A 57,671-nucleotide genomic window follows, 5' to 3' on the forward strand; every position below is an offset into this window, starting at 1 on the left:
CAGAACGATATTGCCCAATCGATCACTCGTTTTGAACAGCACGTCTTACAGCACCCAGATGAGGTGTTACGCCGCATCGGGTGTGCTGCGTGAATCAGAGGTTAAAATGTCAATTTGGATGTATATAAATCAAGAAAAACATAAATCATATTTTTATAATTTTCCAAGGTGAAAGCATTATTTCCTTCTAATTGTCTTTCTTTTAATTCAAGGCTTAACTTTTCTAATTGTGTTTTATGTTCGATCAGCTGTTTGTAGTTATATTCATCTTGATGAATCAAGTAGCTACTTAAAAAGCGGACGTTTTCTTGTGTCTCAAGTGAAATTTGCTTATATAAAAAAATGCGTTGCATCATGACATCGTAGCTTTCTTGTACTTTTTTTCCGTTTTGAAAAATGAAAAATGCGATGCAATTCAGTAAAAGAACGAGAAGCGGAATAAAAACAAACAATTTTGTTCGAATTTTCATTTGTTTCTCCCCTGCTGAACGTTTTGGCGGTCAATAACTTCAATCGAAGTAAAATGTTCTTTACGAATTTGTTTTCCTGAGAGATGATCGACCATGAGTTTTACTGCCGAATAACCCATATCGTAAGGCTTTTGAACGACCGTTGCGACAATATCTCCGTTTTTTATTGCTTCTATCGTTTCTTCCACATCATCAAAACCGAAAATTTGAATGTCATTCCGATGTAAATTTTTCGTAGCCATCCGAATACCGATCGCATCTAGTGCACTCGTGCCAACCATAACAGAAATGTTTGGGTGTTTTCGCAACATTTGCTCGGCTTGAATGGAAGCTTGAATGCGCGAAATGTTTGATGATGCAACTGAAACGACTTTCAGTCGCGGATGTTGGTGAATAACAGATAAAAATCCTTGCAAACGTAAACGTTGATTTTCGGACGTATCCGTCCCGATTATAACCCCGATCAACCGCTCTCCTTCAATTCGAGAAACAACAGCCTGTCCGAGCAATTGCCCTGCTTCAAAATTGTTTGTTCCAACATAGGCGATGCGACGACTTTTTGGAGCGTCAGCATCGATTGTGATCACAGGTATATTCCGTGAAATAGCTTTATCAATAAGCGGCGTAAACGCTTCATCTTTTAAGTTTTGAACAATGATACCATCAACGCGAGATGCAATTGCTTTTTCTAACAATTTCACTTGCTCGTCGATACTTGTTCGAAGCGGACCGATATATTCGATATCGACATTATACTGTTTTGCTGCCTCTTTTGCCCCCCTCTCAATTTCTCTCCAATACGGATTATCAAACACTTGAGATATTAAAATAATGTGCGGAAGATGAGATGCTGGTTTTTGTTCATGTTGTAGCTTGGCTACTGTTTTTTCAAGCTGTTTTGTTACGGTAATAAAGTGAAAAAAAACATATAAAAACAGAACAAACAATATAATAAGACTTATCGTCCATTTTTTTCGCGTCATCGTCGTCACCTAATTTTACTATAATCTGTTTTGATAACGTTTACAATTATTTTTAAAGCGACAGATTTCCTGTCGCTTTACACGGTAAATCGATTGGTCGTTTCTTTCATCTTTTCTGCAATGTCATACAACCGTTGAGCCGTTGCAGCTACTTCTTGGGCTGATGCGGTTAATTCCTCTGACGATGCAGTTACTTCTTCTGTCGCTGCTGAGTTTTCCTCAGCTACCGCGCTGATTTGTTCAATACGCGCGACTACTTTATCTTTCTCTCTCACAATTTCATCCATTGCCTGCTCAGTAGAAATAAGCAATGGGGCGATCTGGCTAATTGATGTTAAAATGTCAGCGAACGAACGGACGGTCTTCTCAACGGCATTGGCTTGTTCTTTAATAAAATGCTCTACTTCAGTCGATGTATGAATCACGTCATCTGTGTTTTTGCTAATTGATGTAATAAGTTGAACAATATCCTCTGTAAATGATTTGGACTGTTCAGCTAACTTGCGCACTTCATCTGCCACAACGGCAAACCCTTTTCCTGCCTCCCCTGCACGTGCTGCTTCAATTGCTGCATTTAAAGCTAATAAGTTCGTTTGATCCGAAATTGTAGAAATCATCTCTGTAATTCCGCTAATTTTTTGTACAGATGTCGTTAATGTTCGAACATGACTTGTCACCGTTTCAAACGCTTGCTTAATTTGTTGTATAGAAGAAATTAGCACATCCATTTCATGTTTACCGACGTCTGCCCGTTCGGACGTACGAAGCGTTTCTTGTTTGACATTTTCAAGTTCTACATATACACGCTCCACTTTTTCAGTTAAGTAAGAAAGTGAATGTGTCATATCCGCTAAATCGTTCGCTTGCGCTGCTGCCCCTTGCGACACTTGTTCCATCGTTGCTGCTACTTCTTCCGTAGATGCAGACATCTGCTGTGAAGTAGCAGATAATGCACTTGACTGTTGATCAATCTCATCCGCCTGTATTTGGATATGAAAAGCCATATCACGAAGTGCTTGCTTTGTTTCATGAAGCGCACGTGCCATTTCACCAAACTCATCTTTCGAATGAAGAAGTGTTTCCGGCAATTGCTTACTAAAGTCACCACTAGCTATTTGTTGGAGATGTTGTTTTGTAATACGTAGCGGCTTCATAATTCGAACAGAAACAAATAAGTGATATGCAATTACCCCTACAATGATAAACAGTATAGAAATGCCAATAACTTTTACAATCACACTATTAATCTCTTGGTTAACAACGTGTTTGGGCATGCCAACAAAAAACATACCGATTACTTCGTTGCGGTCGTTTTTAATTGGCAAATAGCTTGTTACATATGATTCTCCAAGGACATTCGCCTCACCTATGTAATCATTTCCTTTTTCAATAACTTCATGTACAACTTTCGGATCTGCCTTTGTTCCTACTTGCCTTTCACCATCTTTTACAATCGTTGTTGTAACACGTTCATCGTTCAAAAAAATAGTACTATCTGCATTAACAACTTCCTTGACATAGTCGATCACAGATTCGTTCCCGTTAATTTTTATGTCTCCTTTATATAGCGCACCGTCTTTGATTTGCCATCCCCCATCAAATTTCGCATCAATGAGCTTCAAAGCCAGTTGGGCGTTTGTCGTTATGACCTTGTTGGCGATTAATGATTGAAATTGAACATAAATCATACCGTTAATAAGCCCAACTAATAAAAAAACGGTAAGAATATATACCGCTACAATTTTTCCACGCGTCTTCATCATTGTCCCCTCCACTTTTGTGAATCAACGAGCAACACTATTTTATCAAACGAAAGAAAAATAAACATCTATTTTCATGATTTTTTACGATGGAGGGACGATTTTTCGTTTCCCTAAAACGAGGACAGTCGCAATAATCAATATGCTCCCTATCGTTTGATAAAAACCAAACGATACTTGTAAAAATAACATGGAGGCAACAATAGCTGACAAAGGCTCTACACTAGATAAAATGCTCGATTCTGTCGGAGATAAATGCCGAATGCTCTCAATAAACAGTAAAAAAGCCAACAATGTTCCACATATGACAATAAAAGAAATAACAATCATTGTTTGAAAATCAAGTGTTACAAACGGAGCAAAGAGCGAATCGACAGCTGGGATGATAGTCACTCCTCCGATCACCATTGCCCAGCCAACAATGATAAGAGAATCCCACTTTTTTAATAATTTAGCTGAACAAATTGTATAAAATGCGAGAAGCAATCCGGATACCATTCCCCAAAAAAACGAAAGAAAAGATATATTTAACTCTCTTAATTTTCCATTTGTCAATAATAGAAACGTGCCGCAAATAGCTAAAATAAGCGCACTCCAAACGGGGATGGACGGCCGTTTTCGGTCACGTATGAAAAAATATAAGACAATATAAATAGGCGCTAAATATTGCAGTAACGTTGCGGCAGCCGCATTACCATATGCGATGGAAAGAAAGTATGTATATTGTACACCGAGCATTCCTACTAGACTAAATAAAATAAGCAACACCCAACTACTCCGCTCACGCCAAATGTGGAACAGAGGAACACCTCGAAACGATGCAAAAGCTAATAGACAAAGCCCTGAGATCATCATCCTCACACAAACAAGCCATTCTGTCCCTACATGTTTTTGTTGGAACACCCATTGTGCCGCTGTTCCTGAGAGTCCCCACATCGTTGCCGCGACAATGACCATCCATAAACCTTTTCCGCGCTTTGACATTATCCTCAACCTCTCATTCGTATATATCCCCATTATAAAAAAAAGAAAAATTTTGTAAATACAAATGTTTCTTGATTGAAAAAACAGACTTGCATTCCTTTTCACCATTTGTCAAAATCAAAATATGTTTAAAACGAAAACGGGCGAGGGAGTAAAGCTGTGAAATCTCGAAAATTATCGCGTCTATCAACCGTCCAGCTTATTGTTTTATTTTACTTTACAGCTGTTTGTATATCGACATTTTTACTATGGCTTCCTATTTTTCATCAACCTGGGGTAGAACTTCATTTTGTTGATGCGCTCTTCACGGCAGTAAGCGCCATCAGTGTGACAGGGCTAACCGTCGTATCGACAGCGGATACGTTTAATACGCCGGGTGTATTTGTATTAGCTTTTATTCTTCAATTCGGTGGAATTGGGATTATGGCACTTGGTACATTTATTTGGCTTATGTTTGGAAAAAAAATCGGCTTTCGTGAGCGCCAATTGATTATGACCGATCAAAATCAATCAACATTTTCAGGATTAGTAAAGTTAATGAAAGAAATTTTAACGCTCATTATCGCGATTGAAATGGTTGGTGCCGTCATTTTGGGGATTTATTTTCTTCGTTATTTTCCATCGTGGCAGGACGCTTTTTTTCAAGGCTTTTTTGCATCGGTGAGCGCAACGACAAACGCCGGATTTGATATTACGGGGCAGTCGCTTATTCCATTTGCTGACGATTATGTTGTACAAGCGATACATATGATTTTACTCGTGTTAGGAGCCATCGGGTTTCCTGTGCTCATTGAAGTTAAAGAATTTTTATTCTATCGTCAAAAAAGACAATATCGTTTTTCCCTTTTTACGAAATTAACAACCGTTACATTTTTTCTTCTTGTTTTATTCGGAACATGTTCTATTTTATTGATTGAATCGCATCGTTTTTTCGCAAACAAAGCTTGGCATGAATCACTCTTTTATGCGTTATTTCAGTCGATCTCTTCCCGTAACGGCGGATTAGCGACCATGGATGTGGCTGAATTTTCTGAACCGACATTGCTTATTTTAAGCGCACTTATGTTTATTGGTGCTTCCCCAAGCAGCGTAGGAGGAGGGATTCGGACGACGACGTTTGCGATTATCGTGTTAACTATTTTCTTTTACGCGAAAGGAAAAGATTCCATTAAAGTATTCCAACGTGAAATTCATCATGAAGATATATTAAAATCGTTTATTGTGTTTGGAACGGCTTCCATTCTTTGTTTTTTAGCTGTCGTACTTCTTTCCTTTTCGGAGCCGTTTACCATGATAGAAATTGTCTTTGAAGTATGCTCCGCTTTTGGAACGACAGGTTTGTCCATGGGCATCACATCACAACTAAGTACATTCGGGAAGTTAGTTATTACTGTTTTGATGTTTATCGGACGGATCGGTATTTTATCATTTTTATTTCTTATTCGTGGCAACAATCAAAAAGAAACGTATCATTATCCAAAAGAGCGCATTATTATTGGTTAAAAAGCGAAGGCATTTATACACCTTCGCTTTTTAATATATGTTCTTTTTTATGAAACATCGTATACATAATCAACAGAAACGAAAAGATTCCGAACAAGACGACCATATGTTCTAATCCAATCGTATCTAACAAAAACCCAGAAATCAACAATACAATTTGAAAGGTTACACGATCAAACATATTTTTAAACGAAAAAAAGCGACCATGATACGTTTTTGGAACGTTTGTTTGAAAGATGGTCGCAACCATTGGGAAAAAGCAACCGACACATATCCCAAACAACCCAAAAGAGGCAAGCGACACCCATTTCATATGGGCGACATATAAAGATAATTGTGCGAAAGCAATAAAACAAGCTAATCCGTACATCCATTTCACATATGCGTGCTCACGAGCGACATATTTAATGAAAAAAGCACCGAACAAAAACCCGACCCCTTCAACAGTATACAGCCATCCTTTAATTGACGGATCGTGCTGCAATTCACTAATATTGATGACCATTAAGTTAAATCCACCAATGAACAGCTGTGGTACAACCGTCAAAACGATGGCAATATACACAATCGGCAGTTGACGAACGATGGGGAATATGTCTGTAAACCGCTGTTTTTCTTTCTTTTCATCGCGCGTTTCCCGTCTTTCCTCCTTGATATCGATAAAAAATGTAAGCAAAAAAAGCAAAATGTACGCAATCATCGCCCCAATATATAACGCCCATAAGCTCGTAATCATAAGAAGCGCTCCGCCAAATGCGGTGCCGGCAATGCGGGACAAAGCGGAGATATTCATATGTATGCCATTTATAGTCATTAGTTGTTTCTCATCACGAACAACAAGCGGAATAATTGCTTGTAATGTCGGAAAATAAAACGCTGCCGCTATTTGAATTGAAATCATAAAGCAAACCATAAGAAAAATAGATTCATATGTTAAGGCAAATAACATAAATATGACGCTACATATACGTCCGATACCCGCATAGAGAAGGATACGCTTTTTCGCATATGTATCGATCCATTTCCCCGCTATCGGACTGACGATAACACTAGCAAGCAAACCAGAAAATAAAATGAGCGATTTTACAAAATCAGAAGGAACGTGCTTCTGCATAAACTCTAAATTCCCGATAATTCCAAGCCATAAACCGACTCCGACAATAAACTCCCCAATAAAAATGAGCATGACATTTTTATTTTTCCACATCGATCTTTCCCCTTCTCCCGTCTCTAACTTCCAATGCATGTATTCCATTTTACAATAAAACGGAGAAAGATGCATAAAAAATAAGACTGGCGATGCGCCAGTCTTATTCTACTTCCCCTTCCCAATTCAGCATGCCACCAACCATGTTTTTCACACGGAAACCTCGTTCAGATAGCCATTCGCATGCTAATGCGCTTCTGCCTCCTGAATGGCAAACGACGACGTATGTTTTGTTTTGGTCAAGTTCGTTTAAACGAGCAAACAGCTGTCCGAGTGGAATGTGGCGAGCACCCGGAATTTTTCCTGTTGCTACTTCATGTGCTTCACGAACGTCTAACACTTCAACATTTGTTTCATGACGTAGCGTATCTGCTTCTGTTGGCAAAATATTTTCAAACATGTAAATCCCCCTTATTTTACACTTGAATACAGTTTATAACCACCGTCTAAATTTTTAGCTTTAAATCCATGCTCTTGTAAAATGCGCGTTGCTAAATAGCCACGTAAACCAACTTGGCATGTGACGTAAATCGTTTGATCTTTCGGCAATTCATGGAGACGATCGCGCAAGTCATCAAGCGGAATATTGATGCTGCCCGGAATTGCTCCTCTCGTTTCTAGCTCTTTCGGTGTGCGAACATCAATGAGCAACCCACCGTCGGCGACGATGTCGTCAATTTCATGCCATTGTACCGTTTCAACCATCCCATCAAGCACGTTCGATGCCACATACCCAGCCATGTTTACTGGATCTTTCGCCGATGAAAACGGTGGAGCATATGCCAGTTCTAAATCAGGTAAATCATATACCGTTAGTCCGCCTTTAATCGCTGTGGCGATGACATCAATGCGCTTGTCAACTCCATCTTGTCCGACCGCTTGCGCCCCGTAAATACGCCCTTGCCGATCGAAAATTAACTTTAACGTCATTTGAGTAGCACCTGGATAGTAGCTAGCATGGCTCATTGGATGAACGTGAACAACTTCATAATCAATGCCGTGATGTTTCAATACTTTTTCATTTAGTCCTGTTGCCGCAACTGTCATATGGAAAACTTTCGCAATCGATGTACCGAGCGTTCCATTGTATTTGACATCACGACCGTTAATGTAGTCAGCGACAAGTCGACCTTGACGGTTGGCTGGCCAAGCAAGCGGAACGAACGTTTCAAATCCATGGACGTAACTTTTTACTTCAATTGCGTCGCCGATAGCAAAAATGTTCGGATCAGATGTTTGCAAATGCTCGTTCACTTTAATGGCACCACGAAAACCAAGTTCCAGCCCCGCTTCTTTCGCCAACTGACTTTCTGGCTGAACTCCAATCGCTAAAATAATCATATCTGTATCGATCGCGCGACCGCTTTTTAATACGACACGTCTTCCTTCGTTTTCAAACGCTTGCACACCATCTTCTAAAATTAATTCCACCCCATGCTCCTTCATGTGCGTATGCACAATAGCTGCCATTTCGTAATCAATTGGCGCCATTACTTGATTGGCCATCTCTACAAGCGTTACATGTACGCCTCGCTCTGTTAAGTTTTCAGCCATTTCTACACCGATAAAGCCTCCACCAATGACGACAGCACGTTTCGGCTTTTCGTCGTCAACAAATGAACGAATGCGATCGGTATCCGGTACGTTGCGCAACGTAAACAGCGCTTTCGCTTGATCTATTCCTGGAATAGGCGGAACAATTGGCTTCGCTCCCGGTGATAAAATGAGGACATCGTATGGCTGTTCATATTGTTCATTTGTTTGTAAATTCCTTACTGTTACCGTTTTTCGTTCACGATGAATAGCTGTCACTTCACTTAAATTGCGTACATCAATACGAAATCGTTTCGACATGCCGTCGACCGTTTGTACGAGTAGCTTACTTCTTTCTTGAATAACATCCCCGATGTAATACGGAAGTCCGCAGTTTGCAAACGAAATATATTCACCACGTTCAAACATAATAATTTCATCTTTCTCACTTAACCGACGTAAACGAGCGGCGGCAGAAGCTCCCCCGGCTACACCGCCGACAATGACGATTTTTTTCATCATATATCCCCTCCATATACAGGTACGTGTAAATGTATTATACCAAATAAACCTTCGGCAAAGTTTGAACAGTTAGTGACATTTTACCATATCCCATTTACGAACATTTCCTTTTTCTTTTATATAATATCCTTTGACAGAAAAATGATAACGTCTTAACAGGCGAATAGCGACATTTTTCTCTAAAGCATCGTTCGCAATGACAATCACTTCACGGTGCGGAATCGTTTCATAATAACGTTTCAAATACGCAACTGGAATGCGATGTGCCTTATCGATATCATCTGCTTCATTGTAGTCGCGCACATCGAGTATTGTAACATGTTTATGTGTAGGTAACATTTGCAGTTCCTTTACACCCCGAACAGGTACGTATCGATAATATAAAGCATATAACATGAACATCAAAATAAACGCATAAGTCATGTTGTCTACCTCCCTTACACATCATACCCTAATAGGTATATAAAATCAATAAAAAAAGAGCTGATTTTACTCAGCCCTTTTTAGTGTAAGTAACCGCTGTTTTAACTGTTCCTCCATCTCAATCAGTTCCTGTTCCACCTGTTGACGTTTCATGCGCCCTTCTTGTTGAATTTTTAACGTTTCTTCAAGCGTCACTAACAAATTTTCCTGTGTTTTTTTCAATGTTTCAATGCTGACAAGTCCTTCCTCGTTTTCTTTTGCTGCTTCAATCGTGTTCATTTTTAACATCTCTGAGTTACGCAACAGCAATTCATTCGTCGTTTTTGTTACCGCTTTTTGCGCTTCCACCGCCTTCTTTTGGCGAAGCAACGTTAATGCGATGACGAGTTGGTTTTTCCAAAGCGGAATGGCGGTTAAAATGGACGATTGAATGCGCTCGACTAACGTTTGATTGACATGTTGAATGAGTCGAATTTGCGGTGCTGTTTGAATCGTAATTTGACGGCTTAATTTTAAATCGTGAATGCGCTTTTCAAGACGATCAGTAAATTGGATCATATCATTAACTTCTTGTACATCCATTTGATTTTGTGACTGTAACGCTTTTTTCTCTAGCTCTGGAATCGTTTTTGTCCGCAGTTGTTCTAGTTTTATTTCAGCGGCGGCAATGTAAATGTTTAATGCATCAAAATATTCTTTGTTTTTTTCATATAACGTTTCTAACATCATGATGTCACGAAATAACATTTGACGATGTTTGTCGAGTTGATCCGCAATTCGATCAATTTCAACGCCTAGCTTTTGATATTTAGATAAAATATGTTGAACAGACTGTGTGACAGATTGAAACATGCGTGCTAAAAAACTTTTTTTATTTATTGTAAAATCTTCTACATTTACTTCTTTCATCTTTGTCATCAGCTCATGAATAATCTCTCCAACAGGACCAGCATCTTTTTTTTGCACATGATTTAAAATAGAATGCGAAAAGCGTGACAACTCTGCCTGTGCAGCTACACCGTACTGTAAAATCGCCTGGTGGTTGCGCGGATCAATTTGCTCTGCAAGCGCTAGCGCTTTTTGTCGATGTTCCTCTTTTAATTGATCAATTAGACGCGAAGATGGTGACTTTTCACTCGCTTCTATCACTTCTCCAAATGGATTGGCAAGTAGCGAATCGATCGAACTTGTCCAAAGTACTTCATCGTTTTTGTTCATGCTTTTTCTCCTCCATCATTGTTACTGTATGTTTCGTTGGCAAAGAAAGAGATTCTTCTGTTGCAATCGTATGTTTCACAAGTTTTACTTCCGTTTGTAAATCAAACAAGTCTTCTTCAAGCATGTCCAACAGTTGATTTTCTGCTTTCGTCAGTGCAAGGTCAAGCGCTTGTTCTGCCTCACTGATCGCTTGGCGAATATCATCGTTTTTCACCGGCTGCTTCATTAAATAAATATATTTATCAATAATTGTGACAATTGAATCTAACGTCGTGTTAAAAAACGGTTGCGCGACAGCTAAACGATCCGGTTGTTTTTCAATAATTTCAACCATTTTTTGACAGATGGAGTATAAACGAGAAAGCTTAGAAAACATCGAAATCGAACGAATTCGCCATAAACTTTGTCCGATTTTCCGCACCTTTTTTTTCGCGTCTTTCAACCGCTCATCTTTCGAACGATGAGATACATGTTTCTTCTCTTTTTTCTTCATATAAATTGAATACATCACCCCTATACTTGCCCCGATCAAAAATGAAACAGGAAACGGTAAACGAAACGCCAACAATGAAATAAGGGCGCTAAATAAACCAACATTCCATGATACAAACCACCGCCATATCGTCCGAATGAACCGTTTCATTGTTGTCCTCCCATCGTCTATGATCCTTTATTTTACTATGATTTTTTATGAAATGGAAATGATGATTATATTACGTATCGACAGAAAGAAGTGTTTCAATTGTTCATAAAAAAAGACGCAACATGTCGTTGCATCTACTCATTCGAATTGAAATGAACGATACGAATCCGCTCTCCCCCAAAAAGCAATAGTTGCTTCGTCTGTTCGTGTTCATCTGTAACTAATTTTAGCTCGTATAACCCCGGAATATATGATCCTACTTTCGTTAATGATACATTTGTCTCTCCGACATCCGTATCGTTAATAAAAATGCGAGCCCCTTTTTCATTTGTTTGCACATATACGTGATACAATGCCGGCTCAAATTTGTACACTCCTTGCGACAATTTCATGAGAAAAACTGGAGGAGTTGACGTTAATCCTTTTATGTAAACTCGATCGTCTTGCTGTTGCTTCAATTCTTTTCTAATTTGCTCATAACCTTCAGGATGTTTGCGCAAATATGCAAACAACGGTAAAAGAGTGTCATCACTTTCCAACGGAATATCGATGAATTGTCGCAACGTATGTACATCTTCTTGGCGTAGCGCTGTCATAAATTGCTCAATTACTTTTTGCTCACCTGTCTCTTTTTTTGTCATTCCCCATACACTGACGACACACACGCTTACAACGAGTAATAAAACGGAGACAATATGTGTCCGCTTTCGTTTTCGTCGTTCGCTTCGTGTCATCGCTTCGTCTTGTAATCCCCCTTGTTCACTCACACGTATTTCCCCTCTTTTTCTCATCATATTTACATCATCATATGTATGAAAAGAAAAGGGAAAATATGAGAAAAAGAAGGGACTTTACATCATATATGTACATCAGTAGTCACGTGATGTCAATGACAACGTGACCACTTCTCTATACATCGTTTGTTTCAATTACCCACTAACAAGATGACTTTCCTTCCATCATTTGAAACATAACAGCATACAACCATGCACTACATATAGCAAGTAACATTAAAACAAAAAATGTCCAATGATACGCAAACGGCAACGTTAAAACGAGCGGAGCAATCATACGACCAAGCGTAAAACGCAAGCTCGCCGCTGCAAAATATTGTCCTCGCATATGATCAGGGGCTAATCTAGCGACAAATGTTTGTTGTAAACCAACCGTCATAAGTTCCGCAAGTGTAAATATACCGATTAAAATGACCATGATCCAAAGCGATGTCGTTTGACCGAAAAAGAAAATAGCGAGTCCATACAAAAGAGAGGACCATACAAGTACCGACTTTTCTTTGTAGTTTCCCATCCATTTCGTTACCGCCACCGTAAATAAAGCAACAAGCAATCCATTTTCAGCAATAAGTACACTAAATGCTTTTTCTCCGCTCAACGAAAGTGACCAATGACCGGTAGAAATTAACGTTTGCTCTGAAACAACGTCTTTCACATACACAGGGATTAAAATATCAAGTTGCATAAACGTTTGGGCAACGAGGACACCAGCAATGATAAACAAAAGAAACGTGCGGTCTTTCGCAATAAGACGATAATTTTTTAATTGCTCAACAAAAAAGGTGTACCATGTTCCTGTCGTTTTCGCCCACAACGGTGCCGTTTCCTCTAAGTAAATGAACAAAACGGTAGCGACAATTGCACAAAATATTCCGGCAACGAGCAGTAAGTAAAAAAAATGTTGTGGATAAAAGATTCCTCCAAGTAGCGGACCAATAACGACCATCACATTATTCATCGTGTAAAATACAGCAAATACACTACTTTGATCCTTTTCTGCCACGACATCAGCAACCATCGCTTGACTAGCAGGCCAATAAAGTGAACCGCATACACCTACGAGGGCAAAACAAATAAAACTCATCACAGGTGATGAGAATAGTGGAGAATTGACTAATGCAAATAAGAAAAAAGCAACTGCCTGCCCACACGCAGCGAGCACCATCATTTTTTTTCTTCCAAAGCGATCAGCAAAATATCCCCCAAGCAAATTCGCAACAACAGAAAAAAATTGGGAAGTAACGAGCAATATCCCAGCTTTTTCTCTACCAAACATGTTAGAAAAATAAATAGCGATAAAAGGAAATATCATCCAAAAAGTAACCCCAACGAACGATTCCCCGACTAAACGAATGCGTAAATTTCGATCCCAATCGCGTATTCGCATCATATCCCCCCTTAAAAACAACTATTTTTTCATTATACCATTTTCGTACAAAAATTTCTCTTGTAAAAAATATTGACAAAAATACAGAAAAGTAAGAAAATAAAATCAAAAGGAAGTGAACACAATGAAAATAGTGAAAAATATTATCGTCTCATATGCGACAGTTGTGACAATTATAACGTTACTTCCTGCTTTTTTAATCACAAATGATGTAAGCGTTGTTGATGCATTTCTTTCTGCCATAAAAGATTAAATCTCCTGCTTAGGCAGGAGATTTTTTTAACCATTTCCTCAATATCCCATGTTTCGGTGCGATCCATAAAGAGATAAAAAAGAGGACACCTGTTGATACAGCAATGGCTCCTGAAATAGAAACATTGAATATGGCAGCCATCATATAACCGACCATTGATGCTAAAACCCCGATCATCGCACTGCATACAAGCATGATGCTTAGTCGGTCTGTCCATAAATATGCTGTCGCGCTCGGTACAATAAGCATCGCCACTACTAAGATCGCTCCAACACTATCAAACGATGCAACAGTCGTTAATGATAGCATCCCCATCAGCACGTAGTGAATGAGCGATACTGGAATTCCAAGCGTCACGGCCATTTCTTTATCAAATGAACTTATTTTTAGTTCTTTATAAGCAAAGGTGATGATAAATATGTTCGTAACTAGTACAAACCCAAGCAACCAAACGGCTTTCGGTCCAAAACTTTTCCCACCTACTTCAAGTACATCCCATGGCACGAACGCAATCTCACCCATTAACGCATGCTCAACGTCTAAATGGACGCGATCTGCAAATAACGAAATGAGAACAACACCGATAGCAAACAAACATGTGAACACGACACCGATGGCTGCGTCACTTTGTACCCCTTTTTGATGCAACAATTGAACAAGAAATGTCGTCAGCAATCCAACGAGCAACGCGCCTACGAGCATAGACACACCTTGCAGATGATGGCTGAACATATAAGCGCCAACAATACCTAGCAACACGCTATGGCTTATTGCATCTGACAACATTGACATTTTTCGCAATACGAGAAATGTCCCGACTAACCCGCAATTAATCCCGACAAGAGAAGCAGTAAGTAAAATCCAAATCGTATAGCTCATAATTGCTCCCCTCGCTTATACACAAGCTGTTTTGATCGCACTTTTCGTCTTTGAATATATTGGCGAATCATTTTGCTCAACACCCCACGTTTAGGAGCAAATAAAAACGAGCAAACAAACAACATCGTTGCAAAAATAATGACAAGCGGACCGGTTGGAACGTAGGCAACCAAACTCACATATGCTCCAACAACCCCTGATAAAGCTCCGAATCCTCCAGCTAACAACGTCATCCATTCTAGTTTTTCTGTCCAATATCTTGCAGCTAACGCCGGCGTAATAAGTAAGGCAGACATTAACACGACACCAACCGCCTGTAAACCAACGACAACAACAGAGACGATTAAAAACATAAGTACACCGTTCAATAATGATACCGGTACACCGATTCCTTGCGCAAACGCTCGATCAAATGTAATGATCTTAAATTCTTTAAAAAAAACAGAAGTGATGATAATCATTGTTATCGTTGTCACAGCAAGCACGTTCACGTCACTTCCAGTCAATGACGCTGCCTTTCCAAACAAAAAGTCGTTAATTCCACTTTGATTTCCACCTTCATGTTGATTGATCCATGTCAATAACACGATTCCTAAACCGAAAAATACAGACAACACAATGCCAATTGCTGCATCTTCTTTAATGCGCGTATGTTTAACAATAAACTGAATACATGCTGTGGCAACATATCCTGAGCAAGCGGCACCGATGAAAAAGAAAAGGAGCGATTTTTGTCCATATAGAAGAAAAGCGATACAAATCCCCGGAAGTGCAGCATGCGCCATCGCATCCCCTATTAAACTTTGTTTTTTGAGCAGTGCAAACGTACCAATCATTCCGCTCGCTAATCCGAGCAGTGCCATGCTTGTAAATACCCATTGAACATTGATGTCCATATTATTCACCCCACGATATGTGTGGCAGAGAGAAAAGTCACTTTTCCACCATACGTTTTTTGAATATGATCATACGTAAATACACTTTCCGTCTCACCAAATGCAATTACACGTTTATTTAGCAATAAAACGTAATCAAAATAATCCCGTACCGTTTGCAAATCATGATGAACGACTAATACCGTTTTCCCACGTGTTTTCAATTCATTCAACAGCTGGACAATCGCTTTTTCTGTTGCCGCATCAACCCCAACGAACGGTTCATCCATAAAATAGATCGATGCATCTTGCGCTAGTGCACGTGCTAAAAATACACGTTGTTGTTGTCCGCCAGATAATTGGCTAATTTGTCGCTTTGCATAGGGTAACATTCCAACTTTATCTAAACATTCCATAGCAATGTCAATATCTTTTTTGCGTGGTCTTTTCCATAACCCGATATGACCGTATCGTCCCATTAATACAACATCAAGGGCATTTGTAGGAAAATCCCAATCAACAGAATTTCGTTGTGGCACGTATCCAACAAGATGACGTTGCTTTTCATACGGTTTACCGTAAATCAAAACATTCCCATTCATACGTGGAATAAAATTCAACATTGCTTTCATTAACGTTGATTTTCCTGCTCCATTTGGACCAATCATTCCAACTAACTTTCCTTCTGGAATAGAAAAGGATACGTTCTCTAATACGAGCTGACGATCATAAGCGACTGTCATCTGTTCTACAATTAGCGGATTCATGTTCATTCTCCCTTCAATGCCCGTGCAATTGTTTTGACGTTATGGCGATACATTCCAATAAATGTCCCCTCTTCCGTTCCCTTTTTTCCGAGCGCATCCGAAAATAGTTCTCCTCCGATCGAAACATGATGACCGCGCTGTTTTGCTCCCTCGACAACTGCTTCAATCGCTTTCTTTGATACGCTACTTTCTACAAATACCGCTTGAATATTACGTTCAACAATAAAGTGAACAAGCTCTTGTATATCTTTTAATCCATATTCTGCATCCGTGCTCAATCCTTGTAACCCTAGCACTTCAATATCATAAGCACGACCAAAATAGTGAAAAGCATCGTGTGCTGTAATTAAAACGCGCTGTCTTTTCGGAATAGTGCTCATTTCTTTTTCCGCTTCTTCTTTTAGCTGCATCAGCTCGGATTCATATGCTGCTGCTTGCTCTTCATATCGCTGTTTATGTTTTGGATCTAACTCACCCAATTCGTCCCTTACTGTTCTCACGGCATAACTCCATAAATCAAGATCAAACCATATGTGCGGATCATGTGCCCCACCTACATCAATCAACTTTTCTTTAGGAATTCCTTTACTGACTGCGACAACTTTTTTCGTTTTTGACATGTTAGAGAAAATTTCTTCAAGTTTTCCTTCTAAATGAAGCCCGTTATAAAAAATGATGTCTGCTTGGCTCAATTTTTGAATATCTCCTTGCGTCGCCTTATACAAATGAGGATCCACCCCAGGTCCCATCAACGCTTCTACACGAACATGCTCTCCTCCAACATGTTCAACAAGATCAGCAATTTGCCCTGTTGTCGTTACAACATAGATGACATCTTTTTCACTCTCTTTCGCTTCACATCCAACCAACAATAACAAAGCGATCCATAAAATAGCCCACTTTTTCATATTTTTCCTCCTCATATGTTGTATAAAGGTATAAAAGTTTCCTTAATGCAAAATTTAGTACAAAAAATTTGTTTGCTCGCCCATCATATGCGTGAACAAAAAATGTTGTGATATGTGGTACAAGCAAACAATAATGATTTGAACTAAAAAAGTTTCCTTAAGCCAACTTTAGTTTTATCTTATTCTTTTCTTTCCACGCTGTCAATATTTTAATTTTCAAAAAAAGAAGTTTTCATCCATCTCATGCTATAATAGCGATTGTTCAATACAAAAAAACAATTGTCTTTTAGAGGTGAACAACATGACGAAAACAGAATTGAAACAAAGCATCGGTTTTATTACAGCGACAGCCATCGTCATTGGTACTGTGATAGGATCTGGAATCTTTATGAAACCCGCTGTCGTCATTGGAGCAACTGGAAATTCAACATTTGCGCTTCTCGCTTGGGTTATCGGGGGAATCATTACGTTAGCTAGTGGGTTAACGATTGCAGAAGTGAGCTCAAAAATTCCTGAAACAGGTGGATTGTACGTATATATTGAAAAAGTTTACGGCAAGTTTTGGGGCTTTTTATGCGGATGGGTACAAACCATCATTTATGGGCCTGCCGTTATCGGTGCACTAGGCTTGTACTTTGGGGCATTATTTGTAGGAGTTTTCGGTTTGCCGAAAGAAAATGAACTTTGGATTGGAATCATCGCTGTTTTATTTTTATCCATCGTAAATATGCTCGGCTCACAGTTTGGTGGAATCGTTCAGAGTGTTTTAACAGCGGCGAAATTATTACCTATTTTTCTTATCATTGTCTTCGGGGTGGCCAAGGGCAATGTACCTATTTTCGGCATGGACAGCGGAAGTAGTCAAACGATTAGTATGGGGGCAGCCGTTTTAGCAACGTTATGGGCATATGACGGATGGATGAACGTTGGATTTGTTGCTGGGGAAATGAAAAACCCTGCGAAAACATTACCGAAAGCGATTATTACTGGTATTCTTATCGTGATGTTTGCCTATGTAGCTGTCAATATCGCATTGCTTCACGTACTTCGTGCCGATGAAATTGTAGCACTCGGACCAAACGCAGCAAGTGAAGCAGCGACAATGTTATTCGGGGCATTTGGCGGAAAATTAATTGCTATCGGTATTTTAATATCCATCTTTGGTTGCTTAAACGGAAAAGTTTTGACGTTCCCGCGCATGCCATTTGCAATGGCAACGGATGGGCTGTTCCCGTTTTCCCGTTACTTCGCCCATCTTCACCCAAAATGGCGCACACCTGTATTTGCAACACTTATGCAAGTGACGATTGCCATCGTGATGATGCTACTTGGCAACGCCGATCGTTTAACAGACATTGCCATTTTCAGCGTGTTTTTATTTTACGGTTTTGCATTTTTTGCTGTATTTTTATTACGAAAATCAGCCGAAACGAACGAACAGCTATATCGAGTACCTTTTTATCCAATTACGCCAATTGTTTCTCTTATCGGAACGGCTTATATTATTATGAGCACGGTACTTCATGCGCCGCTAGACACGTTTTTATCAGTCATTGTTACCTTATCTGGTATTCCAGTGTATTACGCCATAACAAAAAAGCGACATGGGTAACCCTTGTCGCTTTTTCAATAATCCCTTCCTTTTCCTGAGTCCGTCACGTCAAGCAACGTCTCTGGATAAGGCTGAAAGTACCGCTGCTTGAGTAAATAATCATTTTGGTAACGAATAGCCCACGAACGGATGACCACCGTCACACTACTTAACGGTAGCTTACCAGCACGATATTTTTCTAGCAACTCATGGACATAACGTTTCTCATCGTCGCTTAACTCGTGCTTAAAATAACCAATCATATGTTGACAAACATTAATATTCGAATTGCGGCGTGAGCGACGTGCAAACAGTTCATATAGCGTTTGTTCATACTGTAAAAACACTTCTTCTATTGGTAAACGGTTACGATTAGCAACAATGTTGCCAAGTTGTTTTAACTTTTGTTGATGATAAGCCATAAACAAATATTTATGCTCAGCATGAAACTCAACGAGACGATAGTGCAAGTTTGTCTCCTTTATTTCGCGAAACAAAGCAAAAGTAAACAGTTTCGTCAAAAAATGCTCTCGTATGACAAAATTCGTTAACCGTCCTTCTTCTTCTACCGCTTTATGTGCAAACATTTGCACTACATGTGCCGCAAACAAACCGCTTCCCTTCCCTGCTGCAGGCCCCTTTTGTTCTTTATTACTATATATTTTGACGTCTTTCACTCCACACGATGGCGACCGACCTTTTAAAATAAAACCATCTACATATGGCAATTGTTTTAAAAATGAAGCGGAAAACTCATTCATCCGCTCGGTCATATCTATTCCAGTTGATGGTTGAACGAGCCGAACACTTTCCCCATCTTTGACGAGTCGAATTGTTTCACGCGGTGTACCAAGACCGATACGCATCTCTGGACAAACAGGGATAAACTGAACAAATGGTGTTAATTTATGTACTACTTCATCATTTATTTGATCCCCGTTATACCGACAAGGAGAAAAACCGAGACATTCACTAACAACGACAATCGGCTTTGCGTAGTACCACATTTGTTATTCCCCTTTTCTCGTTTTTGTTTATCATATCGCACAAGCAAAAAAAATACACGCATCGATGTGTTAAGAAAAACAAAAAATTTTGAATTTGAACGTTTATACAAAAAAATGATTGATTATATAATCGTTTTGGTTTATTATGCTCTATGTTACCTATTTTACAATAAATAAATTGTTATTGATTCATATTTTTGTATTTATATGATTTTATATTTTCATATTTATACACCAAGGACATTTATTTATATTTCTGAATCGTTTTGTTATATTGACTATTTTTATTTTTATATTACGATAGTAGTAATGTTATGTATCCGTTTTCAAAAAATAAAATGAAAGGTGGTTAAACAGATGAGTAAGCATACTCCATCGTACACATTCGCTGACACTATGAAGTTTCTCATTCCGTCACTCATTGGTGTATTTCTATTTATGTTACCTTTTCCGTACAAAGGGGAAATGACAATCCCTGTAGCGATATTAGCAAAATGGGTTGAAGGGCAGTTTCATTCAATCATTCCAACAATTTCAGTGTTGTTTATGTTTGCCGCTACAATTGGTACGATCGTTACAAAAATAGCTCAACCTTCTTTTATTATGGATAGCGCTTTTCTTCGTCGCCTATTTGATGTAAACGGCTTGTTTGCCGGCGCTCGCGTTGTTGGATCCGTTTTAGGGGCGATGACCTTATGGAAAATTGGTCCAGAGTGGGTTTGGTCCGAAAATACAGGTGCCTTGTTATTGTATAGTTTAATTCCAATTTTGTTCTCTGTCTTTTTATTCGCCGGCTTATTTTTGCCGCTACTTTTAGATTTCGGTCTACTTGAACTGTGTGGTGCACTTTTAACAAAAATTATGCGACCTGTATTTAAGTTGCCTGGTCGCTCATCGATTGACTGTATCGCCTCTTGGCTCGGCGACGGGACGATTGGGGTATTATTGACGAATAAGCAATATGAGGATGGCTTTTATACAAAACGTGAAGCGGCTGTCATCGGAACAACATTTTCCGTCGTATCCATTACATTTAGTATTGTTGTCATTACGTATATGAAGCTTGAACATATGTTTGGTGCATACTACTTTACAATTGTTGTTGCTGGTCTTGCGGCAGCGATCATTATGCCGCGTATCCCACCATTATCTAAGAAGCCGGATACGTATTACCATGAACATCATGTACCCGTTGATGAAACGATCCCTGCTGGGTATACACCTTTTCAATGGGGATTAAAACAAGCGACTGAAGTTGCCCGGCGGAATAGCCATATAGGGAAATTATTAAAAAACGGCTTGCAAACCGTGATTGATATGTGGCTAGGTGTATTACCTATTGTTATGGCAATCGGTACTGTTGCGTTAATTATTGCGGAAACAACCCCAGTATTTGAATGGTTCGGTAAACCGTTTGTACCAATTTTGACTCTTCTTCAAGTGCCAGAAGCCGCTGCGGCTGCTCAAACGATGGTCGTCGGTTTTGCAGATATGTTTTTACCAGCTATTATCGGAAGTGGTATCGAGAGCGAGTTTACACGCTTCGTCATCGCCTGCGTATCCGTTACACAACTTATTTACATGTCTGAAGTTGGCGGATTACTGCTTGCATCAAAATTACCAATTACATTTAAAGATTTAGTGATCATCTTCCTTCTCCGTACACTTATTACATTGCCAATTATCGTTTTCATGGCACATTTAATCTTTTAACAAAAAAGGGCGAACGTCTCGCCCTTTTTTCTATTCTTTTCTATTTGTCCAACCGCATGACACGTTCCGTTCATAAATATAAATAGGGGTGAAATATATGTTTAAACAGCATATCGGAAAAACAATCGGTTTATTCATTAGTCAACTTGTGCTGTTACCAGAGGTGCTAGTATTCAGCGACACAATTGATTTAACACAACTACATGGAACAGAACTATACGTCGTCGTTAGTTTTTACGTGTTTCAAACGATTGTAGGTATTTATTTTGGCAATCGCTATGATCGAAAAGCTTATGTAAGCGATTTAATATATCAGCTCAAAAGCAAAGACTTTGCTATAAGTATATTTGAAAAAATTGTTGCATTAGTTGATCGCGATGATAATAGTCGTTTAACCATTTACTTACTACAAACAAAAAAAGATAGCCCTCCCGAGCAAAGAGATACATTTGAAAAACTACTCGTTGAAGAAACCCGAAAAAGCGACATTGTAGCTAAATGGTCGAGTGACCAATATTTAATTATCGCTGTTGAAAATAGCGCTAAACCATCTACGATGATAGAGAGAATTAAGCAAAAGAGCTCTTTATCCTTTCTTGTTGGCTATGCAACATATCCAGTTGAAGGAGAGCAGTTGCAAGAGTTGTTGCAAGTCGCAAAAGAACGCATGTATGCTAGTCGTACAACGAAATAATCAACGTCATATCCTTCACTTTTCAATCCATTCGACATATGTACTCGTATTATGAAAAGGTTTTGTCGACTTTGTCGAATTATGATATGATGGCATTAAAGGCATTTCTACTCGATCCTCTTTTCTACTCCCTTGTTGGAAATGCCACCACATTTTATATGAAAGGGCGGTGAACAAGCGTGCAGGAACAACTTCTCCTCCAACTCGTTAACCTCGTCCAAAATCTATCCGAAGACATGCAATGGATCAAGCAAGAGTTTCAAACGATGAAGCAAGAAGTCCAGACAATGAAGCAAGAAGTCCAGACAATGAAGCAAGAAGTCCAGACAATGAAGCAAAAGATCCAAACAATGAAGCAAGAGATTCAAACGATGAAGCAAGAGATCCAGACAATGAAGCAAGACATTCAAACGATGAAGGAGGAAATTAGCGAACTAAAAACAAAAGTGAATAAGCAAGAGGCAGATATTCGCTGGTTGAAAGAGCAAATGAAAGAAAATACAGCAATGATCAAAGCCGTGCGGGACAATCAGCTAGAACAACGCAGCATCCAGGACGCCATGCGACACGAAATTGCTCACATCCGCGGAGAAATGGCTACAAAACAAGACATTGCCTACATCCATGAACGACTTGACTACCAGCTCGGTCGCATCGCACGCACAGAGGAAGAACTGCATATGTTAAAAAAAGCAAATTAACGATGAAAACGTCGTTCCACGTTGTGTGAACGACGTTTTTTTACGACTAACCTTTTAACATATGAAACACTTGCTCGACATCTTTATCTCCACGACCCGACAAATTCACGATAATGATTTGGTCGCGACCGAGTATCGGAGCTAGTTTCATAGCATACGCAACCGCGTGGGCACTTTCTAGCGCAGGAATGATCCCTTCCGTTTTTGAGAGTGTTTGAAATGCTTCTAACACTTCGTCGTCTGTGACTGTATCATATTCTGCCCGACTAGACATTTTTAAAAAGCTATGCTCCGGCCCAATCCCTGGATAATCGAGTCCAGCAGCAATTGAATATGTTGGTTGCGGGTTTCCTTTTTCATCAAGCAAAACGAGGCATTTAAAGCCGTGAATGACAGCTGGTACCCCTTTCGTTAGCGTGGCGGCTTTCTCCGGTTCGACTCCAATTAAACGTACACTCGGTTCATCCATATAATGAGCAAAAGCACCAATTGCATTACTACCACCACCCACACAAGCGATCACAACATCCGGCAAACGCCCTTCTTTTTCAATAATTTGTCGTTTACTTTCTTCACTGATGACAGATTGGAAATGTTTCACGATCGTCGGATACGGATGTGGTCCAACAGCCGAGCCAAGCAAATAAAATGTATGCTCATAATTTCGAACGTAGTCGTTTAACGCTTCATCGACCGCATCTTTCAATCGCCCTTGCCCTTTGGCTACAGGAACAACTTTCGCCCCTAACAACTCCATTCGAAAAACATTTAACGCTTGTCTTCTCGTATCTTCTTCCCCCATATAAATGACACAATCCATACCAAACATCGCACAAGCTGTCGCCGTCGCCACACCGTGCTGTCCAGCCCCTGTTTCGGCAATAATACGCTTGGCTCCCATCTGTTTCGCTAATAAAATTTGCCCGATGACATTGTTAATTTTATGGGAACCGGTATGGTTCAAATCTTCCCTTTTCAAATAAATTTTCGCCCCTCCAAGCTTCTCAGTCAATCTCGAGGCAAACGTGAGTGGATTTTCGCGCCCAACATGTTCTCTTAAATAAAACGTAAACTCTTCATGAAATACAGGATCGTCCTTGTACTTTAAAAACTCCGCCTCCAAATAGTCTAACGCTTCTTGCAACGCTGGTGGTACGAAACTTCCGCCAAATTCACCAAAATACCCTCTCCTCTGCTCAACTACACTCATCTTCTTTCTCCTCTCCATTCTTCCAAATTTACTACAAGCATACTTATCTTTTTATCAAAAGTCAATGAATATTCAAAATTTTATTCTTTCACTTTTTCTAAAAATGTTAACATACGCTGAATATATTCATCTTTATACATCGCGAAACTTTTTACATGTTTCGCTTTGTCGGTGAGCCAAAGTTCAAATACGTCTGGATGTTTGTTGTACATGTTCACACTTTCTTCGTATGGGATGGACGGGTCAGCTTTACTATGAATAAATAAAATCGGACGTGGGGCAATTGCATCGATCGCTTTGATCGGCACCGACTCTGCTGGGTCTAAATCGGTAATTATCGGGATAAGGGTAATGATTAAATACGTAAACGGGACGTTCGGCAAGTTCGTCCATACAGGCATATATGTCCGCAAATATCCTTCTAAATCGCTAAACGGGCTATCCGCAATAACTGCTTGAACATCTTTATCCATTCCTGCTGCTAAAATCGATGTTGCCGCCCCCATGGATACCCCATATAGAGCAATCGGTTCAAAGTAGTGTTGTTTCGCATAGTCAATAACGCCGAGCAAATCGTACTTTTCTTTCGCGCCGATTGTTGTCATGTCTCCCTCTGATTCACCGCTAGCCCGGAAATCAAACATAATAACGCGATACCCTGCATCCGTTAGCACTTTAGCAATTGGCAAAAACGGCACATTCGGCTCGTAGCGATTGCCACCGTAACCGTGCGAAAAAATAACGGTCATTTTCGCTTGTTTCGTTGGTTCGATGACCCAACCTTTTAACTTCACCCCATCATGTTTGCTCGTAAATGTGACATCTTTATAAGTCATACCGTAAGCTGTTGGTGTTTCTGTAACTGCCTTTCGCTCCTTATGCGTCAAATTCCATCCGACGTAAATCGAAATAGCAGTACATACAATTACCGCAAGAAGCAACACACCAATCAAAGATGGTACGAGCCATTTTTTCGCCTTCCGTTGCCTTTCCAACTGTATTTGCAATCCTCGTCACCTCTCTTTTTTCTCATTATATCGCGAATGAAAACAACAATGAACAAAAAATGTACGGTACGTATACGTATGTGGTAAAATAAACAAAATGTCTTTAGCGAAAGGGATGAGGCCATTGGCTTTTACACATACGTTTACGAAAGAAGAAGAAATCGTTCATGCGATTACGCATGGGGTGGGGGCGATATTTAGCATCGCTGCGCTCGTTGTGCTTACCGTTGTTGCATCACTACATGGAAACGCATGGAACGTTGTGAGCGTCACCCTGTTCGGAAGCACGATGCTTCTTTTATATTTGTCATCGACCATCGTGCACGCCTTACCAGAAGGAAGGTGGAAACGGCTATTCGAAATTTTTGATCACTCGGCCATTTACTTTTTTATCGCTGGCACATATACGCCGTTTTTATTTTTAGCAGTCAAAGGTACAATTGGTTGGACGTTATTTGGCATCGTCTGGGGGTTAGCATTGGTTGGAACGGTATTTAAATGTTTTTTCGTCAATCGCTTTTTATATACATCGACGATCATTTATGTTGTGATGGGCTGGTTAATTGTGTTTGCATGGAAGCCGCTCATCTCTGGTCTTTCGCCTGAGGGAATCGTCTACTTAGTCATTGGTGGTATATTATACACAATCGGTGCAATTTTTTACGTATGGCGGGCGTTTAAATTTCACCATGCCGTTTGGCACTTGTTCGTGTTAGGCGGTTCTGTTGCTCATTTTCTCGCGGTATTTGTATTACTTCATTAAATGTTCAATAATGAAAGAAGGATGAATAAAATCGTCCTTCTATTTTTTATCCTTCTATTTCCACCGTTCAGTCGTCATAATACTATCACATTCTAACTATTTCTTAGACAAACGACCTTGATTCACTCCCAAAATATATTAATCACATACCCCTTCACAGTATATCACCCCCTCAGTTAATATTGTCAATAAATGCTTTCAAATACATTGGAGGGCATGAAACCATTTTTATGAATTTACATGAATATCCAATCAATCTGCTCTTTATTTCAATATATATAGTATCGTATTAAGTCACAAAACAAAGGAGAGATGAGCAACATGAATAATGGTTTCTTAAGAGATTTTGTTCAAATTATCGGGATCACTTCCCCATCCTCATTCCCTGTTATAGGGGATCTTAATCCTCATACTCAATTTGTTGTTCAAGAACAATTAACAATTCCGGATGCGAAACCAGATGTGGAACAAGTGAATACATTATTGATTGAAGCAGTAGTTACAGAGACGAAAAATATTTTTACACCTGTAGGGGTAAAAGTAGTTATTGATGGTGTATTACGGCAAAAAGTCATTTACACAGCTGATGTCCCAGAACAGTCGGTCCATTCTGCACATTTTGAACATCCTTTTTGTGCGTTCATTAACATCCCATTAGATGTTCCACAAGGTATTACTGTACAACAATATTTGGCATCTCTCGGTCTCTCTTTAAATGATATTTTAGACGGACCGGTACAAGTTTTAATCGAAGATGTAGAAATTAAGCTATTAAATCCTAGAACAATTAGTAAATGTGTCATTTTATTTGCATACACAACAGTCAAACCGCTTCTTTCTTCGTGCAACTGTTCATTTGTTGACACATTAACAGCCAATGGTGTCGGGATTACATTAAATGGTTTAGGAGTTACAGCGGACGTTTCCTTAGATATTAGTTTATGCGAAGGATGTAATCCTACAAATAATGGAATCTCTTTAAATGTTACTGTTCCGTTACTAGGCACAATCAGTTTAAATGTAAACAGTTCTCAAATAAATCAAATATTATGTGATAACAATATCCTTACTGTATCCGGTACCGGTAACGTACTCGGTGGTCTATTATCAGGTCTATTAAACTTTACATTAACAATTAACGCTGCTGCAGGAACTGTTACACTGCAACTCCGCGATCCAATTACAAATCTTGTCGTACTGTCCGTACCATTAACAGGTTTAACACTAACAATTGGACAATGCTGAATAAAAGAAAGGATGATTGTGATGATGAATGATAATGTATTAAATAACTTTGTTCAAATTATTGGTATTACCCCCCCTTCAGAGTTTCCTTTTGTCGGCCTACTAAATCCGAACAATCAAATTGCCGTTCAAGAAAAATTAACTATCCCTCCCGCAAAACCAGATGTAGAACAAATCAATACATTGTTAATTGAAGCGGCCATTACAGGTACGCGTAATATTTTCACCCCTATTGGTGTAAAAGTCGTCGTCGAAGGGGTATTACGCCAAAAAATTATCTACACAGCCGATGTTCCACAACAATCCGTTCACTCTGCTCACTTTGAACAACCGTTTTGTTCTTTTATCAACATTCCACTTAACATCCCTGCTGGCGTTACAGTTAACCAACTTCTTGCTTCTGTTGGTTTGTCTATCAACAACATCCTTGCTGGACCTGTGCAAGTTTTTATCGAGGACGTTGAAATAAGCTTAACTGATCCTCGCACAGTTCATAAGTGTGTCATCTTATTCCTTTACACATCACTCAATCCACTATTACAACCTATATTACGCTAAACAAAACATAAAGGATGTCCCGATGTGGGCATCCTTTGCATGTAAAAATTACATTTCCCTTAGATAATAATACTTTTATTTTGTTTTTATCAAAGGACATGCGCAAATTGACCTCCTTGCACATACGAAAAAAATAACGAGAAAGGAGGAGAACAACTTATGAGATTTGATCATGAGCACCTAACGATTTATGTCGGAATTGCAGAAAAAGAGGAATTTCCCTCTTGCCCACTTGCCTATAAGCAATTTACTGTAACTGAAAAGTTAACGGTTCCAAAAATAAAGCCAAATATCGAGAAGGTTATAAAAGTTATGGCCACCGTCCATATCCACAACGCAAAAATCATCCGATCCCCATATGATACCAAAATTCTAGTAAATGGTCATATCAAACAAATTATTATGTACACAGCGAAAAAACTTGATCAACCCGTGCATACATTTCACGCGTCTATCCCATTTTGTGAAATGGTTATATTGCCTTCAGATATTTGCTTATCACATATAAAAGTTGAAGGTTTTCTTGAAGATATGCATATTTTCCATGAAGCAGCTCGAAAAGTGCACATTTGTAAAGTTGTATGTCTTGTTGTTACAGAAGAAGAAAAATGTTACCAATGATTAACTTCTGCCCTTACCATTTTCGATCTTTTTCGTATAAATAATAATGTAGGGAGGTGAAAAAGTGGGAAAAAAACATATTCACATATATGTCGGCGGTCAATGTTGTTCACAACAACATCTTCCTTATTACAGTCATTGCCCAAACCGTTGTTACCACCACAGAAGTAACTGCCATTGTCACTGCCATTATATACCTCACAAAAAACATTGTAAAAAACGTCATAATACATGCTGTGAAAATCATCAATATAAAAATAAAGGCTATGCATGCCCTTACTGCGATCAAGATGATGATGAATAAACACCTAGGAGGATGAGAGTGATGAAAACGATAGGGATTACACCTGATCATTCGTATCCAATCGGCTGTGCCCCGTTTTTTCTATTTGAAGCTGATTCCATCGTTTTTCATCCTCCTCAACAACCGCATCTGTATACAATTGAAACACTTGTTTCCATATCCATTGATCAAAAAAAGACATTGCAAACTCCTTCAGGGAAAAAAATAATATTTTTAGGAAAAAAGCATATTCGCATGAATTATGAAACAACCAATCATACGATTTCAGTGGCTGAATTTTTAACTCCACTTAGTATTGCTGTTTTTCAATGCGAACACATCTATGATATTTTTGTTGCTGTTGAAAATATAGATGTTGTTAAACATCACAATCGTTTATTGTTTGTACACACCTTTTTATGTGTCATTCCAATTAACTTGAAAAATAAATGTATCTGCTCAAATCCATCAAAATCGCAAATGATCTCTATACCAAATACTAAAAACAACTTATACTTGTCCCCCTACATCCAGAACGTGTCAAAAAAATAATAAGCCGGGCGATCACCGGCTTATTATACTTCCACCTCTTTCGTCCCGTTTATGATGACATCAAAATAATGGACAGATAACATCTCCTTGTCAAATAAATCGCTCCCCCAAATATGTTGTAAAAAGAGACGGGTGATAAGTTCGTTTCGTTTGCCTTCATTTGCTTGTTTTAATGCGACGACGCTTAAATACAAGTCGCAAAGGCGATTGGCAATTTTTTTGGCGTGATACGTTTGCACATCTTCTGATTGTCCGTGTAATTGTTTTAGCGATCGTATGAGCTCGTTTAGCGCGCTCTCGACTGGTGTAGCCAATGCGCGCGCTTCGATTGGAAGTGCAGCGAGTTGTTCATTTATTGTTTGAATAAATGTTTCATGAATGCGATATTTCCGGATGAGACGCAACACTTCAAGCCCTAAAATGTTGGCCGTTCCTTCCCAGACAGTTAATACTTGGGCATCGCGAAGCAAACGAGGTGTAACGAAATCTTCAATATAACCGTTACCACCATGTAACTCAATCGCCTCATGAGCAAACGCAATCGCTTCTTCCGCTGTGCGCATTTTTAAAAGCGCAATTAACAAGCGGTTCCACGCTTTCTCTTGTTCAGATGCTTGTTCGGGTGTGCGCATCACCCGATCAAAAAAAGAAATAAGCTCAAAACAAGCGCTCGTTTGCACTTCTTGACGAGCTGTTAAATTCGCCAAAGTTTCTTTTACCATCGGATATGTTGTAAGTGTACGTCCAAATGCTTGGCGATTGACAGCGTATTGCTTTGCCTCTTCTAACGCCCGCTTCATAATTCCGATCGAAGCGACCGCATTGCAAACACGCGATAAATTGAGTGCTTCCATCATATAATAAAACCCTTTTTTCGCATCGCCAATTAAATAAGCTTTTGCCCCTTCAAATACGACTTCCGCTGACGGCACAGCGCGAACGCCAAGTTTATCTTTTAAGCGCCGAATGTGAATACCGTTTAATGTGCCATCGTCGTTGCGCCACGGCACTAAAAATAAACTAAGCCCTTTCGTCCCCCGCTCGCTTCCGTCTATGCGGGCAAGCACTAAGGCAACACCACACATGCCGGCGTTGCTCGCAAAATATTTTTCCCCGTAAATTTCATAATGGTCACCACATAAAACAGCGCGTACTTCATTGGCACCAACGTCCGAACCACCCTGTCGCTCAGTTAAAAACGTCGCCCCTTCATACAGCTCAACTTCCCCTGTTGAAATGACGTGCGGCAAATATTTCGCTTTGATTTGTTCGTCGGCAAAGTGCTCTAATACGTATGCAGTCGCCATCGTGAGCGTCACCGGGCAATAAAATCCTGGTTCGACTTGCGATAACAAATAGCCTTGGGCATACGAATAAATGTAGTTGCCAACACGGCCAAGCGCAGGAATCGGTTTATGGACATAGCCAACGATCCCCGTTTCGTACGTTTCTTTCACTGTTTGTTTGTATCCTTCGTTCACCCATATTTCAGAAATATCGTTACCAAAGCGGTCATATTTGATAAGTCTTGGTTGTCCTTCGCGATCTGTGTGTACTGCACGGCGGTCGATATGAGTTATGCATCGTTGCCAAAATTTCTCTAATTCTTTTTCCGCGTACGTGTAGAACTCTTTATCTAAATATTTTTTTAAATTGGCAAGCAAGTTCGGGTCAACTTCCCGTAGCTGTTTCATTATGCATCCCTCTCAATACTTGTTTTAATATTTTTCCTGTCGCGTTGCGCGGAAGTTCAGAGATTCTTTCGTATAGCTTTGGAATTTTATAGTCTGCAAGTTTATCAGATAGAAAACGCCTACATTCTTCTGCAAGATGCTCTATCGGCCCTGTTGTAACAACAAACGCTTTCACCGTTTCCCCCCATTCGGGGTGGGGCACACCAACTACCGCCACATCAACAATCGCTGGATGCAGCTTTAGTGCATCTTCCACTTCTTTCGGGTAAACGTTCACACCACCTGAAATGATCATATCCTTTTTCCGATCAACAATCCAAATGTATCCGTCTTCGTCACGGCGCGCTAAATCACCTGTATATAGCCAGCCGTTTTTTACCGTTTCTGCTGTTTTTTCTTCGTCTTTATAATAGCCTTTCATTGTTCCTTCTCCAGCTAAGACGACCTCACCAACTTCTCCCACCGGAACCTCTTTGCCGTGTTCGTCGACAATTTTTACTTCGCAATGAAGGGCAGCATCTTTTCCCACGCTCCCTGCCTTTGTCACATGTTCTTCCGGTGATAAATACGTTCCGTTCGGTCCAGCTTCCGTTAATCCATACAAACACATCAGTCGATTCGTACAAAACTGTTTGGCGACAAATTGCACTTCATTTGCTGACAACGGTGCGCCGCCGTACGTCCAATATTGAACGGACGATAAATCATATTCGTGAAGACGTGGATGTTTTGCAGTGAGCAAATAGGCGACTGGTGCTCCGAAAAAATGGGTAATCTTGTGTTGCGCAATCAGTTGCAACATGGCTTCTGGGGAAAACGTTGGTGATAACACATGGGTGGCCCCAACATACATACCTCCAATAAAAAATAAATGAAGTGGAGCGGAATGACTGAGTGGCATCATGTGCAACAGGCGGCTATGCTTATCCATTTTCGTTTCTAACGCCATCATTGTTGCGACGGTAAGAATATTGCGGGCTGTAAACAGCACTCCTTTCGGTTTACCAGTCGTTCCGGATGTGTATAAAATCGTCGTTTCGTCATCCTCGTTCAATGAGCAAACGATTGGAGAAGCATCGCCGCTTGCAATGAGTTGCGTGAGCGAACGCCAACCGTCCGTCGCTTCCCCTGTTTTCACCCAAATGACGTCAACCGTACGAGCAAGAGGGGCAAGTTCTTGATAAATCCAATCATGTGCAATTACCGCTTTTGCTTCGCTATGTTCGATAATATATTGTACTTCTTGCGCTGTTAACCGCGCATTAACTGGTACGATGATGGCTCCTAGGCGCAAGGCGGCAAAATATGCATATACAAATTCTTTCGCATTTGGCATATATAAGACGACTTTATCACCCCGTCCGATACCAAGCAAATCTAACGATGAAGCAAGCCGATTGACCGTATCATCTACTTCTTGATAAGAAAGTGACACGTCTCCATCAATTAGTGCCACTTTGTTCGGAAACTTTCGCGCATTGCGCGCTAACAACTCGGAAATGTTCATTCGCTTCCCTCCAATTTTTGTAGTCGTTCACGAAAATCTGCTAAAATCGACTCCATTTCTTGTTTTAACTGCATTAAGTCCTCAATCCGCTCGGTCACCTCCTTTAGCTTTTGCTCACCGTATGCAATTGTTTTTTCCAGCTGTTTTCTTCCTGTGCGATCGTTGTCAAACAAGCTGATCATTTCATGAATTTCTTCTAACGAAAAACCGAACCGTTTGCCGCGTAAAATGAGCTTTAACACCGCTCGGTCTTTTTTCGTATACAGCCGCTGGCCCGACTCCGTGCGAATGGGGGAAATGAGCCCGCGTTCCTCATAATAGCGAATCGTTCGTGTGCTAATATCAAACTGCTCAGCCAGTTGGGAGATCGTATAATAGTTCATGACTTCCACCTTTATTTTTTAAATTTTATGAATTTTATTTTAATTTACGTTTACGTAAAAGTCAATAAAAAAGAGGCACACGTCTTTAAGGCTGTTACCAAACGGCAACAGCCTCCTCTTATACGTTCGAATGTTCCCATTGTTTAGCGAGTTCAATAAAGAAAGAGAGCGATTCAGGATTCGCCATTGAGCCAACATTCACCGCTTTCTCGAGCGGGAAGCCTAGTAAAAGTTTGCGAATAGGAATTTCCATTTTCTTTCCGTTTAACGTTTTTGGAATTTGTTCGACTTGATAAATGGCGTCTGGAATAAAGCGCGGCGATACGTGCGCTTTAATGGCTTCTTTCACTCGCTGTTTTAACGCATCGTCTAGCTCTGCACGTGGCTGAAGAACGACAAACAACGGCATAAACGATTTCCGCCCCATCACTTCTAAATCGATAACTAAGCTGTCGAGAATGCCATCAACCATTTCAACAGCGCGATAAATTTCGCTCGTGCCCATGCGCACGCCTGCCCGGTTAATCGTCGAATCGGATCGACCATAAATGACGCAGCTTCCTTCGTCGTCAATTTTAATCCAGTCCCCATGTTTCCATACGCCTGGATACGTATCAAAATAGCTGTCAAGATAGCGTCGGTCGTTTTCGTCGTTCCAGAAAAAGAGCGGCATGGACGGCATCGGCGCCGTGATGACTAATTCCCCGACTTCATTAATCAGCGAATGTCCATGTTCATCAAACGCCTGTACATTTGCCCCAAGCGAACGACATTGTAACATTCCGGCACGAACTGGTAACATCGGCGACCCACCAACAAACGCGGTACATACATCCGTTCCACCACTGCATGAGACGAGCCAAACATGTTTCACATGTTTATACACCCAAATAAATCCTTCAGTCGTCAATGGCGATCCTGTTGACAAAACCGCTTGCAAATGTGAAAAATCATAGTGATCTTTCGGATGAATGCGTTGTTTCATGCAGACATTAATAAACGCTGCGCTTATGCCAAAATGCGTGATTTTTGCTTTTTCGGCAAGTTCCCATAAAACATTTGCATCAGGAAACGTTGGGCTCCCGTCATATAACACAACCGTCGCCCCGACTAATAGCCCACCGATTAAAAAGTTCCACATCATCCAGCCGGTCGTTGTATACCAGAAAAACGTGCTGTCTTGTTTGATGTTGCATTCAATCGATAAAATTTTTAAATGCTCTAATAAAATGCCGCCATGCCCTTGCACGATTGGCTTTGGCAGTCCGGTCGTCCCGGAAGAATATAAAATCCAAAGTGGATGAGAAAACGGCACTTGTTCATACACAAGCTCGCCTTCCTCTTGCAATATGTCCGTCCATAACAAAACAGAATCGTCCCACGCGCTTATATCGTCACGCAAATACGGAACGACAATCGTCCTCTTTAACGTCGGGAGTTTAGCTTGTAGTTCTTTGACAACAGACAGTTTATCAAATGCTTTTCCGTTATATTGACAACCGTCCACTGCAAATAAAATCGTCGGCTCAATTTGTTGGAAACGATCGACGACGCTATTGACGCCAAAATCTGGTGAACAACTAGACCAAATCGCGCCGATGCTCGCGCACGCTAAAAACGCAACGACTGTTTCTGGAATGTTCGGCATATAAGCAACAACGCGATCTCCTTGTTTAACGCCAAGTTTTTCCAATGCCGAAGCGACCGCTGCTGTTTGTTGTTTTAAATCTTGCCACGTCACTTCACGAAGCGAAACGCGTTCGGATCGAAATAAAAGTGCCGGTTTTTCCTGCATGTTGCGAAAAATATGTTCTACATAATTTAATCGTGCCCCTGGAAACCAATTTGCCCGCGGCATTTTCCGTTCCTCTAACACACACGTATACGGAGCGGACGATTTTATTTTGCCATACTCCCACACGGTCTCCCAAAATTGCTCAATGTTTTCAACCGACCATTTCCATAGCGCTGCATGTGAATCAAACGCAAGTCCTTTTTTCGCTTCTAGCCAATCCATATACTTTTTTACGCTTGACTGTTCCGCTTGTTCTTTCGTTGGTGTCCATAAAACATCCCCATCTGCAATCGCTTTCATCATTACACCCCTCTTTTAAAAGAAAGAAAATTAAGAACATTCTCATTATACTATATGTACGAAAAGACGCATAGCCCTTGTCGGCTATGCGTCTTTTATCCAAATACAATTTCATTCCGCTCGTCGTCCCAACTCATTTCAACATATTTTTTTCCCTCATAAAACGTATACGTCTTTTTACCAAATTGCACAACTGTTCCTTCCCAAACATGTTCGATATAAATCGTTTCTCCTTTTGGCACAGCTAGTACGGTCTTAATACCAAGTGAAGATCCGACTTCTTTAATTTTCATTCCTTTCTGAGCATACGCTTCTCCACCGCGCAATACCCCATGAACAGTCAATGTCCCTCCGGCGTAAATGTTGCAATTATAACAGCCTTTCCCCGTTACAATTACATCACCGCTCCCATGAATGACGCTATTTAAAGCATAAGAAAGTTCAATCGCATCGTTTTCTTCGCGATCATATTGCCCAATAAATGTATTAAGTTCACGAAGCAAGTTTGCCATACCCTCTAAACAATGAAAATGGTTAGGACGATCAGCAAGCAAACAACTACCCAACTGCGAACCAATATTGAACCACTGTTCACCAATTTGTTCACGCTTTTGTTCGCACATCGTTTTATACTGTTTCATCGCTTCCATCATCGTTTGAAACTTACTTTCAAGCAATTTTTTCGTTAACGGATAAACGTCTTGTTCGCGAATTTTTGACATGACCATCAATTGCTGAATAGCAACAATCATTCGTTCAAGAGAGTGACGAATTTGTTGTAATAAACCAATCAATTGGGTCACAATCATTTTGTTTTCCCCTGATGTGACTGTCCCACTAATGACGTTTTGTTGAATAAAAATCGATTGTTGAGCACGAATGTTTGCGCGATTGACATTTTGTAAAATCATAATGCTACCGAGCGCTTCCACAACCATTTCATCTTGAACGTTTCCTGTAATTTCAACATCGCCTTTAAAATGAATGTTTCCTACTGATAAATCGACATCCCCTTGATGGACAAGCTTCGGAATAATCGAAATGACAACAGTTCTCCCTTTTTTCGCAATTTGCGGTCGCCCACCTTGTGTAGCTGAAATAAGGTTTTCGTGCATTGTCACTCCTTTTCCGAGTTTAACAGTAACAGGATGCACTTCGCGAACAGGAATCACTTCATTTGTTACCGTTAATCCCGGTTTCCCTAGTTGGGGAGGATGAACAATCGCGATGACATCCCCTTCACCGACCGTTGCGATCGTTTCCATTTCACGATAGTCAACCGTCCCATCTTCACGTACTTTCGGTTTCCTTTTCCCTTCTCCTACTTTCACTTCCACCCAGCCGTCTTTTCCTTCTACTGGTTCGATTCCTTTTGCAATGACAACAGTTACTTTTTTCTCTGAATGTAACGCCTCACGAATCGCTTCTTGATTCACTCCGTAAACAATACCTAACTCTTGCAGTTTCGCCATCACTGCTTCATGTGACACATCATAAATGAGTTCAGTCTCCATTTTTGCTTGTATATGTAATTTATTAGATGGCTGCATATCTTCGAGTACATACCGACGCCGTACCCCAGGTGCAAACGTCAATGTTGCCTCCATCTTCCTAGCATCCATGTCAACTTTCCAAACTGATTGGGCAATACTTTCTTCCTTTGGATAAATGCGAACGTCATCCCCTTCTTGTAACGTCACCTTTCCTTCGATCGCTTTCCCGTTATGTAAACAAATGACTCCCTCGCCAATAATGATCGTTGGGCCTACGTCCAAACATTCGTAACGAAAATCTCCGTCTTGTATCCACGCTTTTCCTTCTTTCTGCTGAACAGCTTGCTTTGTTTGATGCTTCTTCGTTAGTCGAACAACGGCTGGTTGCGAAACGATACCAAACAGCTTTTTACGTTCCCGTTGGACGATTTCAATGATGACATCTTCTCGCATCGCTTGAAGTTGCTTTAGTCCCTCTTCAATAGCCTCTTCTACCGTTTGTCCTTTTACTTCGATGCAATCCATTGTTCTCCCGCCTTTTTTCGCTTATCATTTATTATTATTTTTATTATAATAGGAAAAGAAAGAAAGAAATAGGGAAAAAAGTCGGACAGTATAATGAATTTATAAAAAAGGATGGATGACGATGAAAAAAAGATATATATGCAGCGCCATGTTTTCGATTAGTCTATTGTTAAGTGGTTGTGCGCAAAAAGAAAATAATCATACGTCTACAGAACATGAAATGAGTGATATACGTGAGGAAACTGCCTCAATTCATATACTTCCATCATTTTTATCTTCCTATAATGAGTCGATGGCTCATTTGTACGAACAGGCTGCAAAACATCAAGCGTTACTAGAACATATCCCTTGTTATTGTGGCTGTGGTGAGTCGGTTGGTCATAAAAATAATTATGAATGTTTCGTATATGAAAATAAAAACAACGGGGCAATCGTGTGGGACGATCATGCGACAAAATGTGGGGTTTGTTTAGAAACTGCAGCCATTTCGATTGAACAATATGAAAAAGGAATGCCCATCAAAGACATTCGCCACCTTATTGATGAAAAATATAAAGATGGATACGCCAAGCCAACACCGACAAAGCCGCCGATGTAAAAAACCGAGCATTTCGCTCGGTTTTTTACTTTTTCGTTAATTGCCATGCCTGCTTGAGATCTTTCCATGAAGACGCTTGATTATACATGAGCACGCCGCCACGATACACTTTTGAACCAAATACGAATAAAAAGGCAATTGTTCCGACGAGCAAACCGATGCTAAGGACAATTTCCCAAGTTGGAACGTTCAACATGCCAATGCGTAAAAACATAATCATCGGGGTAAAAAACGGGACAAACGACATTGCTGTAATAAATGGTGACTCCGGTGCATTTAAACCAAACATCGCCATGATAAACGCTGCGACAACGAGCATCGTCACAGGGCCAGCCATTTGTTGTACTTCTTCGACGCGGCTGACGATCGAACCAAGCACAGCAAATAACATCGCATACAACAAATAACCGAGCAAGAAAAAGAGAATGCCATATAAAATAAGGGAGAGAGGCAGTTCATCCATGCCAATTAGCTGACGCAACATATCACTATTTTTCATCGATGCATAACCAACCGAAAATATGAGAATAAATTGCGTCAAACTTAACAAAGCAATCCCTAAAATTTTTCCGAACAATTGCTGAATGGGTGAGATGCTTGATATTAAAATTTCCATAATGCGAGATGACTTTTCTGTTGCTACTTCCATCATAATCATACTTCCGTACATTAACACAAACATGTACATCGCAAACAATAGCACATAAACGATCGCCCTTGCTTGATTTAGTTGTTCTTCTGTTTTGGCATGTTGTTCAAGCGCCACTTTTTCCATCGCAATCGGTGCATATAGTGCGTTGATTTGTTCATACGTTAACCCGATTTGCTTTGCCATCATCGCGATTTTGACTTGTTGCAACGCTTGCTCGATTTCATGTGTGACATCACTATCTGCAATATTTTTCGCATAATATGTCACTTTCGGCTGCGCATTTTGTACGTCAAGCATGATATACGCATACCATTGATCCGTTTGAACATACGTTTTCGCTTGTTCTTCACTTCCATCATGGCGAACAAGACTTATTTCTTTATTCGTTTGAAATTGTGCTTGTAGTGCTTCGTACCATCCATTTGTTTCGTCAATAACACCAATTGTTTTTTGACCATCATTACTAAATGCTTCTATGATGCGATCTAGCTGACTAATACCAAATACAATCAAAGCAGTAACAATCGTTGAAATTAAAAAAGACTTTGATTTTAATTTTGTTACATACGTATGAAGAAAAACAATCCAAAACTTATTACTCATACGCTGCACCTACTTTCTCAATGAAAATATCATTCAACGATGGTTCTTCTAATGAAAATGTGCGAATAAATCCTTTCGAATAAATATGTTCAAGAATATGTTGCGATACGCTCTCATTTGCTATTTGCAAACGAACTCCTTCCACGGTCTTCTCCATTTTTATTACGCCTGGAATGTGTGTTAACGTTTCAAACGGAAGTTCCCCATGAATAATGACATTTTTTTTGCCGAAAGATCTTTTTAAATCTTTAATTGATCCATGCACAATCGGTTTTCCTTTATGCATAATGCATATATGTTCACATAATTGTTCGACATGTTCCATTCGATGACTTGAGAAAACGATCGTTGTTCCCTTTTTCTGCAAATCAATGACAGCCTCTTTCAACATTTCTACATTTACCGGATCTAATCCGCTGAACGGCTCATCTAAAATAAGTAGTTGTGGACGATGGAGCACTGCAGCGATAAATTGAATTTTTTGTTGATTGCCTTTTGATAGTTGTTCTACTTTTTTGTCTTCATATTGTGGTATTTTAAAACGCTCGAGCCAATCGCGCATTTCTTTTACAATTTCTTCTTTATGTAACCCTCGTAATCTACCTAAATAGATGAGTTGCTCTTTTACTTTTAGCTTTGGGTACAATCCTCTTTCTTCTGGTAAGTATCCGATAAGATGACTATGTTTGTACGTGATGCGCTCACCGTTCCACGTAATCTCCCCTTTTGTCGGCTCAAGTAATCCTAAAATCATTCGAAACGTTGTCGTTTTCCCCGCTCCATTCGCTCCGAGAAATCCAAACATACGCTGTTTTGGAATAGACAATGTTACGTCATCTACCGCTACAAACGAACCGAACTGTTTTGTTACATGTTGTAAAAATAAACTCATGTTTCTCACTCCTCCTTCATTCCATTATAACGTATAAATATAGGCAAAAGTTTCATCTTTTTACTTTTTTATGTTAAAAAATAAGAAAAAACATACTTCTTTCTTATCCACCATTCATTTATAATGAAAAACGTCGGACGACAACTCCGTGCTGAAATGCAGGAAATAGGCGATTAACTTCGTTGTGACATTCGAGCCGTAAAAAGTAAATTAGAAGCGAAAATTGATGTTCCCCGACAAGAGATGAACGAACGATTTCAACAGGTAAACGAGAAAATGGACCTTCTCGATCTATGAGACACGCAAGAAACTGTTGATTTACTTTCTTCCAAAACACTTCAACATGAACAAAAACGTCGTCTTTTGTCCAAACAGTCGTAAAAATCCGTTGACATCTTCATTTTTTTGTTTCATAATTCTGAAAAAAGACATATGTGGAATAAGGCACGGGACGAGTAAACCGATGGAACGTGTCAGAGAGTGGAACCCATAGGCTGGAAGGTTCCTCACGCAAAATCGGTTGAACCTACCCTATACGGCCGCTTATGCAAACATAAGCCGTTCTCCCGACGTTACAGGGCAAGAGGTGGGCGCATTGCGCCAAAAAAGGTGGTACCGCGGAAACGACGCTTTTCCGTCCTTTTCTATAAGGGCGAAAAAGCGTTTTTTTATTTCAAGGAGGTGGAAAGGTGAAAAAAAAGCGAATCGTTGTCAAAATTGGTAGCAGCTCGTTAACCGAAAAAAATGGCACACTTTCAGAACAAAAGCTTGTTGAACATGTCGAAGCACTTGCTTATATGAAGCAATTAGGACACGATATTATTCTTATCTCATCAGGTGCCGTAGCAGCCGGATTCGGTTTACTTGGGTATCGCTCACGCCCGAAGGCACTCGCCGCGAAACAAGCAGCGGCAGCAGTCGGTCAAGGCCTGCTTATGCAAAAATACATTTCCGCCTTTCGTTCGTTCGATATTGTCACAGGACAGTTGTTGTTAACGCGTGCAGATTTTTACGACCGCGAGCGGTTTCGTAACTTATTTGCGACAATTTCTACATTGTTAGAACGTGGCGTTCTTCCAATTATTAATGAAAACGACTCAATTGCAGTGGAAGAATTGACGTTCGGGGATAACGATTTATTGTCCGCGCTTGTGGCCGGTTTTTTGCATGCTGATGCTCTCATTATTTTAACGGACATTAATGGGCTATATGACAAACATCCAAATCACCCTGAAGCAAAAAAGTATTATTTTCTCTCGGAAATGACTGACGAGCTTATCGAGCAAGCTGGAGACAGCGGCTCAGCAGTTGGAACGGGTGGAATGAAATCGAAGCTGCTTGCCGCACAAAAAGCGCTTTCTTTTGGTGTCAGCGTCTTTATCGGTACAGGAAAAGGAAAAGAAAAATTGAAACATATTTTAGAAGGAAAAGGCGATGGGACGTATATCGGCTCCCCTTTTCAAGAACATATGCAAATGCGAAAACAATGGATTGCGTACCATTCCGAAGTCGCAGGTGCAATTGAAATTGATGAAGGAGCAGAAAGTGCGGTATTGCATAAAGGAAAAAGTTTATTACCTGCTGGTGTAACAAACATATTCGGCTCGTTTCAAGCGCTTGATGTCGTAAATGTCGTGAACAAAAAAGGAGAAATCATCGCGAGAGGTCAAGTATATTACGCCGCTGACGATTTAGTGAAAGTAAAAGGTTTTTCAAGCGAGGAAGCGAAACAATATTCCTTCCACCATCGCCCAGAAGTCATTCATCGCGATAACTTAGTATGTTTTAAAAAAACAACAGTCCGATAAATACGAAAAGGAGCGAAAAAAATGAACGAATTACTTACAAAAGCAAAGAAACTAAAACAAGTTTCTAAACGTTTAGCATTATTATCAACGGAAGAAAAAAACAAGGCGCTTGCGATCATCGCGGAAACATTAGTTGCACGAAAATCGTACATTTTAGAAGAGAATGAAAAAGATATGGAAAACGGAAAAGAAAACGGACTCTCCCCTTCGTTGCTTGACCGACTACAACTGACGGAAGAACGTATTCACCAAATTGCTGACGGTGTTCGCCAAGTGATTCAGCTACCAGATCCAATCGGCGAAACGATCGAACAATGGACGCGACCAAACGGGCTCAGATTAAAACAAATTCGCGTGCCGCTTGGTGTTGTCGGTATGGTATATGAAGCCCGTCCAAATGTAACAGTCGATGCAGCTAGTCTTTGTTTAAAAACGGGAAATGCCGTCTTGTTGCGCGGTAGCTCGTCCGCCATTCACTCGAATAAAGCGCTCGTATCCGTCATGCAAGAAGCGTTAAAACAATCGTCAGTTCCATCCGATGCGATTCAATTATTAGAAGATACAAGCCGTGAAACAGCACAACACATGTTTCGTTTAAAAGAATATGTGGATGTTCTCATTCCACGGGGAGGTGCTGGACTTATCCAATCGGTCGTCGAACACGCCACAATTCCTGTGTTAGAAACAGGCGTCGGCAATTGTCATATTTTCATTGACGACTCCGCCGAAAAAGAAATGGCGCTCGATATCGTCATAAACGCTAAACTACAACGTCCGTCTGTCTGCAATGCGGTTGAAACGGTCATCGTTCACGACCAATGGCCATATATAAGTGCGTTGCTTGAAACGCTGCATGAAAAAGGGGTCGAGCTGCGCGGCGACAAACGGCTCTCGTCTACATATCCGTTCGTCCGTGAAGCGACAGAAGCCGACTGGGCGACTGAATTTTTAGCCCCGATTTTAGCGGTGAAACTCGTCGAAACGGTCGATGAAGCCATTGAACACATTGAACGCTACGGTACAAAACATTCCGAAGCGATTATTTCTAAAACCGATGAACATGTAGAGCAGTTTCTTGCTCATGTCGATGCCGCTGTATTGTACCATAACGCCTCCACTCGCTTCACCGACGGCGAACAGTTCGGATACGGTGCGGAAATCGGCATTAGCACACAAAAACTGCACGCTCGCGGCCCAATGGGTTTGCGTGCCATCACGACAACAAAAACACTTGTGTATGGAAATGGACAAGTGCGAACATAAAAAAACCTAGCCTCTATGTGGGGCTGGGTTTCTTTTCTTTCATCCAATCGGACATGTTTTACAATGGGATTGCGCGACCGTTTGATAGGACAGACAACACGTTGTTCTCCGAATACGACTCGCTCCCTTCCAAAAACGATACAACGGATTTTGAGAATATGCTCCAAACAACTTTCCATCTGCCTCTTGAACAATAAACAGAAAATCATCATAAATTTGATGGCGTAAATCGCCAAACGAATTTTCTTCTAATAACATTTCATATAACCAAATGATATAAATCGAGACGTTTTCCCATAAAATAAGCGTTGGGATGTTGGTGATTTTCCGCAAGTGTTCGATTAACAAAGCAAGATGTTCAGCGAAAAGATGTTTAATCATTTGCGTACGCCATTTGTCGCGATCGCCGTGAACTGTTGTATATACTAACGATTCAAAATAAAAAGTAGGCAACCATATTTCTAATTCATCGTCTGTATCCATCCATATTTGATCGAAAGACAACGAAAGACGCTTGTTCCAAACAGACATTGCATATAACACAATTGCTATAAAAAGGCTGTATCTTTTTATGAATATGGAAGCGGAAACGACTCGATTTCGAGCTCCAATTTTTTGTTGTACAAGTTGTAAATATGTGCTCAATTCACCTTCATCATGCAATTGATTAAGCTGAATAGACAAAGGGGAGATTATACGTCTTCTTGAAAAACGAAATCTCTCTAACTGTTTCATTTCATCTTCAGAAAAGACCATTACGATACACCCTCCTTCCCAACAAGAAATCTCCCTTTCCCATAAGGAACACAAAGCGGTGTGCCGAATAGAGGATCGTAAATAACTTCGCAATCAAGCTGGAAAACATCTTTTACAAGTTGACGTGAAATAACGTTCTCCGGCTTCCCTTGTGCATATACTGTTTTGTCGCGAATCGCAATAATATGGTGGGCATAGCGACAAGCTAAATTTAAATCATGAAGCACCATGATGATCGTTCGCTTTTCTTGTTCATGCAATGTAAACAATAAATCAAGAATTTCAATTTGATGTGCCATATCTAAATAAGTTGTCGGCTCATCAAGTAAAATGACTTCTGTATTTTGCGCTAACGTCATCGCAATCCATGCGCGTTGGCGCTGTCCTCCAGACAGGGAGTCAACCGAGCGCTCCGCCAATTCTGTCATTCCTGTCGCTTTAAGCGCCCGTTGGACTGCTTCTTCATCCTCTTTTGACCATTGTTTTAACCACGTTTGATGTGGATAACGCCCTTGTTTGACAAGTTGCAAAACCGTCAACCCTTCTGGTACGGTTGGCGACTGCGGCAAAATGGCCATCTTTCTCGCTACTTCTTTCGTTGGCATTTTTGCGATTGCTTTTCCTTCAAGCAATACAGTGCCACCAAGCGGTTTTAATAGTCGAGCAAGAGACCGTAATAACGTTGATTTTCCGCAGCCGTTCGCCCCAATGAAGACGGTAATTTCCCCTTTCGGAATACTCACGTTCAACCCTTCGATAACGATTTTGTTTCCGTAAGACAGCGTAAGCGATTTTGTTTGAAAAATGGCCATCTATTTTGCACCTCGCTACGTATTTCGATTTTTGTACAGCAAATAAATAAAATACGGGGCCCCAATTGCTGCGGTAAATACGCCTGCTGGAATTTCTAATGGGGCAAAAAGCGTCCGCCCCATGAGATCAGCAAGCAATACTAAAATCGCTCCTAACAAAGCCGATGTTGGCAACATCCCACCGAATGAAGAACCTACTAATCTTCTCGCCATATGCGGAGCCATTAATCCGACAAAGCTAATCCCACCTGCAAACGCTACAGCTCCCCCCGTTAATGCTGTACCTAATAAAAGAAAAAACAATCGCTGTTTTTGTAAAGAAGCGCCCGCACTCACCGCAAGCTCCTCTCCTAGTTCTTGAATGTTTATTTGTCGAACAGAAAGAAAACTAATCAATAACATCAAAAGTGCCCAAGGGATGAAAATGACAACTTGTTTCCAAGAGGCTCCATATACACTTCCAGTAATCCAAATATTCGCTTGGCTCGCCCGATAAATCGGTCCAATGAGCATGAGCATAGTAGTAAAAGCTTGCATGAGCGCAGATATCCCTATCCCGATCAAGACGAGACGGATCGAGGATACACCGTTTTTCCAAGCTAGCATATACACAAGAAAAACGGCGATCGTGGCTCCTATAAAAGCACCTAAAGGCAACCAGTGAATACTAATGATAAGCGATCCATTTTTATCACTAAATATCGTTAAAAATAAAACAACTACTACGGCTGCGCCACTTGTCATCCCAAGTACATCTGGAGAAGCAAGCGGATTGCGAATCATTCCTTGAAGAATAGCACCAGCTACCGCTAATGACATTCCCGCAAAAAAGGCGATAATCATTCGAGGTAAGCGAAATGAATAAATTACAATCTCATCCATTTCACTTCCACTACCTAATAGCGTTTTTATAACATTTACTGGGGAAATATACATTTCTCCAATTCCTGTGCTAAGAAGAAACAAAAAAATAGAAATCATTAGTAGCACTAAGCAAGTAGTCGTGGCTTTTTTGTCAATTAAAAATGAAATATTGTTTCCCACTCGAAATGGTATGTACTTTCTCATTTTAAGATCCCCCTACGGGCAACATAAATAAAAAATGGAACCCCGATAAATGCCGTCATAATTCCGACAGGCACTTCTTGCGGCATTAATATATAGCGAGCCCCGATGTCTGCAAAGTTTAAGAGACTTCCCCCAATGAAAGCACAATACGGAAGTAGCCAACGATGATCATTCCCGACAAATGCTCGAGCAATATGGGGAACAATAATTCCTATAAAACCTATTGGCCCAGCTACTGCCACAGAACTTCCTGCTAACAAAACAATAAAAATAGCCATAATTAACTTGACAAAGTTCGTACGTTGTCCCAATCCTTTTGCTACATCATCTCCTAGCATAATAATGTTGACCTTTGGCGCCAATAAAAAAGATCCAGCCCATGCAATAAGAAAGTAAGGAAGAACAGAAGTTAACATCTCTAACTTTCGTCCTGAAACAGATCCTGCCAACCAAAACAACACCTCTTCTAACGCTTTTTCATTTGCAACTAACAATCCTTGTGTAAGAGAAGCAAAAAGTGTCGCTACAGCTGTGCCTGCTAGCGTTAATTTAAGTGGTGTCATCCCTTCTTTTCCAACTGAACTGATGACAAATACAATGATTGCTGCAAGTGTAGCACCGATTAAAGCGAGTGATGAGAACACATAGAGCGAACTAACTTGAAAGAAAGTTACACATAGCACAATCAAAAACCCTGCCCCTGCATTAATTCCAAAAATTCCAGGCGAAGCGAGTGGGTTTTTCGTTAACGCTTGCATAAGTGCGCCTGCCATGGCCAAGCTTGCTCCAACGGCTGCGCCAATCAACGCACGTGGCAAGCGGACTGAATGAATGACAAGATGTTCATTTGAATCATTCTTATTCATCAGCGCCTCGATTGCCGTTCGATAGCTTGTATCTGTGTAACCATAAATGATACTCATCCACATACTAATAAAAAATATAAGTACAAATAAAAGCAGTCCAACCAACCGTTTTGTACTGTTTTCTAACATTGTAGATAATCTCCTTACTATGATTTGTAGCCTCATATAAAGTCTATTTGATATCGAATATCAGTGTCAATTAATTTATTAGATTATTTGAAATCTCGGCAAGTAAATTATAATTCAATTATATAATTTAATTGACAATGATTATCATTCATATTATTATTTTATTCGTTAACGAAAATCATTTTCAAATAGGAGGCGTACATATGAAAAAACTTTCTTTTATGCTGATGATTGTTCTTCTTTTCGTTCTTAGCGCTTGCAACGGTTCGAACGAAGAAACAACGACAAAGCAAGATGAAGAAAAACCTGTAACTTATACAGTCGAGCATGCGATGGGCACAACTGAAATAAAAGGTGCACCTAAACGCGTTGTTATTTTAACGAACGAAGGAACAGAAGCTTTATTAGCATTAGGTGTAAAACCAGTCGGTGCTGTTAAATCGTGGCTTGGAGATCCTTGGTATGATCATATCAAAGATCAAATGGATGGCGTAAAAGAGATTGGAACGGAAAGTGAGCCAAATTTAGAAGCAATCGCTTCATTAAAACCAGACCTAATTATTGGTAACAAACTACGTCAAGAAAAAATTTATGAGCAATTAAACGCTATTGCTCCAACTGTTTTTTCTGAAACGTTAAAAGGAAACTGGAAAGAAAACTTCATGCTCTATGCAAAAGCAGTCAATAAAGAAGAAAAAGGAAAAGAAATCATGGCTGCGTACGATCAACGTATTGAAGATTTGAAAGCGAAGTTAGGAGATAAACTACAGATGAAAGTTTCCATTGTCCGCTTTATGGCTGGGGATGTACGCATTTATCACAAAGACTCCTTCTCTGGCGTTATTTTAGATCAGTTAGGATTCGCACGCCCTGAGTCACAAAATGTTAACGATTTTGCGGAAAAAGGTGTAACAAAAGAACGAATTCCAGCAATGGATGGCGATATTCTCTTTTATTTCACATATGAAGAAGGAGATGGTGCAGCTACAAAAGTAGAAGATGAATGGATTAACGATCCGCTTTTCAAGAATTTAAACGTAGCGAAACAAGGAAAAGTGTACAAAGTGAGTGACGCCATTTGGAATACAGCCGGTGGGGTTCTGGCGGCGAACCATATGCTTGATGATATTGAAAAGTATTTCCTGAACCAATAGCACATATACAAAAGCCAGCCTCCGCGTGGGGCTGGTTAAAATCTCTTTTGAAAGAAAAGGAGCAATCAGACAATAGGCCATGCGATGAAGAAAGTAACGATAATAAGAAAAACACCTGTTACTAAAAATGAAAAAACAGCCTGCAATCCGCCAGTTCTCCATCTTAAGTATAATAAGAAGAGCAACTCGCCACCATTTTATGCGAAATCCACTACGCTTCATCCCCGCACAAATCCACCTTCCGAATGGATGATCTGTCCAGTAATCCATTCGGCTTCGTCGCTTGCTAGAAAGCGAACGAGGCGCGCAGCATCGTTTGGTGTGCCGATTCGACCGAACGGAAATTTCGAAAGAAGGTATTGTTTTAGTTCTTCGTTCATCCATCCTGTATCGGTAGGTCCTGGATTGATGGCGTTTACGGTTATCTTTTTTTCGGCTACTTCGACGGCGAACGTTTTGACAAACGCATCGATCGCCCCTTTTGTTGCCACATATGCGCTTTCTCCCGGCATTGGACCAAGCGACTGCCCCGATGTCATCATAATAATTCGTCCACCTTGTGGTTTTGCAAACATATTGGCAAATGCCACACTTAACATGATCGGCGCTCTGACATTGACAAAATAGTGTCGGTCGAGCATTTCGCTTGTTAACGATGAATACGGAAGCGAAACAGAATAGCAAGCGTTGTTTACTAAAATATCCGGTACACCAAACACCTCGCACACCTTATCGAGCAATACTTGCGGTGCTTCTTCTTTAGATAAATCGAGTTCCAAGGAATGGCACACGACACCGAGCGCTTCTAGCTTTCGTTGAATGTGAAGCGGTTCGTCTTGCTCCATCCCCCACGGCATCGTACGGTCGTATGCGCTCCAGTACGTGAAAAAAATATCTGCCCCTGCTTCGGCTAGCGCCTCACAAATTGCAGCACCGATTCCATGTTTCCGGCTCACCCCTGTTACTACCGCCTTCTTTCCTTTTAATATTTTAATATTCTCAATCATTCTCACCTCCTACCGAATCGCTTCTAAATACTTCCGCAAACCGCTGATGCTCGTCACTCCATTTCGCCTCTTCCAATCGCAATGACATCGGAATATCGCAATGAATGGCCGCAAGTTTGCGCGACAAATAAAGCGAGTCAAAATGTTCGGTTATTTTTTGTTGTTGCGCTTTTGTTAAGTTCGCTAAATTTGCGATGATTCCTTCAATTGATCCATATTGTTGAATGAGTTTAACCGCTTGTTTTTCTCCGATGCCACGTACACCTGGATAATTGTCGCTCGGATCCCCCATGAGCGCTTTGACATCAATAAGTTGCTGTGGCTGAATCCCTTTTTCTTCAATAAAACGGTCGAGCGTATACGCTTCATAGCTGCCGATTCCTTTAGCCAATAAGTAAACCGTGACACGTTCCGAAAGAAGCTGAAATAAATCCCGGTCTCCTGTCATAATAGAAATTTGCATATGTTCGCGATATTGCTTGACGAGCGAACCGATGCAATCGTCCGCTTCGGCACCGAGCACACCGATATTCGGAATACCAAGCATCGCAACCACTTCTTTCGCTAAATCAAACTGCGGAACTAATTCATGTGGCGGCTCGCCTCGATTCGCCTTATAATCTGGAAACCATTCCGTGCGAAACGTCGTACTTCCCATATCCCAACAACAAACGACATGCGTCGGTTGGAGCGCATTTGTCGCCGCTTCGATATGCTTTACTACCCCATCTACCGCATTCGTCGGCACCCCACGGCTATTCATCATCTATCGCGGCGCCGTCGCATAAAACGATCGAAACAATAACGCCATCCCGTCGATTAATAACAAATGTTCTCGTTCCATCATTCGTTGTCCTTTCTATGTATCGATGCAACAAGTATAACAAAAAACCACCCCATATGGGATGGCGGAAACGTTCAAACATATTTTGTGCAACGTATCATTTATTGCAAACGTCTTTTTAAAAAACCAACCAACTTCATAATCGACCATACAATAACAAATACGACAACGTAAATAATAAAAAAAATAACAATACCTTTTAAAAAAAGAAGTAAAATGCCTTTCCAACCTTCTTTAGACCAACTAATATACAAAAGACATACAAGAAATGCAAAGAAAGCAATGTAACTTTTTTTCATGTTATTTCCTCTTTCACACTCTGAAGTCATAAGTAGATAAAACATCGTTAACTCGAAAACCAAATGTTTTTATTTCTAAATCGTACTCTAGATTAAGGGGCATGATACGAATTTTCCAAATACCATCTGGTTTATCCAAATGAAGAAAAAAAGAAAAATCCACAATTGAAAATACTTTTTGTATCGTTTTTTTCTGGTCAAGTTCTATCTTAATCCTAAAAACTGCTTCTCCATGTGGATGATACCATATCATTTCAACAAATCTATCAGTTTTTTCAACATGTGAAATCACACAATGAATGATACAGTATTTGTCAAGTGGAGTAAAAACTTTTTTTATCTCTATAGGATTACGCTCACGGTCAAGTTCAGTGCAACTATTTACACTAAATAACTTAATAACGACCACCGCCAATTAATTTATGGAGTTTATTTTCCACTTTTGTTATGCCGTCATCAATTGCTTTGCCTACTTTTGTACTGTCAAACCATTTTTCTACTGCAGCAACTTTGTTCATACTGCCTATTACATAACTTCCGGCGAAATATCCCGCTACTGTACCCTTTGCGGCTCCTTTTGCCGTTTCTGAAGCCACTTTTCTTTCTAACATAGTGAATCCTGTAGTTGCAGCTTTATATGCTCTCACTCCATTACCTATCCCACCTGTAGCCATCCCAACGACATTAGAAATCGTATTACTTCTCAAATCATCAGCAATAGAACTGACAACCCAATGTGCAGCTTTTTGTATTTTATTCATGGTATCCCTCCTAACGAAAGAATATTTTACGAAATAATCATAAAAAAAAAAAAAAAAATATGTCAATCCTTTTTTAGAATAAATTGGCTCTTCACCACAAGTTGTACTTGATCATTTAAGGTAGGTGTGCATAGAGGAAATAGAGGGTACAAAAAATGCGAATTTTCCTGTGAAGACGTTGTAGCACGTGTGGCGTGACGTTCAGCACGTCGTATCCAGCCATCTCTCCTCGAAGTGTGGCGACGGATGCGTTTCAGCGATGGGTCGCGCAATCTTGCATCGGAACATCCATTCAGGCGGTGGCTCGTATGCTCAAGCTTCCTTACACGACCGTTGAACGATGGTTTTATACCCATGCCCCTTCCTTCCTATCGAATGACGTCCAACCAAAGGCGGTTTGTGTCGATGAGTTTGCTTTTCGAAAAGGGCACGACTATGGAGTGGCGATCATGGATGCCGAAACGGGAGAAGTGTATGCCATGGAAGCAGGAAAGAACGAGGAAGCCATTGGGCGTGCATTGGCTCATGTGTCTCGTTCCGTTCAGTATGTCGTGAGTGACTTGGCTCCAGCGATGAAAAAAGCGATTCAACGGGTTTGCCCAGAGGCGACACATGTCGTCGACTATTTCCATGTCATTCAGCTGTTTACCGATGCTTTAGAACGTTGTCGCAAATATTTGGGCAAAGGAGGCAAGAAACACGGAAATGTTCGTTCCGTTTGCCGTTTATTGAGCCAATGTCCAGAGAAATTGACGGAGGAAGAACGTCAAATCATACGAGAATGGTGTAATGAAAGCGATTACTTAAAGTCTGTTTACCAATCGCTCCAACATGTTCGCTATGTGTTCAAAAGCAAAGATGAGCAACAGGCGAAACGACGCTTGAAGGCTTGGATTCATCGGTATTTGTCTTGTCCTTGTTCCGTTGTTCGTGCCATCGCAAAATCACTCGTCAAACGAACAGACGAAATGATATCGTGCATTTTATCCCATTATTCGAATGGGAAGATGGAGGGAACGAATAACAAGATCAAGCTGATGAAACGTCGGGGATACGGATACCGAAATATCCAGCGTTTTGCACTGCGGGTTCGGCTGGAAACAGCTAACATACTTTCATGACAGGTGCAAGTACATCTTTTGGTGATGAACCATAAAAAATATACATATATATGTCAATCCCTTTTTTAGAATAAATTTCATAAAAAGAAACAAAAAACCACCCCTACAATAAAGGGTGGCTGACGTTAGAAGAAGTGCGAATCGTTTGTTTTTTTGTTAGCTCTTCATCGACTTTCAGTAGTTCTTTTTTCTCCCAGCTGACGAAGTAGTCTTCCCATAAGACGTGACAACGATCATCCGTCACTTCTAACACAATTCCTCTCGTTCCATCAAGGGCGTAGACGACGCAGTTTCCGATATGAAACATGGCGCTCACCCGAGACGGAAGACGATGCCATGCCCACCGCGTGGATATTCCCAGCGAATGTTTTCGTGCGGACAGCCAATACGACAGCTGCCGCACTCATGACAGCCTTCATAGCCAACGTGCATGCGAATATCTTCCCATTTGTAAACGGCGGCTGGACAAAAAATGGTACAAATTTTATCTGGGCATTTCGTCAAACATATATTGTCATCTAGCACGTGAAGATGCGATTTCGTATCCGCGTTAAAACGAACTAAATATTGCTTTTCTTCAATCGTTTGCGCCTTCATCATTTCATCACCTTCCATGCTTTCATCATATCGCGTGCCAGCTTAAACTTTTGTTTCGTTGAGCCGAGATCACGCCAAATTTTTTTCTGTTTTTCCCATTTCGATGCCCCGTCCACCGTAAACATTTGGCTTGCTGCACGGTTGAGCATTGGAATGTATTGATCAAAATATTGCGGAAATGACTCAAAATGATGCGTCGCATCTTTATATTTTTTCAAATCTTGACCGATAAAACTTTCCATGAGCTTCATTCGGTATTGATCAAGCATGCTTTCCGAAAAGTCGTTTTGCTCTTTTGCCATAATGATTGTTTCCGCCGCTAACCGACCAGAAGTCATCGCCATATTGGAACCTTCGCGATGAATCGCATTGACAAGCTGGGCGGCATCACCGACGACAAGCACTCCATGACCGGCCACTTTTGGAATGGAATGATAGCCTCCTTCTGGAATTAAATGGGCTAAATATTCCACCGGTTCACTCCCTTGAATGTATGGACGAATCATCGGATGATTTTTCACATACTCAAGTAGCTCATACGGCTTGATTTTATGCTTAATTAACCCGGATAATAACGTGCCAACACCGATGCTAAGTGTGTCTTTATTTGTATATAAAAAGCCTGTTCCTAAAATTCCTTTTGTCGCATCGCCAAAAATTTCGATCGTACAGCCTTGGTTCGCTTCAAGGTTAAAGCGATCTTCAATGATGTTTTTATCAAGCTTTACAATTTCCATCGTCGCTAAAGCGACTTCGTCTGGCCGCCATTCACGGTGGAAGCCGAGCTGTTTTGCAAGTAGCGAGTTAACACCGTCAGCCAACACGACGACATCGGCATAAATGTCGCCATCTGGACGATCCGTACGGACACCAACTACGCGGCCGTTTTCGACAATACATTCGACCGCTACCGTTTCACATACGAGAAGCGCTCCTTGTTCAACTGCTTTTTCCGCAAACCATTGGTCAAATTTCGCGCGCAATACGGTAAAGTTGTTGTACGGCTCACGCCCCCATTCTAACCCTTTGTAGCTAAACGTGACAGCCGACTCTTTATCCATCATCATAAACCGTTGCTCAACAATCGGGCGCTCTAACGGCGCTTCTTTATAAAACGCTGGAATAATATCTTCCATCATTTTGCGGTACAATACACCGCCCATGACGTTTTTCGCCCCTGGATATTCACCGCGCTCTAGAAGTAGCACGTTAACCCCCGCTTTTGCTAGTTCATAGGCACACGCCGTTCCGGCCGGACCTGCGCCAACGACGATACAATCAAATTTTTCAGGCATGGCGAATTTCCTCCTTCATACGGTCAGCCTTTAATTTTGGAATTTCTTCTTTTAATCTCTCAATGAGAAGCGGGACAATTTCAAACGCATCGCCGACAATGCCATAATGGCATGATTGAAAAATCGGTGCGTTTGGGTCTTTATTGATCGCAATAATTAATTCCGAGTTTTGCATGCCAACGACATGCTGAATCGCACCGGAAATACCGATCGCAAAATAAATTTTCGGTGTGACTGTCACGCCTGTTTGTCCCACTTGGTGATGATGATCAATCCACCCTGCCTCGACGACATCACGGCTTGCCCCAACTGCACCACCGAGCACTTCGGCTAGCTGATGAATGAGTTGAAACCCTTCTTTGCTTCCCATGCCTTTTCCGCCAGCGACGACGATATCCGCTTCGTCAATGCGCACTTTTTTTGTTGTTTCTCTTACAATCTCTAATACTTTCGTACGCATTTCTTCTTCGCGCAATTCAATATGTTCTTCGACGATGCGACCTGTTCGTGATGAATCTGGTGGTAGCGCTTTCATTACTTTTGGGCGCACCGTCGCCATTTGTGGACGATATTTTTTACATAAAATCGTCGCCATAATATTCCCGCCAAATGCCGGACGACTGGCTAATAATAGTCCTGTGTCTTCTTCAATATCGAGTATCGTCGTATCAGCTGTTAAGCCTGTCGGTAAATCGGTGGCGATGGCGCTAGCTAAATCTTTCCCGGATGGTGTTGCCCCGTATAAAATCACTTCAGGTCTATGTTTATGGCAACAATCTAACAATGCGCGCATATATGGCTCGGTTCGATAATGCTCGAAAATAGCATCGTCATATACGTATACAACATCCGCACCATATTGGAACAATGTCGGTGCAAGCGACTTCACTTGATGACCAATCAAAACACCTGCAAGCTCCGTTTTTCGCTTATCTGCAAGCGCACGTCCCGCCCCTAACAATTCCAAAGATACAGGTGCAATGTTTCCGTCTTTCACTTCAACGTATATCCATATCCCCCGATAATCATCGAAATTCACATTTACCCCTCCCTATGAAAACAACTCTTTTTTTCCAAGTACAATAGATAAAAGTTCTTGCACTTGTTCTTCTTTTGTTCCTGTTAATATTTTTCCGCCTTCTGGTTTTGGTGGCGCCCATACTTTTGATACGATGGTTGGAGATCCCTTTAGTCCTAATTGTTTACGGTCAACATCTTCTAAATCGTCTGCAGTCCAAATCGTTGGTTGATATCGTGCGGCTTTAATCATGTTTGGCAAAGGTGCAAAGGAGATGTCGTTGATGTCTTTTTCTACAGTGAACAAACAAGGCAATTGTGATTTGACGACTTCATAGCCATCTTCTAATTTCCGATGAACGATCGCATACCCTTTTTCTTTATTGATTTCAACGACTTTGTTGACGCCAGTAAGAGGAGGAATGTTTAAACGGCGAGCGATCCCTGGTCCAACTTGTCCTGTATCTCCGTCGATTGTCATTTTTCCACAAATGATAAGATCAATCGGACGCTGTTTCGCGATTTTTTCAAGCGCTTTCGTCAGCGCATAGCTTGTTGCGAGCGTATCAGCTCCGGCAAATGCTCGGTCTGAAATCATATACCCTTCGTCTGCCCCAAGCTCAATACATTTCTTAATCGCTTTTACTGCTGGAGGAGGGCCCATCGTTAACACGGAGACTGTTCCACCGTATTTCTTTTTTAAACGAACAGCTTCTTCTACTGCATGCGCATCATACGGATTTAAAATCGCTGGGGCGCTTGCACGATCCATCGTGTTCGTTTTTGGATTCATTTTAATAATTTTCGTATCTGGCACTTGTTTAATACAGGCTACAATATGTAGCATATATTCACCTCCAAATCGATTGAATGTATAAATATTCTAGCATAATTAATGAATTGCTCGTAACAACTGTCTGAAAATTTACGATTTTGTTCACAATTTCACCGTACAGTTGCGTGAATGACGACGCCACGCCGAATCATTTCCTCGATGTAGCGATCCCCAGGAACAATTTGTTCGGGAGGGTATGCACCACGTTTTTGAATCGTTCCATCGCCAATCATTTGCGCAACAACGGAAACCGTATAGGCGGTAGAACGTGCCATCGCTGTAACATGTCTTTGTCGGTCTTTATGCGTCACCATCTCATATTCATATGTTCTCTCTTTTCCATCTTTTTCTCCCGCCACAATGACACGCAGCAAAACGACATCTTCTTTTTCTTTTAAATCTAAAAGCGGAGTCAGTACTTTTAACAATACATCGCGTGGACACACCGTTTTCCCGTCTACTTCTACTTCATAATCACGACGCGTCAATTGCAAATCGACGAGCAACCGAAATTTTTCTGCATGACCGGGATAGCGAATCGTTTTATATTCTAGACATTTTACATGTGGATAAGACTGTGGCAGCGTAGATGTTCCCCCTGATGTATGAAACGCTTCAAGCGGACCGAAACGATCGAAATAAATTGTTTCAACTTCTGATAAAGATGGCACTTGCCGTTTTTGTCCATCCCGAATAATGAAGGAAGGATCCGTGTAATGATCCAACAAACCTTCAAGCGAAAAAACATGATTGTACTCAAGCGGCGGCTCTGGGCGGAGTGGAATACCACCAACATATAATTTAATGGTATGAACGCGATCAAGTTGACTTGCCCCATATCCTGTTAAAATGTTAATCATCCCTGGGGCAACACCTAAATCTGGAATTATTGTAACACTCGCTCGTTTCGCTTGTTCATGTAAAGCAAGTACACGATCTGTCATATGACCAATATGTCCACCTAAATCGACTGCGTGCACCCCTGTTTCGATCGCAGCTTTTGCTACTTTTTCGTTAAATGTGTAAAAAAGTGCGTTAATGGCTACATCATGTCCTTGGATGGCATCCCGTAGTTCTTCATCATGAGTTGCATTCACCCGCTTCACTTTTACTTTTTCTGATGCCAACGAACGTTGAACGTCTTTCGCTTTTTCTTCATTTACATCAGCCAATGTCACTGATGATACGTTTTGCTGTTCAATTAAATCGCGCACAGCCTCTTTTCCCATTAAACCTGCTCCAAGAACAATGACATTCATCGTTCATCCTCCTCATACATCAATTTGTGCTCGTTGTAATTTCCCGCTATAATCGACATAAATACTTTTCCACTCCGTAAAAACATCAAGTGCCGCTACCCCTGAATCACGGTGTCCATTTCCCGTTCCCTTTGTTCCACCGAACGGCAAATGAATTTCTGCTCCGGTCGTTCCTGCATTGACGTATACAATTCCTGTATCGAAATCGCGCATCGCTGTAAACGCGCGATGAATATCACGAGTAAAAATCGCGCTCGAAAGTCCATAATCAACGCTGTTATTCACTTCAATTGCTTCTTCTAAACTACGAACAGATATAATCGACGTAACGGGACCGAAAATTTCTTCCCGTGCAATAGTCATTGTTGGTGTGACGTTTGTAAACAATGTTGGTGCATAATAAAATCCATTTTTATATTGTTCTCCTTGCATCACATGCCCACCTGCAAGTAACGTTGCTCCTTCGTTTTTTCCGATTTGAACGTAATGATCAATTTTTTGCAATGCATCTCGATTAATGACCGGTCCTACTTTCACACCTTCCTCTAATCCGTTTCCAACCGTTAATGTTTTCATAGCCGAAAGCAATCGTTCTTCTACTTGTTTTTTCACACGCTCGTGCACGATTACACGACTACATGCGGTGCAACGCTGACCCGATGTACCAAAAGCGCTCCATATAATCGCCTCAACAGCGAGCGTTATATTTGCATCATCCATGACGATAATGGCATTTTTCCCACCCATTTCAAGCGACACTTTTTTCAAATGTCGTCCACACGTTTCAGCAATTCGCCGTCCAACTTCGTTTGATCCAGTAAATGAAATGACTTTTACGTCACGATGTTCAACAAGCGCTTCGCCAACGACAGAACCACGTCCATGCACAACATTAAACACACCGTTTGGTAAGCCAGCCTCCTCGAATATTTGCGCAAGTTGTTGAGCCATGATCGGTGTTTCTAACGCTGGTTTCCAAACAACCGCATTGCCAGCAATGATCGCAGGGAACGACTTCCACGTGGCAATAGCTATTGGAAAATTCCAAGGGGTAATTAAACCAACAACACCAATTGGCGCGCGAACGCTCATCGCAAACTTATTTGGAAGCTCTGATGGCGTCGTATCCCCGAATAGTCGCCTTCCTTCTCCTGCCATATAAAACGCCATATCGATTCCTTCTTGCACTTCACCTTTTGCTTCTTCTATTACTTTCCCCATCTCCATTGTCAATAGGCGGGCAAGTTGTTCTTTCCTTTCTTGTAGCAACATGCCGACTTTATA

General features: G+C 40.7%; 57 protein-coding genes and 2 pseudogenes (1 of these 59 running past the window's edge). 17 read left to right on the plus strand and 42 right to left on the minus strand.

The genetic code is table 11. The features are described 5' to 3' along the window. Positions 1-101: 101 nt before the first annotated feature. The 4 genes from K1I44_RS08540 to K1I44_RS08555 all read right to left on the minus strand — a co-directional run bounded on the left by K1I44_RS08540 (position 102) and on the right by K1I44_RS08555 (position 4,197). Complete coding sequence (locus tag K1I44_RS08540) at positions 102-470, minus strand: hypothetical protein (protein ID WP_255573341.1); 369 nt, start codon at positions 468-470, stop codon at positions 102-104. Then, positions 467-1,453, minus strand: a complete 987-nt coding sequence (locus K1I44_RS08545; RefSeq protein ID WP_219985907.1) for a sugar-binding protein — start codon at positions 1,451-1,453, stop codon at positions 467-469. Before K1I44_RS08545 ends, K1I44_RS08540 begins: the two co-directional genes overlap by 4 nt. A gap of 77 nt (positions 1,454-1,530) precedes the next feature. Further along, a complete protein-coding gene (locus tag K1I44_RS08550) occupies positions 1,531-3,216 on the minus strand; it encodes a methyl-accepting chemotaxis protein (protein ID WP_255573342.1) in 1,686 nt (561 codons plus the stop codon). An 81-nt stretch (positions 3,217-3,297) separates the two neighbouring features. After that, the gene (locus tag K1I44_RS08555; RefSeq protein WP_219985908.1) at positions 3,298-4,197 is read right to left on the minus strand and encodes a DMT family transporter; all 900 of its coding nucleotides are present in this window, start codon (positions 4,195-4,197) and stop codon (positions 3,298-3,300) included. 159 nt (positions 4,198-4,356) lie between these two features. On the opposite strand from K1I44_RS08555, the gene K1I44_RS08560 reads away from it, so the two are divergent. After that, positions 4,357-5,700: a TrkH family potassium uptake protein gene (locus K1I44_RS08560; RefSeq protein ID WP_219985909.1), complete on the plus strand. Its 1,344-nt coding sequence runs from the start codon at positions 4,357-4,359 to the stop codon at positions 5,698-5,700. Positions 5,701-5,713: 13 nt separating this feature from the next. On the opposite strand, the gene K1I44_RS08565 is transcribed toward K1I44_RS08560, so the two are convergent. From K1I44_RS08565 to K1I44_RS08600, 8 genes are all read right to left on the minus strand, one after another. Then, positions 5,714-6,907 carry an MFS transporter gene (locus K1I44_RS08565; RefSeq protein WP_219985910.1) on the minus strand — a complete coding sequence of 398 codons (1,194 nt, stop codon included), beginning with the start codon at positions 6,905-6,907 and terminating at the stop codon, positions 5,714-5,716. 103 nt (positions 6,908-7,010) lie between these two features. After that, positions 7,011-7,307, minus strand: coding sequence for a rhodanese-like domain-containing protein (locus tag K1I44_RS08570; RefSeq protein ID WP_219985911.1), 297 nt, complete (start codon positions 7,305-7,307; stop codon positions 7,011-7,013). An 11-nt stretch (positions 7,308-7,318) separates the two neighbouring features. Further along, positions 7,319-8,959 (minus strand): CoA-disulfide reductase, encoded by a 1,641-nt coding sequence (gene cdr, locus K1I44_RS08575; protein WP_219985949.1) that lies wholly within the window; start codon positions 8,957-8,959, stop codon positions 7,319-7,321. A 72-nt stretch (positions 8,960-9,031) separates the two neighbouring features. Continuing rightward, complete coding sequence (locus K1I44_RS08580) at positions 9,032-9,385, minus strand: rhodanese-like domain-containing protein (protein WP_219985912.1); 354 nt, start codon at positions 9,383-9,385, stop codon at positions 9,032-9,034. 66 nt (positions 9,386-9,451) lie between these two features. Continuing rightward, on the minus strand, positions 9,452-10,603 hold the full coding sequence (locus K1I44_RS08585; protein ID WP_219985913.1) for a toxic anion resistance protein: 1,152 nt from the start codon (positions 10,601-10,603) through the stop codon (positions 9,452-9,454). Beyond that, positions 10,587-11,246, minus strand: coding sequence for a 5-bromo-4-chloroindolyl phosphate hydrolysis family protein (locus tag K1I44_RS08590; protein WP_219985914.1), 660 nt, complete (start codon positions 11,244-11,246; stop codon positions 10,587-10,589). Before K1I44_RS08590 ends, K1I44_RS08585 begins: the two co-directional genes overlap by 17 nt. Before the next feature lie 134 nt (positions 11,247-11,380). After that, positions 11,381-12,013, minus strand: a complete 633-nt coding sequence (locus K1I44_RS08595) for a PEGA domain-containing protein (protein WP_219985915.1) — start codon at positions 12,011-12,013, stop codon at positions 11,381-11,383. A 169-nt stretch (positions 12,014-12,182) separates the two neighbouring features. Further along, positions 12,183-13,427: an MDR family MFS transporter gene (locus tag K1I44_RS08600; RefSeq protein WP_219985950.1), complete on the minus strand. Its 1,245-nt coding sequence runs from the start codon at positions 13,425-13,427 to the stop codon at positions 12,183-12,185. Between the two features lie 124 nt (positions 13,428-13,551). On the opposite strand from K1I44_RS08600, the gene K1I44_RS15390 reads away from it, so the two are divergent. Beyond that, on the plus strand, positions 13,552-13,680 hold the full coding sequence (locus K1I44_RS15390; protein ID WP_003395906.1) for a hypothetical protein: 129 nt from the start codon (positions 13,552-13,554) through the stop codon (positions 13,678-13,680). A gap of 9 nt (positions 13,681-13,689) precedes the next feature. Here the strand turns inward: K1I44_RS15390 and K1I44_RS08605 are convergent, their stop codons facing one another. From K1I44_RS08605 to K1I44_RS08620, 4 genes are read right to left on the minus strand one after another with little or no spacing between them, the layout of a single operon-like run. After that, a complete protein-coding gene (locus K1I44_RS08605) occupies positions 13,690-14,559 on the minus strand; it encodes a metal ABC transporter permease (protein ID WP_219985916.1) in 870 nt (289 codons plus the stop codon). Further along, positions 14,556-15,455: a metal ABC transporter permease gene (locus K1I44_RS08610; RefSeq protein ID WP_003395902.1), complete on the minus strand. Its 900-nt coding sequence runs from the start codon at positions 15,453-15,455 to the stop codon at positions 14,556-14,558. The genes K1I44_RS08605 and K1I44_RS08610 overlap by 4 nt, the downstream gene beginning before the upstream one ends. A gap of 5 nt (positions 15,456-15,460) precedes the next feature. Then, the gene (locus K1I44_RS08615; RefSeq protein ID WP_003395899.1) at positions 15,461-16,201 is read right to left on the minus strand and encodes a metal ABC transporter ATP-binding protein; all 741 of its coding nucleotides are present in this window, start codon (positions 16,199-16,201) and stop codon (positions 15,461-15,463) included. Between the two features lie 2 nt (positions 16,202-16,203). After that, on the minus strand, positions 16,204-17,109 hold the full coding sequence (locus K1I44_RS08620; protein ID WP_219985917.1) for a metal ABC transporter solute-binding protein, Zn/Mn family: 906 nt from the start codon (positions 17,107-17,109) through the stop codon (positions 16,204-16,206). Positions 17,110-17,410: 301 nt separating this feature from the next. Between K1I44_RS08620 and K1I44_RS08625 the strand changes: the two genes are divergently transcribed. Next, the gene (locus tag K1I44_RS08625) at positions 17,411-18,721 is read left to right on the plus strand and encodes an APC family permease (RefSeq protein WP_003395895.1); all 1,311 of its coding nucleotides are present in this window, start codon (positions 17,411-17,413) and stop codon (positions 18,719-18,721) included. A gap of 14 nt (positions 18,722-18,735) precedes the next feature. On the opposite strand, the gene K1I44_RS08630 is transcribed toward K1I44_RS08625, so the two are convergent. Next, on the minus strand, positions 18,736-19,707 hold the full coding sequence (locus tag K1I44_RS08630; RefSeq protein WP_219985918.1) for a YbgA family protein: 972 nt from the start codon (positions 19,705-19,707) through the stop codon (positions 18,736-18,738). 357 nt (positions 19,708-20,064) lie between these two features. On the opposite strand from K1I44_RS08630, the gene K1I44_RS08635 reads away from it, so the two are divergent. The 3 genes from K1I44_RS08635 (at position 20,065) to K1I44_RS08645 (ending at position 22,815) form a co-directional block, all read left to right on the plus strand. Continuing rightward, positions 20,065-21,420: a YjiH family protein gene (locus K1I44_RS08635; protein WP_003395890.1), complete on the plus strand. Its 1,356-nt coding sequence runs from the start codon at positions 20,065-20,067 to the stop codon at positions 21,418-21,420. A 97-nt stretch (positions 21,421-21,517) separates the two neighbouring features. Next, entirely contained in the window at positions 21,518-22,114 is a 597-nt protein-coding gene (locus K1I44_RS08640) for a nucleotidyl cyclase domain-containing protein (protein ID WP_003395888.1), read from the plus strand. A 179-nt stretch (positions 22,115-22,293) separates the two neighbouring features. Next, on the plus strand, positions 22,294-22,815 hold the full coding sequence (locus K1I44_RS08645; protein ID WP_370627980.1) for a hypothetical protein: 522 nt from the start codon (positions 22,294-22,296) through the stop codon (positions 22,813-22,815). A gap of 46 nt (positions 22,816-22,861) precedes the next feature. Here the strand turns inward: K1I44_RS08645 and trpB are convergent, their stop codons facing one another. After that, positions 22,862-24,025 carry a tryptophan synthase subunit beta gene (gene trpB, locus K1I44_RS08650; protein ID WP_219985919.1) on the minus strand — a complete coding sequence of 388 codons (1,164 nt, stop codon included), beginning with the start codon at positions 24,023-24,025 and terminating at the stop codon, positions 22,862-22,864. Between the two features lie 80 nt (positions 24,026-24,105). Beyond that, positions 24,106-25,032 carry an alpha/beta hydrolase gene (locus K1I44_RS08655; RefSeq protein ID WP_219985920.1) on the minus strand — a complete coding sequence of 309 codons (927 nt, stop codon included), beginning with the start codon at positions 25,030-25,032 and terminating at the stop codon, positions 24,106-24,108. A 124-nt stretch (positions 25,033-25,156) separates the two neighbouring features. Between K1I44_RS08655 and trhA the strand changes: the two genes are divergently transcribed. The 6 genes from trhA (at position 25,157) to K1I44_RS08685 (ending at position 29,054) form a co-directional block, all read left to right on the plus strand. Continuing rightward, positions 25,157-25,795, plus strand: coding sequence for a PAQR family membrane homeostasis protein TrhA (gene trhA, locus K1I44_RS08660; protein ID WP_255573343.1), 639 nt, complete (start codon positions 25,157-25,159; stop codon positions 25,793-25,795). Positions 25,796-26,116: 321 nt separating this feature from the next. Continuing rightward, entirely contained in the window at positions 26,117-27,040 is a 924-nt protein-coding gene (locus K1I44_RS08665) for a DUF3794 domain-containing protein (RefSeq protein ID WP_219985922.1), read from the plus strand. A gap of 21 nt (positions 27,041-27,061) precedes the next feature. Then, positions 27,062-27,598: a DUF3794 domain-containing protein gene (locus K1I44_RS08670; RefSeq protein WP_255573344.1), complete on the plus strand. Its 537-nt coding sequence runs from the start codon at positions 27,062-27,064 to the stop codon at positions 27,596-27,598. 159 nt (positions 27,599-27,757) lie between these two features. Beyond that, positions 27,758-28,219: a DUF3794 domain-containing protein gene (locus tag K1I44_RS08675; protein WP_219985923.1), complete on the plus strand. Its 462-nt coding sequence runs from the start codon at positions 27,758-27,760 to the stop codon at positions 28,217-28,219. A gap of 56 nt (positions 28,220-28,275) precedes the next feature. After that, entirely contained in the window at positions 28,276-28,539 is a 264-nt protein-coding gene (locus K1I44_RS08680; protein ID WP_219985924.1) for a hypothetical protein, read from the plus strand. Between the two features lie 5 nt (positions 28,540-28,544). Further along, positions 28,545-29,054 (plus strand): hypothetical protein, encoded by a 510-nt coding sequence (locus K1I44_RS08685; RefSeq protein ID WP_219985925.1) that lies wholly within the window; start codon positions 28,545-28,547, stop codon positions 29,052-29,054. A 23-nt stretch (positions 29,055-29,077) separates the two neighbouring features. Here the strand turns inward: K1I44_RS08685 and K1I44_RS08690 are convergent, their stop codons facing one another. From K1I44_RS08690 to K1I44_RS08710, 5 genes are all read right to left on the minus strand, one after another. Beyond that, complete coding sequence (locus K1I44_RS08690) at positions 29,078-30,748, minus strand: acyl-CoA dehydrogenase family protein (protein ID WP_219985926.1); 1,671 nt, start codon at positions 30,746-30,748, stop codon at positions 29,078-29,080. Then, positions 30,726-32,255, minus strand: a complete 1,530-nt coding sequence (locus K1I44_RS08695) for a class I adenylate-forming enzyme family protein (RefSeq protein ID WP_219985927.1) — start codon at positions 32,253-32,255, stop codon at positions 30,726-30,728. Before K1I44_RS08695 ends, K1I44_RS08690 begins: the two co-directional genes overlap by 23 nt. Beyond that, complete coding sequence (locus K1I44_RS08700; RefSeq protein WP_003395870.1) at positions 32,252-32,638, minus strand: MerR family transcriptional regulator; 387 nt, start codon at positions 32,636-32,638, stop codon at positions 32,252-32,254. Before K1I44_RS08700 ends, K1I44_RS08695 begins: the two co-directional genes overlap by 4 nt. 118 nt (positions 32,639-32,756) lie before the next feature. Further along, complete coding sequence (locus K1I44_RS08705) at positions 32,757-34,733, minus strand: acetoacetate--CoA ligase (RefSeq protein ID WP_219985953.1); 1,977 nt, start codon at positions 34,731-34,733, stop codon at positions 32,757-32,759. 95 nt (positions 34,734-34,828) lie between these two features. Beyond that, complete coding sequence (locus K1I44_RS08710; RefSeq protein WP_219985928.1) at positions 34,829-36,751, minus strand: FapA family protein; 1,923 nt, start codon at positions 36,749-36,751, stop codon at positions 34,829-34,831. Positions 36,752-36,872: 121 nt separating this feature from the next. On the opposite strand from K1I44_RS08710, the gene K1I44_RS08715 reads away from it, so the two are divergent. Next, a complete protein-coding gene (locus tag K1I44_RS08715) occupies positions 36,873-37,349 on the plus strand; it encodes a PCYCGC domain-containing protein (protein ID WP_219985929.1) in 477 nt (158 codons plus the stop codon). A gap of 25 nt (positions 37,350-37,374) precedes the next feature. On the opposite strand, the gene K1I44_RS08720 is transcribed toward K1I44_RS08715, so the two are convergent. Both K1I44_RS08720 and K1I44_RS08725 read right to left on the minus strand, forming a co-directional pair. Next, positions 37,375-38,604, minus strand: coding sequence for an ABC transporter permease (locus K1I44_RS08720; RefSeq protein WP_219985930.1), 1,230 nt, complete (start codon positions 38,602-38,604; stop codon positions 37,375-37,377). Next, on the minus strand, positions 38,597-39,496 hold the full coding sequence (locus K1I44_RS08725; RefSeq protein WP_219985931.1) for an ABC transporter ATP-binding protein: 900 nt from the start codon (positions 39,494-39,496) through the stop codon (positions 38,597-38,599). Before K1I44_RS08725 ends, K1I44_RS08720 begins: the two co-directional genes overlap by 8 nt. Before the next feature lie 689 nt (positions 39,497-40,185). Here K1I44_RS08725 and proB point away from each other — a divergent pair. Both proB and K1I44_RS08735 read left to right on the plus strand, forming a co-directional pair. Next, a complete protein-coding gene (gene proB / locus K1I44_RS08730) occupies positions 40,186-41,304 on the plus strand; it encodes a glutamate 5-kinase (RefSeq protein WP_003395859.1) in 1,119 nt (372 codons plus the stop codon). 21 nt (positions 41,305-41,325) lie between these two features. Beyond that, complete coding sequence (locus K1I44_RS08735) at positions 41,326-42,567, plus strand: glutamate-5-semialdehyde dehydrogenase (protein WP_219985932.1); 1,242 nt, start codon at positions 41,326-41,328, stop codon at positions 42,565-42,567. Between the two features lie 39 nt (positions 42,568-42,606). On the opposite strand, the gene K1I44_RS08740 is transcribed toward K1I44_RS08735, so the two are convergent. The 4 genes from K1I44_RS08740 to K1I44_RS08755 are packed head-to-tail and all read right to left on the minus strand — an operon-like array spanning position 42,607 to position 46,198. Next, complete coding sequence (locus K1I44_RS08740; protein ID WP_219985933.1) at positions 42,607-43,323, minus strand: IucA/IucC family C-terminal-domain containing protein; 717 nt, start codon at positions 43,321-43,323, stop codon at positions 42,607-42,609. Beyond that, a complete protein-coding gene (locus K1I44_RS08745) occupies positions 43,323-44,135 on the minus strand; it encodes an ABC transporter ATP-binding protein (RefSeq protein ID WP_219985934.1) in 813 nt (270 codons plus the stop codon). The genes K1I44_RS08740 and K1I44_RS08745 overlap by 1 nt, the downstream gene beginning before the upstream one ends. A gap of 15 nt (positions 44,136-44,150) precedes the next feature. Beyond that, on the minus strand, positions 44,151-45,203 hold the full coding sequence (locus tag K1I44_RS08750; protein ID WP_219985935.1) for a FecCD family ABC transporter permease: 1,053 nt from the start codon (positions 45,201-45,203) through the stop codon (positions 44,151-44,153). Continuing rightward, positions 45,200-46,198 carry a FecCD family ABC transporter permease gene (locus tag K1I44_RS08755; RefSeq protein ID WP_219985936.1) on the minus strand — a complete coding sequence of 333 codons (999 nt, stop codon included), beginning with the start codon at positions 46,196-46,198 and terminating at the stop codon, positions 45,200-45,202. Before K1I44_RS08755 ends, K1I44_RS08750 begins: the two co-directional genes overlap by 4 nt. Before the next feature lie 203 nt (positions 46,199-46,401). Between K1I44_RS08755 and K1I44_RS08760 the strand changes: the two genes are divergently transcribed. After that, on the plus strand, positions 46,402-47,352 hold the full coding sequence (locus tag K1I44_RS08760; protein WP_219985937.1) for an ABC transporter substrate-binding protein: 951 nt from the start codon (positions 46,402-46,404) through the stop codon (positions 47,350-47,352). A 218-nt stretch (positions 47,353-47,570) separates the two neighbouring features. Here K1I44_RS08760 and K1I44_RS08765 read toward each other — a convergent pair whose 3' ends face one another. The 5 genes and pseudogenes from K1I44_RS08765 to K1I44_RS08785 form a co-directional block, all read right to left on the minus strand. Continuing rightward, positions 47,571-48,359: an SDR family oxidoreductase gene (locus K1I44_RS08765; RefSeq protein WP_219985938.1), complete on the minus strand. Its 789-nt coding sequence runs from the start codon at positions 48,357-48,359 to the stop codon at positions 47,571-47,573. After that, positions 48,352-49,206: pseudogene (locus K1I44_RS08770) on the minus strand (5'-3' exonuclease). The gene K1I44_RS08765 and the pseudogene K1I44_RS08770 overlap by 8 nt, the downstream one beginning before the upstream one ends. Positions 49,207-49,304: 98 nt before the next feature. After that, positions 49,305-49,502: a hypothetical protein gene (locus K1I44_RS08775; protein WP_163152423.1), complete on the minus strand. Its 198-nt coding sequence runs from the start codon at positions 49,500-49,502 to the stop codon at positions 49,305-49,307. A gap of 13 nt (positions 49,503-49,515) precedes the next feature. Further along, positions 49,516-49,911, minus strand: a complete 396-nt coding sequence (locus K1I44_RS08780; RefSeq protein WP_219985939.1) for a hypothetical protein — start codon at positions 49,909-49,911, stop codon at positions 49,516-49,518. Then, a complete protein-coding gene (locus tag K1I44_RS08785; RefSeq protein WP_091700732.1) occupies positions 49,898-50,263 on the minus strand; it encodes a hypothetical protein in 366 nt (121 codons plus the stop codon). The genes K1I44_RS08780 and K1I44_RS08785 overlap by 14 nt, the downstream gene beginning before the upstream one ends. Positions 50,264-50,436: 173 nt before the next feature. Here K1I44_RS08785 and K1I44_RS08790 point away from each other — a divergent pair. Next, positions 50,437-51,384: pseudogene (locus K1I44_RS08790) on the plus strand (ISL3 family transposase); the annotation flags it as partial. A gap of 103 nt (positions 51,385-51,487) precedes the next feature. On the opposite strand, the gene K1I44_RS08795 reads toward K1I44_RS08790, so the two are convergent. From K1I44_RS08795 to K1I44_RS08825, 7 genes are all read right to left on the minus strand, one after another. Further along, positions 51,488-51,691 carry a hypothetical protein gene (locus tag K1I44_RS08795; RefSeq protein ID WP_219985940.1) on the minus strand — a complete coding sequence of 68 codons (204 nt, stop codon included), beginning with the start codon at positions 51,689-51,691 and terminating at the stop codon, positions 51,488-51,490. 5 nt (positions 51,692-51,696) lie between these two features. Then, positions 51,697-51,999, minus strand: coding sequence for a ferredoxin family protein (locus K1I44_RS08800; RefSeq protein ID WP_006319754.1), 303 nt, complete (start codon positions 51,997-51,999; stop codon positions 51,697-51,699). Next, positions 51,981-53,276, minus strand: a complete 1,296-nt coding sequence (locus tag K1I44_RS08805) for an FAD-dependent oxidoreductase (RefSeq protein WP_003395846.1) — start codon at positions 53,274-53,276, stop codon at positions 51,981-51,983. Before K1I44_RS08805 ends, K1I44_RS08800 begins: the two co-directional genes overlap by 19 nt. Next, entirely contained in the window at positions 53,269-54,315 is a 1,047-nt protein-coding gene (locus tag K1I44_RS08810) for an electron transfer flavoprotein subunit alpha/FixB family protein (RefSeq protein ID WP_003395843.1), read from the minus strand. Before K1I44_RS08810 ends, K1I44_RS08805 begins: the two co-directional genes overlap by 8 nt. A 12-nt stretch (positions 54,316-54,327) precedes the next feature. Continuing rightward, complete coding sequence (locus K1I44_RS08815; protein ID WP_003395841.1) at positions 54,328-55,140, minus strand: electron transfer flavoprotein subunit beta/FixA family protein; 813 nt, start codon at positions 55,138-55,140, stop codon at positions 54,328-54,330. Between the two features lie 98 nt (positions 55,141-55,238). Then, entirely contained in the window at positions 55,239-56,387 is a 1,149-nt protein-coding gene (locus K1I44_RS08820; RefSeq protein WP_219985941.1) for a saccharopine dehydrogenase family protein, read from the minus strand. 12 nt (positions 56,388-56,399) lie between these two features. Beyond that, positions 56,400-57,671: the 3' portion of an aldehyde dehydrogenase family protein gene (locus K1I44_RS08825; protein ID WP_003395837.1), read on the minus strand. The gene runs 204 nt beyond the window's last position; only the last 1,272 of its 1,476 coding nucleotides appear in the window; its start codon lies off the right edge, out of view; its stop codon occupies positions 56,400-56,402.

This window comes from Anoxybacillus sp. ST4, from assembly GCF_019448545.1.
GTDB classification, from domain to species: domain Bacteria; phylum Bacillota; class Bacilli; order Bacillales; family Anoxybacillaceae; genus Anoxybacillus; species Anoxybacillus pushchinoensis.

Bases quoted from the DNA above. Each gene is read 5' to 3' on its own strand.
- K1I44_RS08540 (WP_255573341.1), bottom strand. From the start codon at position 470: ATGAAAATTCGAACAAAATTGTTTGTTTTTATTCCGCTTCTCGTTCTT.
- K1I44_RS08545 (WP_219985907.1), bottom strand. From the start codon at position 1,453: ATGACGCGAAAAAAATGGACGATAAGTCTTATTATATTGTTTGTTCTG.
- K1I44_RS08550 (WP_255573342.1), bottom strand. From the start codon at position 3,216: ATGATGAAGACGCGTGGAAAAATTGTAGCGGTATATATTCTTACCGTT.
- K1I44_RS08555 (WP_219985908.1), bottom strand. From the start codon at position 4,197: ATGTCAAAGCGCGGAAAAGGTTTATGGATGGTCATTGTCGCGGCAACG.
- K1I44_RS08565 (WP_219985910.1), bottom strand. From the start codon at position 6,907: ATGTGGAAAAATAAAAATGTCATGCTCATTTTTATTGGGGAGTTTATT.
- K1I44_RS08570 (WP_219985911.1), bottom strand. From the start codon at position 7,307: ATGTTTGAAAATATTTTGCCAACAGAAGCAGATACGCTACGTCATGAA.
- cdr (WP_219985949.1), bottom strand. From the start codon at position 8,959: ATGAAAAAAATCGTCATTGTCGGCGGTGTAGCCGGGGGAGCTTCTGCC.
- K1I44_RS08580 (WP_219985912.1), bottom strand. From the start codon at position 9,385: ATGACTTATGCGTTTATTTTGATGTTCATGTTATATGCTTTATATTAT.
- K1I44_RS08585 (WP_219985913.1), bottom strand. From the start codon at position 10,603: ATGAACAAAAACGATGAAGTACTTTGGACAAGTTCGATCGATTCGCTA.
- K1I44_RS08590 (WP_219985914.1), bottom strand. From the start codon at position 11,246: ATGAAACGGTTCATTCGGACGATATGGCGGTGGTTTGTATCATGGAAT.
- K1I44_RS08600 (WP_219985950.1), bottom strand. From the start codon at position 13,427: ATGCGAATACGCGATTGGGATCGAAATTTACGCATTCGTTTAGTCGGG.
- K1I44_RS15390 (WP_003395906.1), top strand. From the start codon at position 13,552: ATGAAAATAGTGAAAAATATTATCGTCTCATATGCGACAGTTGTGACA.
- K1I44_RS08605 (WP_219985916.1), bottom strand. From the start codon at position 14,559: ATGAGCTATACGATTTGGATTTTACTTACTGCTTCTCTTGTCGGGATT.
- K1I44_RS08610 (WP_003395902.1), bottom strand. From the start codon at position 15,455: ATGGACATCAATGTTCAATGGGTATTTACAAGCATGGCACTGCTCGGA.
- K1I44_RS08615 (WP_003395899.1), bottom strand. From the start codon at position 16,201: ATGAATCCGCTAATTGTAGAACAGATGACAGTCGCTTATGATCGTCAG.
- K1I44_RS08620 (WP_219985917.1), bottom strand. From the start codon at position 17,109: ATGAAAAAGTGGGCTATTTTATGGATCGCTTTGTTATTGTTGGTTGGA.
- K1I44_RS08625 (WP_003395895.1), top strand. From the start codon at position 17,411: ATGACGAAAACAGAATTGAAACAAAGCATCGGTTTTATTACAGCGACA.
- K1I44_RS08630 (WP_219985918.1), bottom strand. From the start codon at position 19,707: ATGTGGTACTACGCAAAGCCGATTGTCGTTGTTAGTGAATGTCTCGGT.
- K1I44_RS08635 (WP_003395890.1), top strand. From the start codon at position 20,065: ATGAGTAAGCATACTCCATCGTACACATTCGCTGACACTATGAAGTTT.
- K1I44_RS08640 (WP_003395888.1), top strand. From the start codon at position 21,518: ATGTTTAAACAGCATATCGGAAAAACAATCGGTTTATTCATTAGTCAA.
- trpB (WP_219985919.1), bottom strand. From the start codon at position 24,025: ATGAGTGTAGTTGAGCAGAGGAGAGGGTATTTTGGTGAATTTGGCGGA.
- K1I44_RS08665 (WP_219985922.1), top strand. From the start codon at position 26,117: ATGAATAATGGTTTCTTAAGAGATTTTGTTCAAATTATCGGGATCACT.
- K1I44_RS08670 (WP_255573344.1), top strand. From the start codon at position 27,062: ATGATGAATGATAATGTATTAAATAACTTTGTTCAAATTATTGGTATT.
- K1I44_RS08675 (WP_219985923.1), top strand. From the start codon at position 27,758: ATGAGATTTGATCATGAGCACCTAACGATTTATGTCGGAATTGCAGAA.
- K1I44_RS08685 (WP_219985925.1), top strand. From the start codon at position 28,545: ATGAAAACGATAGGGATTACACCTGATCATTCGTATCCAATCGGCTGT.
- K1I44_RS08690 (WP_219985926.1), bottom strand. From the start codon at position 30,748: ATGAAACAGCTACGGGAAGTTGACCCGAACTTGCTTGCCAATTTAAAA.
- K1I44_RS08695 (WP_219985927.1), bottom strand. From the start codon at position 32,255: ATGAACATTTCCGAGTTGTTAGCGCGCAATGCGCGAAAGTTTCCGAAC.
- K1I44_RS08700 (WP_003395870.1), bottom strand. From the start codon at position 32,638: ATGAACTATTATACGATCTCCCAACTGGCTGAGCAGTTTGATATTAGC.
- K1I44_RS08705 (WP_219985953.1), bottom strand. From the start codon at position 34,733: ATGAAAGCGATTGCAGATGGGGATGTTTTATGGACACCAACGAAAGAA.
- K1I44_RS08710 (WP_219985928.1), bottom strand. From the start codon at position 36,751: ATGGATTGCATCGAAGTAAAAGGACAAACGGTAGAAGAGGCTATTGAA.
- K1I44_RS08715 (WP_219985929.1), top strand. From the start codon at position 36,873: ATGAAAAAAAGATATATATGCAGCGCCATGTTTTCGATTAGTCTATTG.
- K1I44_RS08720 (WP_219985930.1), bottom strand. From the start codon at position 38,604: ATGAGTAATAAGTTTTGGATTGTTTTTCTTCATACGTATGTAACAAAA.
- K1I44_RS08725 (WP_219985931.1), bottom strand. From the start codon at position 39,496: ATGAGTTTATTTTTACAACATGTAACAAAACAGTTCGGTTCGTTTGTA.
- K1I44_RS08735 (WP_219985932.1), top strand. From the start codon at position 41,326: ATGAACGAATTACTTACAAAAGCAAAGAAACTAAAACAAGTTTCTAAA.
- K1I44_RS08740 (WP_219985933.1), bottom strand. From the start codon at position 43,323: ATGGTCTTTTCTGAAGATGAAATGAAACAGTTAGAGAGATTTCGTTTT.
- K1I44_RS08745 (WP_219985934.1), bottom strand. From the start codon at position 44,135: ATGGCCATTTTTCAAACAAAATCGCTTACGCTGTCTTACGGAAACAAA.
- K1I44_RS08750 (WP_219985935.1), bottom strand. From the start codon at position 45,203: ATGAGAAAGTACATACCATTTCGAGTGGGAAACAATATTTCATTTTTA.
- K1I44_RS08755 (WP_219985936.1), bottom strand. From the start codon at position 46,198: ATGTTAGAAAACAGTACAAAACGGTTGGTTGGACTGCTTTTATTTGTA.
- K1I44_RS08760 (WP_219985937.1), top strand. From the start codon at position 46,402: ATGAAAAAACTTTCTTTTATGCTGATGATTGTTCTTCTTTTCGTTCTT.
- K1I44_RS08765 (WP_219985938.1), bottom strand. From the start codon at position 48,359: ATGATTGAGAATATTAAAATATTAAAAGGAAAGAAGGCGGTAGTAACA.
- K1I44_RS08775 (WP_163152423.1), bottom strand. From the start codon at position 49,502: ATGAAAAAAAGTTACATTGCTTTCTTTGCATTTCTTGTATGTCTTTTG.
- K1I44_RS08785 (WP_091700732.1), bottom strand. From the start codon at position 50,263: ATGAATAAAATACAAAAAGCTGCACATTGGGTTGTCAGTTCTATTGCT.
- K1I44_RS08795 (WP_219985940.1), bottom strand. From the start codon at position 51,691: ATGTTTCATATCGGAAACTGCGTCGTCTACGCCCTTGATGGAACGAGA.
- K1I44_RS08800 (WP_006319754.1), bottom strand. From the start codon at position 51,999: ATGGAAGGTGATGAAATGATGAAGGCGCAAACGATTGAAGAAAAGCAA.
- K1I44_RS08805 (WP_003395846.1), bottom strand. From the start codon at position 53,276: ATGCCTGAAAAATTTGATTGTATCGTCGTTGGCGCAGGTCCGGCCGGA.
- K1I44_RS08815 (WP_003395841.1), bottom strand. From the start codon at position 55,140: ATGCTACATATTGTAGCCTGTATTAAACAAGTGCCAGATACGAAAATT.
- K1I44_RS08820 (WP_219985941.1), bottom strand. From the start codon at position 56,387: ATGAATGTCATTGTTCTTGGAGCAGGTTTAATGGGAAAAGAGGCTGTG.